Annotated in this window: 49 protein-coding genes (2 of these 49 cut by a window edge); 6 read left to right on the top strand and 43 right to left on the bottom strand. The window is 37.5% G+C overall.

Going from position 1 to position 57671, the window contains the following annotated elements:
* The 7 genes from glyA to IGJ55_RS10700 form a co-directional block, all read right to left on the bottom strand.
* Positions 1–600, bottom strand: the 5' portion of a protein-coding gene (gene glyA, locus IGJ55_RS10670; RefSeq protein ID WP_429949318.1) for a serine hydroxymethyltransferase. 639 nt of this gene lie to the left of the window's left edge; 600 of the gene's 1239 nt are visible here — the first part of the coding sequence; the start codon lies at positions 598–600; its stop codon lies off the left edge, out of view.
* Positions 601–655: 55 nt separating this feature from the next.
* Complete coding sequence (locus tag IGJ55_RS10675; protein WP_429949316.1) at positions 656–1693, bottom strand: L-threonylcarbamoyladenylate synthase; 1038 nt, start codon at positions 1691–1693, stop codon at positions 656–658.
* A gap of 3 nt (positions 1694–1696) precedes the next feature.
* Positions 1697–2548 (bottom strand): peptide chain release factor N(5)-glutamine methyltransferase, encoded by an 852-nt coding sequence (gene prmC / locus IGJ55_RS10680; protein WP_430606460.1) that lies wholly within the window; start codon positions 2546–2548, stop codon positions 1697–1699.
* A complete protein-coding gene (gene prfA, locus IGJ55_RS10685) occupies positions 2541–3614 on the bottom strand; it encodes a peptide chain release factor 1 (protein ID WP_430606461.1) in 1074 nt (357 codons plus the stop codon). Before prfA ends, prmC begins: the two co-directional genes overlap by 8 nt.
* Positions 3615–3649: 35 nt before the next feature.
* A complete protein-coding gene (locus IGJ55_RS10690) occupies positions 3650–4246 on the bottom strand; it encodes a thymidine kinase (protein ID WP_430606462.1) in 597 nt (198 codons plus the stop codon).
* Between the two features lie 300 nt (positions 4247–4546).
* The gene (locus IGJ55_RS10695; RefSeq protein WP_430606463.1) at positions 4547–5074 is read right to left on the bottom strand and encodes a hypothetical protein; all 528 of its coding nucleotides are present in this window, start codon (positions 5072–5074) and stop codon (positions 4547–4549) included.
* Between the two features lie 254 nt (positions 5075–5328).
* Complete coding sequence (locus IGJ55_RS10700) at positions 5329–6846, bottom strand: flavocytochrome c (RefSeq protein ID WP_429949295.1); 1518 nt, start codon at positions 6844–6846, stop codon at positions 5329–5331.
* 316 nt (positions 6847–7162) lie between these two features.
* Between IGJ55_RS10700 and IGJ55_RS10705 the strand changes: the two genes are divergently transcribed.
* Positions 7163–8563 carry a TrkH family potassium uptake protein gene (locus IGJ55_RS10705; RefSeq protein WP_069639865.1) on the top strand — a complete coding sequence of 467 codons (1401 nt, stop codon included), beginning with the start codon at positions 7163–7165 and terminating at the stop codon, positions 8561–8563.
* A gap of 43 nt (positions 8564–8606) precedes the next feature.
* On the opposite strand, the gene IGJ55_RS10710 is transcribed toward IGJ55_RS10705, so the two are convergent.
* From IGJ55_RS10710 to ssnA, 25 genes are all read right to left on the bottom strand, one after another.
* Entirely contained in the window at positions 8607–9881 is a 1275-nt protein-coding gene (locus tag IGJ55_RS10710) for an NCS2 family permease (RefSeq protein WP_069639864.1), read from the bottom strand.
* Between the two features lie 222 nt (positions 9882–10103).
* Complete coding sequence (gene nifJ, locus IGJ55_RS10715; protein ID WP_069639863.1) at positions 10104–13643, bottom strand: pyruvate:ferredoxin (flavodoxin) oxidoreductase; 3540 nt, start codon at positions 13641–13643, stop codon at positions 10104–10106.
* A 22-nt stretch (positions 13644–13665) separates the two neighbouring features.
* On the bottom strand, positions 13666–15093 hold the full coding sequence (gene gltA, locus IGJ55_RS10720) for an NADPH-dependent glutamate synthase (protein ID WP_430606464.1): 1428 nt from the start codon (positions 15091–15093) through the stop codon (positions 13666–13668).
* Entirely contained in the window at positions 15086–15925 is an 840-nt protein-coding gene (locus IGJ55_RS10725) for a sulfide/dihydroorotate dehydrogenase-like FAD/NAD-binding protein (RefSeq protein WP_083244350.1), read from the bottom strand. Before IGJ55_RS10725 ends, gltA begins: the two co-directional genes overlap by 8 nt.
* Positions 15926–15990: 65 nt before the next feature.
* The gene (locus IGJ55_RS10730) at positions 15991–16434 is read right to left on the bottom strand and encodes a flavodoxin (RefSeq protein WP_069639860.1); all 444 of its coding nucleotides are present in this window, start codon (positions 16432–16434) and stop codon (positions 15991–15993) included.
* A 322-nt stretch (positions 16435–16756) separates the two neighbouring features.
* Positions 16757–17587, bottom strand: a complete 831-nt coding sequence (gene yqeB, locus IGJ55_RS10735; RefSeq protein ID WP_069639859.1) for a selenium-dependent molybdenum cofactor biosynthesis protein YqeB — start codon at positions 17585–17587, stop codon at positions 16757–16759.
* Entirely contained in the window at positions 17575–18306 is a 732-nt protein-coding gene (yqeC, locus tag IGJ55_RS10740; protein ID WP_430606465.1) for a selenium cofactor biosynthesis protein YqeC, read from the bottom strand. Before yqeC ends, yqeB begins: the two co-directional genes overlap by 13 nt.
* Positions 18294–18551, bottom strand: a complete 258-nt coding sequence (locus IGJ55_RS10745) for a DUF3343 domain-containing protein (RefSeq protein ID WP_069639857.1) — start codon at positions 18549–18551, stop codon at positions 18294–18296. The genes yqeC and IGJ55_RS10745 overlap by 13 nt, the downstream gene beginning before the upstream one ends.
* Positions 18552–18567: 16 nt before the next feature.
* Positions 18568–19158, bottom strand: coding sequence for a sulfurtransferase-like selenium metabolism protein YedF (yedF, locus tag IGJ55_RS10750; RefSeq protein WP_430608159.1), 591 nt, complete (start codon positions 19156–19158; stop codon positions 18568–18570).
* A 16-nt stretch (positions 19159–19174) separates the two neighbouring features.
* Complete coding sequence (gene selD / locus IGJ55_RS10755) at positions 19175–20197, bottom strand: selenide, water dikinase SelD (RefSeq protein WP_430606466.1); 1023 nt, start codon at positions 20195–20197, stop codon at positions 19175–19177.
* A gap of 11 nt (positions 20198–20208) precedes the next feature.
* The gene (sclA, locus tag IGJ55_RS10760) at positions 20209–21360 is read right to left on the bottom strand and encodes a selenocysteine lyase SclA (RefSeq protein WP_069639855.1); all 1152 of its coding nucleotides are present in this window, start codon (positions 21358–21360) and stop codon (positions 20209–20211) included.
* Positions 21314–21961, bottom strand: coding sequence for an NTP transferase domain-containing protein (locus IGJ55_RS10765; protein ID WP_430606467.1), 648 nt, complete (start codon positions 21959–21961; stop codon positions 21314–21316). Before IGJ55_RS10765 ends, sclA begins: the two co-directional genes overlap by 47 nt.
* A 109-nt stretch (positions 21962–22070) precedes the next feature.
* On the bottom strand, positions 22071–24650 hold the full coding sequence (xdh, locus tag IGJ55_RS10770; protein ID WP_430606468.1) for a selenium-dependent xanthine dehydrogenase: 2580 nt from the start codon (positions 24648–24650) through the stop codon (positions 22071–22073).
* 338 nt (positions 24651–24988) lie between these two features.
* Complete coding sequence (xdhC, locus tag IGJ55_RS10775; RefSeq protein WP_429949270.1) at positions 24989–26005, bottom strand: xanthine dehydrogenase accessory protein XdhC; 1017 nt, start codon at positions 26003–26005, stop codon at positions 24989–24991.
* On the bottom strand, positions 26002–26373 hold the full coding sequence (locus IGJ55_RS10780) for a winged helix-turn-helix domain-containing protein (RefSeq protein WP_069639852.1): 372 nt from the start codon (positions 26371–26373) through the stop codon (positions 26002–26004). Before IGJ55_RS10780 ends, xdhC begins: the two co-directional genes overlap by 4 nt.
* A gap of 24 nt (positions 26374–26397) precedes the next feature.
* The gene (locus tag IGJ55_RS10785; RefSeq protein WP_430606469.1) at positions 26398–27012 is read right to left on the bottom strand and encodes a nucleoside-triphosphatase; all 615 of its coding nucleotides are present in this window, start codon (positions 27010–27012) and stop codon (positions 26398–26400) included.
* A gap of 103 nt (positions 27013–27115) precedes the next feature.
* The gene (locus IGJ55_RS10790; RefSeq protein WP_430606471.1) at positions 27116–28435 is read right to left on the bottom strand and encodes a nucleobase:cation symporter-2 family protein; all 1320 of its coding nucleotides are present in this window, start codon (positions 28433–28435) and stop codon (positions 27116–27118) included.
* A gap of 99 nt (positions 28436–28534) precedes the next feature.
* Positions 28535–28915 (bottom strand): RidA family protein, encoded by a 381-nt coding sequence (locus IGJ55_RS10795; protein WP_069639849.1) that lies wholly within the window; start codon positions 28913–28915, stop codon positions 28535–28537.
* A gap of 31 nt (positions 28916–28946) precedes the next feature.
* The gene (arcC, locus tag IGJ55_RS10800; protein WP_069639848.1) at positions 28947–29885 is read right to left on the bottom strand and encodes a carbamate kinase; all 939 of its coding nucleotides are present in this window, start codon (positions 29883–29885) and stop codon (positions 28947–28949) included.
* 289 nt (positions 29886–30174) lie between these two features.
* A complete protein-coding gene (gene ygeW, locus IGJ55_RS10805; protein WP_069639847.1) occupies positions 30175–31368 on the bottom strand; it encodes a knotted carbamoyltransferase YgeW in 1194 nt (397 codons plus the stop codon).
* A gap of 93 nt (positions 31369–31461) precedes the next feature.
* Positions 31462–32778 carry a YgeY family selenium metabolism-linked hydrolase gene (locus IGJ55_RS10810; RefSeq protein ID WP_207121398.1) on the bottom strand — a complete coding sequence of 439 codons (1317 nt, stop codon included), beginning with the start codon at positions 32776–32778 and terminating at the stop codon, positions 31462–31464.
* Positions 32779–32783: 5 nt separating this feature from the next.
* Positions 32784–33977, bottom strand: a complete 1194-nt coding sequence (dpaL, locus tag IGJ55_RS10815) for a diaminopropionate ammonia-lyase (RefSeq protein ID WP_430606472.1) — start codon at positions 33975–33977, stop codon at positions 32784–32786.
* A 52-nt stretch (positions 33978–34029) separates the two neighbouring features.
* Positions 34030–35412, bottom strand: a complete 1383-nt coding sequence (gene hydA / locus IGJ55_RS10820; protein WP_430606473.1) for a dihydropyrimidinase — start codon at positions 35410–35412, stop codon at positions 34030–34032.
* A 49-nt stretch (positions 35413–35461) separates the two neighbouring features.
* Positions 35462–38467 (bottom strand): putative selenate reductase subunit YgfK, encoded by a 3006-nt coding sequence (gene ygfK, locus IGJ55_RS10825; RefSeq protein ID WP_430606474.1) that lies wholly within the window; start codon positions 38465–38467, stop codon positions 35462–35464.
* 36 nt (positions 38468–38503) lie between these two features.
* Positions 38504–39841: a putative aminohydrolase SsnA gene (gene ssnA, locus IGJ55_RS10830; RefSeq protein WP_430606476.1), complete on the bottom strand. Its 1338-nt coding sequence runs from the start codon at positions 39839–39841 to the stop codon at positions 38504–38506.
* A gap of 429 nt (positions 39842–40270) precedes the next feature.
* Here ssnA and IGJ55_RS10835 point away from each other — a divergent pair, with 429 nt between their 5' ends.
* The 3 genes from IGJ55_RS10835 to IGJ55_RS10845 all read left to right on the top strand — a co-directional run bounded on the left by IGJ55_RS10835 (position 40271) and on the right by IGJ55_RS10845 (position 43165).
* Complete coding sequence (locus IGJ55_RS10835) at positions 40271–40909, top strand: helix-turn-helix transcriptional regulator (RefSeq protein WP_069639841.1); 639 nt, start codon at positions 40271–40273, stop codon at positions 40907–40909.
* A 215-nt stretch (positions 40910–41124) separates the two neighbouring features.
* The gene (locus tag IGJ55_RS10840; RefSeq protein ID WP_069639840.1) at positions 41125–42477 is read left to right on the top strand and encodes a Mur ligase family protein; all 1353 of its coding nucleotides are present in this window, start codon (positions 41125–41127) and stop codon (positions 42475–42477) included.
* On the top strand, positions 42467–43165 hold the full coding sequence (locus IGJ55_RS10845; protein WP_069639839.1) for a type 1 glutamine amidotransferase: 699 nt from the start codon (positions 42467–42469) through the stop codon (positions 43163–43165). Before IGJ55_RS10840 ends, IGJ55_RS10845 begins: the two co-directional genes overlap by 11 nt.
* A gap of 42 nt (positions 43166–43207) precedes the next feature.
* Here IGJ55_RS10845 and manA read toward each other — a convergent pair whose 3' ends face one another.
* From manA to IGJ55_RS10880, 7 genes are all read right to left on the bottom strand, one after another.
* Positions 43208–44182 (bottom strand): mannose-6-phosphate isomerase, class I, encoded by a 975-nt coding sequence (gene manA / locus IGJ55_RS10850; protein ID WP_430606477.1) that lies wholly within the window; start codon positions 44180–44182, stop codon positions 43208–43210.
* 42 nt (positions 44183–44224) lie between these two features.
* On the bottom strand, positions 44225–45262 hold the full coding sequence (locus IGJ55_RS10855; protein WP_069640003.1) for a serine hydrolase domain-containing protein: 1038 nt from the start codon (positions 45260–45262) through the stop codon (positions 44225–44227).
* Between the two features lie 20 nt (positions 45263–45282).
* Positions 45283–46119, bottom strand: coding sequence for a VOC family protein (locus tag IGJ55_RS10860; RefSeq protein ID WP_069639837.1), 837 nt, complete (start codon positions 46117–46119; stop codon positions 45283–45285).
* A 299-nt stretch (positions 46120–46418) separates the two neighbouring features.
* A complete protein-coding gene (locus tag IGJ55_RS10865) occupies positions 46419–47651 on the bottom strand; it encodes an ABC transporter permease (protein WP_430606478.1) in 1233 nt (410 codons plus the stop codon).
* A complete protein-coding gene (locus tag IGJ55_RS10870; protein ID WP_069639835.1) occupies positions 47648–48358 on the bottom strand; it encodes an ABC transporter ATP-binding protein in 711 nt (236 codons plus the stop codon). Before IGJ55_RS10870 ends, IGJ55_RS10865 begins: the two co-directional genes overlap by 4 nt.
* 11 nt (positions 48359–48369) lie before the next feature.
* Entirely contained in the window at positions 48370–49527 is a 1158-nt protein-coding gene (locus tag IGJ55_RS10875; RefSeq protein WP_430606479.1) for an efflux RND transporter periplasmic adaptor subunit, read from the bottom strand.
* A gap of 208 nt (positions 49528–49735) precedes the next feature.
* Positions 49736–50320 (bottom strand): guanylate kinase, encoded by a 585-nt coding sequence (locus IGJ55_RS10880; RefSeq protein ID WP_429949248.1) that lies wholly within the window; start codon positions 50318–50320, stop codon positions 49736–49738.
* A 645-nt stretch (positions 50321–50965) separates the two neighbouring features.
* Here IGJ55_RS10880 and IGJ55_RS10885 point away from each other — a divergent pair.
* On the top strand, positions 50966–51874 hold the full coding sequence (locus IGJ55_RS10885) for a helix-turn-helix domain-containing protein (RefSeq protein ID WP_430606480.1): 909 nt from the start codon (positions 50966–50968) through the stop codon (positions 51872–51874).
* Positions 51875–51940: 66 nt separating this feature from the next.
* Here IGJ55_RS10885 and IGJ55_RS10890 read toward each other — a convergent pair whose 3' ends face one another.
* The 3 genes from IGJ55_RS10890 to licT all read right to left on the bottom strand — a co-directional run bounded on the left by IGJ55_RS10890 (position 51941) and on the right by licT (position 56366).
* The gene (locus IGJ55_RS10890; protein WP_207121404.1) at positions 51941–53389 is read right to left on the bottom strand and encodes a glycoside hydrolase family 1 protein; all 1449 of its coding nucleotides are present in this window, start codon (positions 53387–53389) and stop codon (positions 51941–51943) included.
* A gap of 63 nt (positions 53390–53452) precedes the next feature.
* A complete protein-coding gene (locus IGJ55_RS10895) occupies positions 53453–55342 on the bottom strand; it encodes a beta-glucoside-specific PTS transporter subunit IIABC (protein ID WP_429949244.1) in 1890 nt (629 codons plus the stop codon).
* Between the two features lie 181 nt (positions 55343–55523).
* Positions 55524–56366 carry a BglG family transcription antiterminator LicT gene (licT, locus tag IGJ55_RS10900; RefSeq protein WP_430606481.1) on the bottom strand — a complete coding sequence of 281 codons (843 nt, stop codon included), beginning with the start codon at positions 56364–56366 and terminating at the stop codon, positions 55524–55526.
* A gap of 426 nt (positions 56367–56792) precedes the next feature.
* Between licT and IGJ55_RS10905 the strand changes: the two genes are divergently transcribed.
* On the top strand, positions 56793–57413 hold the full coding sequence (locus IGJ55_RS10905; RefSeq protein ID WP_429949242.1) for an FMN-dependent NADH-azoreductase: 621 nt from the start codon (positions 56793–56795) through the stop codon (positions 57411–57413).
* A 122-nt stretch (positions 57414–57535) separates the two neighbouring features.
* Here the strand turns inward: IGJ55_RS10905 and IGJ55_RS10910 are convergent, their stop codons facing one another.
* Positions 57536–57671: the final stretch of an AI-2E family transporter gene (locus IGJ55_RS10910; protein WP_069639827.1), read on the bottom strand. It continues 1031 nt past the right edge of the window; 136 of the gene's 1167 nt are visible here — the last part of the coding sequence; the start codon falls outside the window, past its right edge; it ends in the stop codon at positions 57536–57538.

The raw sequence follows: 57671 nt of genomic DNA on the forward strand, positions 1-57671 counted from the left end.
AATATGAGCCATATCCACCATTAATTTGGCACCCACTTCATCCGCTATTTCACGGAATTTTTCAAAGTCGATCGTACGCGAATAAGCACTGGCACCTGCCACGATCAATTTTGGTTGATGTTCACGAGCTAAAATACGCACAACATTATAATCGATCACTTCTGTTGTAGGATCAACACCGTAACTTACAAAGTTATAGGTTTTTCCACTAAAGTTTACTGGTGAGCCATGAGTTAAATGTCCTCCCGCAGACAAATCCATCCCTAAAACAGTATCTCCAGGTTCGATCAATGAAAGATAAGCTGCTGTATTCGCTTGTGAACCTGAATGAGGTTGGACATTCGCAAATTTTGCACCAAATAATTCTTTGGCGCGATCAATCGCCAAATCTTCAACGATATCGATAAACTCACAACCACCATAGTAGCGTTTACCTGGATATCCTTCCGCATATTTATTTGTCAAAATACTACCTTGTGCTGCCATTACCCCTTTTGAAACAACGTTCTCTGATGCAATCAGCTCCAAGTTGTTTTCTTGACGGTCGTTCTCTTTGGCAATTGCATCCCATAAATCCGGATCAAATGTTTTATAATCCATTAAACAAGCCTCCATTTCATTTGTTTGTACCGATTGTATCATACTTAAATGCTCTCTACTCGAAAATCGAATCAATTTTTAGAATTTTTTGATTTGCTGCTTTTTTCAGCCGATTCATGTAAGCGATCCCTAAATCTACTTCTGGGAAAGCTTGGGCAAAAATCACATCGATACTTTGTTCATCTAAATTTCTGAGACCAGCAAATAATAACTTAGTTGCCTGGTCAACTGACTCTTCTCCAAAAGAAAAAACAGCCTCTACTTCATCCGAAAAAATCTCGATAACTCGATCGTCTGCAAATAAACCAATCCGTTGATTTTTACTTTTAGCTGATTCGATTGCTTTTCTAAACGTCTCCTGATCGCCATCTACAATCCAAACAGGGACATCTGGTGCATAATGTTTGTATTTCATTCCAGGCGCTTTAGGCGCTTCTTTTTCGCTGATTAAATGCTGATCGACTAATATCTGTCCAACAACTTGTTCCAAACGTTCTTTGGTGACAGCTCCTGGTCTTAAAATTACAGGGATGCCATCTTTTGCCGTTAAATCTAATACCGTTGATTCTACTCCGATTTGTGTTGGACCGTCATCTAAAATGCCAGCGATTTTGCCATGAAGATCATGATACACATGTTGCGCTGTTGTTGGGCTAGGCTTACCCGAAGTATTCGCACTGGGTCCTACTAAAGGAACACCCGCTGCTTTAATCAATTCTATTGTTTTCTGATTATTTGGCATCCGAAAAGCGACAGTTTTTAAACCACCTGTTACTGTGGTAGAAAATGTTTGTGGTTTCACCTCAAATATCAACGTCAAAGGTCCTGGCCAAAAGGATTCAACTAAAGCTTTCGTATGTGCTGGAAAGTCTGTTACGTATTGTTTGACCATCTCAAAATCACTGACATGAACAATCAACGGATTATCACTAGGTCGTCCCTTGACGGCATATACTTGCTTCACTGCTGCCTCATCCAAAGCATTTGCGCCAAGTCCGTAAACAGTTTCAGTGGGAAAGGCAATTAGTGCTCCTTGACGAAGTAACGCCGCAGCTTGGTCAAGATCAATTGCTGTAAATTGTTTGGTTTTCACTCTTTATCCCTCCTCTTCTTTAGATGAAATAATCACCATTCGATCGTTTCCAGATAAGTCTTGGGCGATTTGTATTTGTTTATTCGGGAAAGCTTGCTGAAAAAGCTGTTTTACAGATTCACCTTGCTGAAAACCGATTTCTAAATAGATTTTTCCATCCGGATTTAGTCGGTCCTTTGCTTCTTCAGCCAATTGCTGATAAATGGCTAAGCCATCATTTTTAGCAAATAGTGCTGTTTTCGGTTCAAAGGTTCGAACACTTTCATCCATCAAGTCCCATTCAGCGTTACTGATGTATGGAGGGTTTGAAATTAGGATGTCGATTTTGGTGTCGCCTATCGGTTTTAAGCCATCGCCATGAATAAAAGCAATCGGTGCATCTAAGCATTTCGCATTTTGTTTTGCAATCTTCAATGCTTCTTCTGAAATATCGATTGCCGTAACGTGCCAATTTGGTCGAGCTAATTTTAAACTGATTCCAATCACACCTGTTCCAGTACCAACATCGACAACGGTTAAGGGCTTATTTAGATTTTCTTTTAAGCAACGATCGACTAGCTCTTCTGTTTCTGGTCTGGGGATCAATGTATGCTCATTCACTAAAAAACGATGATCGTAAAAATCGCTATACCCTAATAAATAGTGCGGTGGATAGTTTTCTGTAAGTTTTTTTAGATCTTCAGCGATTTGCTGCTCATCTTCTGGCAATACCTCTTCTTTCAAATGAAGTAGCCAATCCGTTTTAGTCCAGCCTTTTCTTTCTAAAAAGACGAAAAGAATGTTATATCCTTCTATCCCTTGTTTTTCTAAAAAAGAAGAAGCCCGTTCAAGGACTTCAAAATAACGGTTACCCATTTTGCATCTCTTCTAATTTTGATGTTTGATCGTATAACACTAAAGCATCGACGATTTCATCTAATTTACCAGCTAAAATTTGATCTAGTTTTTGAATCGTTAAACCAATACGATGATCGGTCACACGGTTTTGAGGAAAGTTATACGTACGAATTCGTTCAGAACGGTCTCCTGTACCCACAGCAGATTTACGATTTGCATCGTATTCGCTTTGTGCTTCTTGTTGCATTTGGTCATAAACCCTTGCACGTAAAATTTTCATCGCTTTTTCGCGATTTTTGATTTGAGAACGTTCATCTTGCATAGCAACCGCAATCCCAGTTGGAATATGGGTCAAACGAACAGCAGATGCCGTTTTGTTGACGTGCTGACCACCAGCGCCACTTGCATGGTAGATATCTGTACGGATGTCTTTATCTGCAAGGTCCAACTCAACTTCTTCTGCTTCTGGTAAAACGACAACCGTTGCTGTTGATGTATGAATACGGCCTTGTGATTCAGTTGATGGAACACGTTGTACACGATGTGCCCCACTTTCGTATTTTAGTTTAGAAAAGACATTGTCTCCTGAAATCATCATAATGACTTCTTTGTAGCCACCGATCCCAGTGATGTTGGCTTCCATGACATCTGTCTTCCAGCCTTGTGACTCCGCATATTTTTGATACATCCCGAATAAGTCACCCGCAAATAAGGCCGCCTCATCGCCTCCAGCCGCACCACGGATTTCCATAATGATGTTTTTATCGTCATTTGGATCTGTCGGCAATAGTAAAATTTTGATTCGCTCTTCTAATACTTCTTTTTCTTTTTTTAATTCTGATAGTTCTTCCTTCGCCATTTCAGCCATTTCGGCATCTAGTTTTTCACCTAGTAATTCTTCCGTATCACTGATTCCTTCAACTACTTCTTTATATCGGCGGTAAACATTAACTGTTTCACGAGTGTTCGCCTCTTCTTTAGATAATTGCATAAAGCGTTTCGTATCACTAATGACTTCTGGGTCGCTTAATAATTCGCCCAGCTCTTCATAGCGATCTTCGATTGATTGTAACTGATCGTACATAGTTGGTTGCTCCTTTTTATTTAAGTAAGTGTCTTTTATTTGTCATTTTTTTCTTGTTCACCATCGATTGGCGGATGAAAATAGTGATTTCGGCATACTGGATAATAAGCTTCATTACCACCGATCTGGACTTGAGTTCCTTCGTAAACGGGCTGGCCGTCGATATAATGAAGATTCATTGTGGCTTTTTTGTGGCAGAACCAGCAAATTGTTTTTAGTTCTTCTAATTTATCTGCGTACAACATTAAGTATTTTGAGCCTTCAAATAACTCATTACGAAAATCATTCTTCAAACCAAACGCCATGACAGGAATATTCAGTTCATCTACGACCCTAGCAAATTCGATTACGTGCTTTTTCCCTAGAAATTGGGATTCGTCCACTAAAATGCAATACGGTTTATAATCTAGTTTTTCGATTAATTCATAGACATTCGTTTCTTTAAAAATTGGGATTGCTTCTCGTCTAAGTCCGATACGACTTGAAACGACACCTACACCATCTCTAGTATCAAGTCCGCTTGTCATAATCACAACAGGTTTGTCCTGTTCTTCATAGTTATGTGCTACTTTTAAGATCTCAATGGTTTTGCCACTGTTCATTGCGCCATATTTAAAAAATAATTGTGCCATTCCTTCGTCGTCACCTCTCGTTTAGTTCCTCTCGTATTTTACTATAAAACCGAAGTTTTTTACAGTGGTAAATTTAGGGTGGATGTATTAAGGGGGTCTCTTTGATAACAACTTCTATATTTGTAGTCCCACTTGCTTTTATTTTAAGAGAATAAAAGAGAGTTGACCACTTTCATCAGTGCACATTGATGTCATCTGCTTTAACAGTTATTTCAACTATGTAATTTGAACTTGTATGTTTATAACTAAATAATAACTCCTTGCAAAGTAATGTTCAGTGTGTTTATTTTTTTGAAAAAGTTAAGCATTGTAAAATAGCCAAAATTCTTCGATTTTATCTTTAAACTCTTTTGTAGGAAATGTTCCTCGTAAATTAAACTCATGCTCTGTTGCATCGGCAAACTTTATCTGATATTTATAAAGGATTTTCACCTTATTATCTTGTTGCTTAAAACAGCCAACATCAATAATATCTCTCCATTTTTTTGTGTGTAATTGTTTATTATCGTAATAAATTAGTCCTTTTTCGTTCATTAAATAGATTACACCGTGATATTTTAGCAATATTCTTACGTCATAGATTCCTGATATGATTAGCATAAAGGAAAAACTTATAGCTAAGTAAGCTAAATAAAAAACGCCACTCATGAGAGCAAAAATTACTAACACAAATAAGAAAAAACGATTGAACATATCAAAATTTTTAAATACAGGAAGTAAGAACCAAAGTATTATACCTAAAGTTATAAAAAATATGAAAAAACCAGCTAATATTTCTATACAGGTATCTTTCCAAGTAATTCGAAGTTCAAAATGTTTATTTTCCATAGAATTGCTTCTCCAATATCAATTATTTTTTGACTTGCTACAATTTCTAGTTCAATTTTATCAAAAGTGTATTGAAATTGATAGTGCGGTTAAAGCTATATGATACGCCTCAATAAATTAATTTTTATTTTACTGGTATAATTTCTACTTGCTCTGATGCAGTTTCTTCCATTGCATGTTCGACTCGATTTTAACTAAAAAAGAACCCGTCGACAAACGCGAGCGTTTTATTCGACTGGCTCTTTTTGACTTATTTATTTTTGTGCTGAAGCAAAGTTTGCCGCTTCTGTTCCTGATTGACGTCCAAAGATAATGATGTCGGCTACAGCGTTTCCGCCGATCCGGTTTGCACCGTGTAGTCCGCCAGTTACTTCACCGGCTGCATATAAGCCTTTGATTGGTGCACCGTCTTCTTTCAATACTTCTGTCTTTGTATTGATTTTTACTCCACCCATCGTGTGATGAATGCCTGGTGCGATTTTGATTGCATAGTAAGGACCAGTGGACAAATCATGATCCATACCTGTTGCACGATTAAATTGTGTATCTGATTTTGCTTGGACCTCTTTGTTCCATTGCGCTACTGTTTCTTTTAATGCTGCTTCTGGCATATCGATTTTTTTCGCAAGTTCTTCAATTGTTGCACCTTCTACAACAAAGCCTTGTTCATCATAAAAATCGATTGCTTTAGCACGATCACGAACACCTTGATCGAAAACTAAGTAAGCAGATTTTTCTGGTAAGGCTGTGATTGCTGCCGAAACTTTATCACGTGTATCCATTTCATTCACAAAACGTGTTCCTTCTTGTGAGGCTAAAATAGCTCCTTCACCACGAACTACTTCACCGATCAGGAATGATTTGTCTTGTTGGACTGTTGGATGGATTTGAATCTCTTTCATATCCACTGTAGCACCACCAAGTTTTTCGATCATCTTGATTCCATCACCTGTTGTCCCTTCTTGGTTTGTCGTGACATAATCTTTTAATTTTGGATCGTATTGTTCTAGCATTTCTTTATTCGCACCAAAACCACCTGTTGTCACAATAACAGCATTTGATTTGATTTCTTTGGTTTCTTTGTCATTTAGTTTGACTTTGACACCGTTGACTTGACCGTCTTTTTCAGTGATTTCAGTGACGTTGGCATTTACAAATAGCGGAATTTTTTCTTCTTTGACATTACGAACGAGTCCGTCTACTAAGTAGCCGCCGATTGCAGAACCATCAGCTGGACGGTGAGTGCGTTTTTCGCTCATTCCACCAGTAATAGTTAAGTTGCTTAGTTCAATTCCTTTCGTATCTAACCAATCGATCGCATCTGCTGAATGATCGACGAAAAAGCGTAATAGTTCTTTGTCATTCGTTCCTTTTCCACCTTTAAGTGTTTCTTCAAAGAATTTATCGTTGCTGTCGGTAATCCCTTCTGCTTTTTGGTATTTGGTTTCAGAAGCATTCATACCTGATGACGATTTGATCGTATTCCCACCTGCAACGGGCATTTTTTCTAGAATGGCTGGATTCATTCCAGCTTCTTTGGCTTGTAAAGCGGCCGTCATTCCAGCTCCACCTGCACCAATGATCACGATATCGTATTGATCTTCTAATTCACTTAAATCTGTATAGCCGTTGGCTGATGCGCCAGAAGTAACTTCTGTGCTTTCTTTGGATTCTTTACTTTTCTTAGCTGTCTTATCTTGATCGCTGGTACACCCCACAGCAATTCCAGCAAATAAGCTCAATGATAGTAAACTCATGATGACTTTTTTCATTTTTTCCCCACCTCAGTAATTTTTGACCAGTCAACCTTGATTACTCAATTTTTTGATAAGCTTTTTTGTAATGTGATTATATTCACATTACAAAAAAGCTTAATTAACAAACAAAAAAATTGATTTCGCTCCTTTTTAAAAAGAATAAACATATGAATGTTACTTCTCTCACAATAAAAATAGCATGTTCTGGTGAATTTGTGTTATATTCTAATTTTTTTTAATCAATTTCTTATTTCTTCTAAGTCTTTATTCTTTGTTTGCCCATCATTTATTTTCTGCTATACTTGTTTTAACGATGTTCAGGAGGTCCATTATGAATCGATTTCGGCTTTTATGGCTGGCTCAACGCAAGGGAAGGCGTTTTATTTCCAATCATTTTTCATCTATTCAAATTATTGTTTCTTACTATATTATTATGACGATCGTCTCTTATATCTTGTTTTGCCTACCATTTTTTAGAGAACCAGGCTCTCATGTCGGTTTTATCGACATGCTATTTATGGCGATCAGTACCGTGAGTGTCACAGGGTTGTCTACCTTTGATATTAATTCTGTTTTTAATGATCGTGGCGTGTTGCTTTTAGAAGTTCTCTTTCAGGTCGGTGGTTTGGGGATCATGATGATTTCTACGGCCTTTATTATTTTATCCAAACGGAGGATTTCCTTAAAACAGCGACAATTGATCATGACGGATATGAATCAACCAAAATTAAGCGGGATCGTTCGCTTGATTCGAATTACCTTTACAATCATTTTATGGTTTCAAATGATTTTTGGTACATTTTTTTCTATTTACTTTTATTTTTCCGGCTATTATAAAACTTGGTCAAAAGCGATTTTCTTTGGTTTTTATCAATCGATTTCGGCAGTGACTAACTCTGGCTTTGATGTGACTGGCGATTCGATCATCCCTTTTGCCAATGACTATCTTTTTCTGATTGTCATCATGTTCTTGATTTTTGTTGGAGGAATTGGTTTTCCAGTATTGATGGAATTTCGTGAATGGCTATTCTTTAAGAAGAAAAAACGAGGTTTACCTTTCCGTTTCTCATTGTTTAGTAAAATTGCTGTTTTGGCCTTCGTGATTCTATTTGTCGGCGGAACAGTTTTGATATATTTATTGGAAAAAGATCATTTATTTGTGGGAATGGGTGAAGTACAACGCTGGATCACGTCTATGTTTTATTCGATGACCACACGAAATGCTGGTCTGCAGATCAACGATTTAGGTGATTTTCAGGTGACAACATTGATTGTCTTTTCTCTATTGATGTTTATTGGCTGTAGTCCTAGTTCTGTGGGTGGTGGGATTCGGACAACAACTGTTGCGATCATTGGTTTGTACTTATACGCTTTTTTGAAAAGTGAGGACAAAATCAATGTATTCGGACGTCGGATTGATGACGATGATGTCAAAAAATCGATTGTGGTCTTTATGCTTTCGTTGATAATGTGCTTTTTCGCCGTTTTATTTTTGACTGCAACTGAAGATCACCCGCTGATCGCAATAATCGTTGAAGTCGCATCTGCTTTTGGTACAACTGGTTTATCTTTGGGTATCACTTCTGATTTAACAACTGTCGGAAAATTGATGATCGCTCTATTGATGTTTATCGGACGAATCGGTATGTTATATACTTTGATGTTGTTCGTACCAAAAGAAACGCGAGATATAGGATATGAATATCCATCTGAAAAAATTATTATAGGCTAAAAAATGACTCACCACGTCTCAATTGTGGTGAGTCATTTTTTTACTAAATCAATACATTAACAATCAAATACGTCAAAAATAAGCCCGAAATCAACCACATTGGTAATGGAAGTTCTGTTTTTTTCCTAGCAAACAATTTTGTTACTGGATATGCTACAAACCCAAAGGCCATGCCATCAGAAATGTTCATTGTAAATGGAATCAATACAATCATCAGCATTGCTGGAAAATAATCACTGAAATCCTCAAAATGCAACGCTTTGATTTGTTGGATCATCAAGAAACCCGTTATAATGATTGCTGGTGCTAATGCCGAATCTGGAATGTAAGACAGCAACGGCAGAGCGAATAAAGCGAAAATAAAGCAAATCCCGCTAGTGATCGAAGTAAGCCCTGTTTTTCCCCCTTCTTCAATTCCGGTTGCACTTTCAGCGGCAGCTATAGTTGGGCTTGTACCCAAAATGCTGGATAGCAGGGTAATAAATCCTGTCACACGATAGGCTTGTAAATATTTTTTTTCATCTGCTTCTGGCATCAAGCCTTTAAGTAATCCCATTGACTCAAAAATCAAAATCATCGATAAGGCAAAAACTCCGAGTAAAAAGCTTTTAGAAAAAATAGTGCTGAAATCTAGCTTTGCAAAGATTTGAGTATAATTTCCTAATGCGCTTAAAGAAAAATGTTCTGTTGGCGTTACCATGCCAAAAATATTTGCAATCAGAGTGACAACCACAATTCCAATAAAAAAACTGCCTTGAATCCCTTTAATAAAAAGAAATACAGTCAAAAGCAATGAAAATAATGTTAATAATGTCAAAGGATTATCTAACGAAGCCAGTTGTAAAAAAGTATGTTCACCACCAATAATCAAGTGTCCTTTTTCCAACCCAATCAGCACAAGGAAAAATCCGATTCCCACTGTGATTCCAGTCTTTAAGGTTTCAGGCACAACTTCCGCAAATAATTTACTCAACCGTGTAAAGGCGACGAATAAATAAACAATCCCTGCACAAAAACTGACTGCTAATGCCTGCTGCCAGGTCAATCCTAATGATAAAACTAAGGTATAAGTGAAGAATGAATTGACACCCATTCCGGTGGTTAAAACAATTGGCGCATCTGCACTAAATCCCATCAAAATCGATCCAATAATTGAAATGAAAATTGTACCAAAAATCGTCAATTCTTTTGGCATCCCTGCCTCAGCTAAGATTACTGTATTTACCATAATAATATAGGAGATGGCAAAAAATGAAGTTGTTCCTGCTAATATTTCTCGTTTAACATCGCCTTTTTTTAACTTTTTCCAATTAGACATAAAAATCCTCCTTATTTTTAAAAGTGTAATGCGCTCGTTTTGATTAGAGAGAAAATATATAAATTTTTTAATAAAATTATTTTTTACTGAAATTATACCACTGTAAGGATACCACATTGTAAACGCTTTTTAAAATTTCTGAACACTTTTTCTTTTAATGATTTCCGCAAAAAAAAAACTGAGATCAAACTCAGTTTCAGTTTGATCTCAGTTGCCTTTTTCTTATTTTTTAACCTGACTCACTAATTTAACATAATTTTCTGAGCGATCTTCTGCATCATCTTTTGTTTTAGTTAAAAGATCTTCAACGATTTCTTGGTTATCTTTGATGGTATGCAGTGCAGAAAAACGTGTTTGTTTTTCAAGGAAATCACGCATTTTAGTAAAATCTGCTTTTTTATAGTCAATCACCATCGGATCTTTGCCTTTTTCAATAAGTTGTGGATTATAGCGATACAGTTGCCAATAACCAGACTCTACTGCTTCTTTGGCTAATGACAATGTTTCGATCATACCACCTTTGACTCCGTGATTGATACAAGGCGTATACCCAATGATCAGTGACGGTCCAGGATAGCGCTCGGCTTCGTCAATTGCTTTGATTGTTTGCATTGAATTCGCTCCTAAAGCAATTTGTGCTACGTAAACATTGCCATATGTCATTGCCATCATACCCAAATCTTTTTTAGAAGTCTGTTTCCCTCCTGCAGAGAATTTAGCAATAGCCGCAGCTGGTGTTGCTTTGGATGTTTGACCGCCGGTATTGGCGTATACTTCATTATCCATAACAAAGATATTCACATCGGCTCCACTAGCTAAGACATGATCGATTCCACTAAAACCAATGTCATAGGCCCAGCCATCACCACCAACGATCCATTGGCTGGTTTTTACAAGTAAGTCACTTTGTTTGTAGATTTTTTCTAAGCGTGGATCGATTTGACATTCTTCACTCAAAGCCGCAGCAAGTTTGGTTGCGCGTTGTTGTGTACCATCCCCTTCTAGGTAATGGTCTAGCCAATCCTGCAATAGCGCTTGAAGTTCATCTGAGCCTAAATCGTTATCGATTGCTTCTTGTACTTGGTCTGCTAAATATTGTCGTTTTGTTCTATTAGCTACATACATACCGTAACCGTATTCAGCGTTATCTTCAAATAATGAATTGCTCCATGCAGGCCCTTGACCACATTCATTCGTCGTATATGGAGTTACTGGGGATGAACCACCCCAAATAGAAGAACATCCTGTAGCATTAGCCATCATCATGCGATCACCAAATAACTGCGTTAAAAGCTTGATATAAGGTGTTTCCCCGCATCCTTCGCATGCTCCTGAAAATTCCATCAATGGTTGATTGAATTGAGAGCCTTTAACAGATAGTTTTCTGACTGGGTTTTCTTTTTGTTGTAAAGTCATCGCAAATGCCCAGTTGATTGCTTGTTCTTTTTGTTCTTCATAAGGCTTCATCAAAATGGCTTTTTCTTTGACTGGACAAGCTTGCACGCAAAGACCGCAACCTGTGCAATCCTCTAATGATACTTGGATTCGATACATCAAGCCATCAGCACCGCGCATTTCTCTAGCTACAAAGCCTGCTGGTGCTTCTTCCATTTCTTTTTCATCTGCTAAAAACGGTCGAATAGCCGCATGAGGACAGACAAAAGCACATTCGTTACACATTGTACATTTATCCATCTGCCACTCAGGAACTTCTAAGGCGATTCCCCGCTTTTCATAGGCTGCAGTTCCCATGGGCATTTCTCCGGTTTTCATTCCATTGTCGATTAGATCACCAACGGTCAACGCATTGCCTTCTTGGCGATTGATTGGTTGTAAAATATTGGTAATATATTTAGGCAATGTCGTATCTTTCTTTTCTGGCTCGATAACGATCATTGCCCATTCAGAAGGAACATCAATTTTTTGAAGAGAATCAAAGGTTCCGTCGATAGCTTGGAAATTTTTCTCTACGATTTCTTTTGATTTCTTTCCATACGTTTTTTGGACTTCTGCTTTTAGTAGGGGCATATATTCGTCACGCGTCATAATATCCGTCACTTCAAAGAAGGCAGTAGACATGACTGTGTTGATTCTGCGACCTAACCCTACTTCTCGCGCTAATTCAACCGCATTGATAATGTAAAATTGAATATCATGCTCAGCCATGTATTTTTTTAGTTTTGCAGGTAAGAGGCGATAGACCTTTTCTTTGTCCCAAATTGTATTTAATAAAAATGTTCCGCCATCTTTCAGTCCGTTTAACAAATCATAATTGTGAATGTAAGAGGCGTTATGGCAGGCGATAAAATCAGCTTGTTCTACTAAATAAGTTGATGTGATCGGTTCTTCACCAAATCGTAAATGAGAAAGTGTCAAGCCGCCAGACTTTTTAGAATCGTAGCTAAAATAAGCTTGGGCATATAAATCAGTGTTATCACCGATAATTTTAATCGCTTGTTTATTTGCACCAACGGTTCCATCCGAGCCAAATCCCCAAAACTTAGCTTGGAAGGTTGAATTTGGCGTTAAGTCCAAAACATGTCCTTGCGGCAATGAACGATACGTCACATCATCGACAATTCCAATTGTAAAACGTTGTTTTAATTCGCCCAAAGGTAATAATAAATGATCGTAGACCGCTTTGATCTGATTCGGTGTCACGTCTTTTGAACCTAGTCCATAACGTCCGCCTATCACGATTGGACGATTCTCGTGTTGATATAACGCACTCTGGACGTCCAAAAGTAATGGTTCTCCATCAGCTCCGGCTTCTTTAGTTCTATCTAAGACAGCAACTTTTTCTACTGTTTTTGGTAATTTTTCTAATAGATTTTCTGTTGGAAACGGACGGTATAAATGAATGTTGATCAACCCAACTTTTCGACCTTGTTCATTTAAATAATCCACCGTTTGTTGAATAACTGGCGATGCAGATCCCATAGAAATAATAATTTCTGTTGCATCTTCGGCACCATAATAATCGGTTAAATCATAATTAGTACCGCGTATATCATTGATTTGTTTCATATATTTTTGAACGATTCTTGGCATAGCTTCGTAATTGGCGTTGACCGTTTCTCTTTGTTGGAAATGGATGTCCGGATTTTGAGCCGTTCCTGAGACAGTTGGATGATTCGGATTCATGCCTCTCTTTCTGAAACGATCCACAGCGTTTTGATCAAGCATTCCTTTTAAATCAGTGTAATCGAGTACTTCGATTTTTTGGAGTTCGTGACTTGTTCTGAAGCCATCAAAAAAATTGACAAACGGTAAACTGCCTTCAATACTAGCTAAGTGTGCAACTGCTGAAAGATCCATCACTTCTTGTACGCTGGATTCTGCCAACATACAAAAACCAGTTTGACGAGTTGCCATAACATCGCCATGATCGCCAAATATGCTCAAAGCGCTTGTTGTGATTGCTCTCGCAGCGACGTGGAAAACTGCTGGTAAAAGTTCTCCAGCAATTTTATACATATTTGGAATCATCAACAGCAACCCTTGGGAGGCAGTGTAGGTGGTTGTTAAAGCACCTGTTTTTAAAGAGCCATGGACAACGCCAGCGGCTCCTGCTTCTGACTGCATTTCAATTACTTGGACTTTCTGTCCGTAAATATTCTTCAGTCCAGTTTCCGCCCACTCATCTACCAATTCGGCCATTGTTGAGCTAGGGGTGATTGGATAGATTGCCGCTACTTCTGTAAAAGCGTAGGAAATGTAGGCCGCTGCTGTATTTCCGTCCATTGTCTTTGTTTTTTTCATTTTTCTCACCTTTTATCTTTCCTCAGACTTTTGTTGTTACAGGCGTTTTCATCTTTTCTTGTACATAGTTGTCGATTTGTACTGCTGCGACTTTTCCGGCACCCATTGCTAAAATCACTGTTGCAGCACCTGTCACGATATCTCCGCCGGCAAAGACGCCTGGAATCGATGTTTCTCCCGTTTTTGGATCCGCCTCAATGTAGCCCCATTTTGTCAATTTAAGTTCTGGGAAAGTGGATAATAAGACTTTATTGGACCCTTGACCGATGGCTTCGATCACTGTGTCAGCTTCGATAATAAATTCACTATTTTTAATTGGAACAGGGCTGCGTCGACCAGATTCGTCTGATTCACCAAGTTCCATTTTGATACATTTTACACCACTCAAGTCACCATTTCCGTTATCTATATATTCGATTGGATTTGTTAGCCAATGATACTCAATGCCTTCTTCAACAGAGTGATGGTACTCTTCTATGCGTGCTGGTAATTCTTCTAAAGACCTTCGGTAAACGATACTGACGTGTTCTGCACCTAGTCGTTTAGCACAACGGGCTGCATCCATCGCTACATTTCCGCCACCAATCACCACTACCTGTTGCGAGCGTTTGATTGGCGTATCATATTTAGGAAATTCATAACTATGCATTAAGTTGATTCGTGTCAGGTATTCACTAGATGAATAGACGCCATTTAAAGCAGTTCCAGAAATTCCCATAAAATTTGGTGCCCCTGCACCCACAGAAATATAACAGGCATCAAATTCTGACCTGAGCTCATCCATAGTGATCGTTTTTCCAACTACAACATTGGTTTCAATTGTCACACCTAAGGCTTTAATACTTTCGATTTCTTTTTTGACGATTCGTTTTGGCAATCTAAATTCTGGAATTCCGTATGTTAGCACACCACCTGAATCATGTAATGCTTCATAGACAATCACTTCATAATTTAATTTAGCCAAATCACCAGCTACTGTTAACCCAGAAGGACCAGAGCCAATTACTGCAACTCTGCCAATTTTAGGCTGAGCACTTTGAGATAATTTAGAAAAGTCTTGATTTTCTAATGCCCAATCTGCGACTAATCGCTCTAACTTGCCTATTGCAACAGGTTCAAAATTTTTAGCCATCCCTAATTTGCAGACTTGCTCACATTGTTTCTCTTGCGGGCATACCCTACCGCAAATAGCTGGTAGATTCGTGTAACTACTTAAAATTTCAGCAGCTTCCTGCATATTTCCTTCTTTGATAGCTAGGATAAATCCAGGAATATCGATCATGACAGGACAACTTTTGATACAAGGAGCATCTTTACATTGCAAACAGCGGATTGCTTCTGCTTGTCCTTCTTCGATCGTGTAACCTAGACAAACTTCATTAAAATTTGAGTTACGAACTTCGGGTTTTTGTTCAGCAATTGGTGTTTTCGTTCTACTTCTTCTAGCCATTATGGATCACCTGCGCTTTTTGATAATCTGCCAAACATGCGTCTTCCTCATCTGTGTATTGCTTCATTCGGCTGATAAATTCATCCCAATTGACTTGTGTTCCTTTAAATTCAGGTCCATCCACGCAAGCAAACTTGATATTGCCATCTATCGTGACCCGACAACCACCGCACATACCCGTTCCATCGATCATAATCGGATTCAGCGAAACATTGATTGGTAAATCATAGTTGGAGGCCGTCTCTGTACAAAATTTCATCATAATACTCGGTCCAATCGCCCAACTATAATTGATTGGTTCTCTAGCTATCACTTGTTCCATTGCCTCAGTCACAAGGCCTTTCATTCCTAGCGATCCATCGTCTGTTGTAATAATCAATTCATCGGAATACTCTTGACATTCTTTTGCAAGAATCACTAATTCAGCAGTTTTTGCGCCAAGAATCGTAATCACTCGATTACCAGCATTTTTTAATCCTTTGACGATTGGAAAAATTGCGGCGATTCCGACACCGCCTCCTACGATCAATACCGTACCATAATCTTTAATTTCCGTCGGCATCCCAAGTGGTCCTGTTAAATCCAAGATAAACTCTCCTACATTGAGCTGAGCAAGCTCAGCCGTCGTTTTACCGATCACCTGAAAAACAAGTCGAATCGTGCCTTTTGTAGCACTAGACTCAGCAATCGTCAATGGGATGCGCTCGCCACTATCATTAATTCTCAAAATGATAAATTGTCCTGGTTGTGCTTTAGTCGCAATTCGAGGTGCTTCGATCAAAAAATCATATTCGTTTTGCGAAAGCTGTGTGCGTTTGGTTATTTTATACATAGGGCGTACCATTAATGAATGAACTCATTCATTTTTTCCTTCTTTCGTATAATTTCAGCGTTATTCTATAAACTAGCTGTCAACTCTTTAACAAATTTTTTCAATGCTTCGATATCATCAGCTTCTGCATTGTTCTCGATTTCTACTGTTTCAGCAACTTTCTTAGCACCTGACTTTTCTAAAGCTGTAACGAAGTCATGAGCAGATTTACAGAACAAATCGCCATATTCACGATCTCCTGAACCGACAACACCAAAATTTTTCCCTGTTAATTCTTTTTCTTCTAACTCGTCATAAAAATCTTCAAATTCAAAAGGCAATTCTCCATCCCCATAAGTATAGGTAGCAATAATACAGGCATCTGCATCATCAAAAAAGTCAACATCTACTTCTGAACATTCTTCTCTTTCTACCTCAAAGCCAGCTTCTTGTACAGTGTTTTCTAAAATTTCTGAAATCTCTTCTGTGTTTCCTGTCATACTTGCATATACGATTTTTACTAGTGCCATGTTTTACTCATCCTCTCATCTTTTTTACAAAATATTTTAAAGTACAAAAAGTTTTTGTAACCCTTTTCATTACTCTCGTACTTACTAGCACAAATTGATACAGTTCTAGACTAGTTACGTAACTTCCTCCTTCAAATTACTTTTTTCACATATTAGAACCTTTCTTTAAAACGCTTTCTTTTCTTGGTATACAATAGGTTAAAACTTCACTTACACTATAACATAAACGTATCGTTTAAAACAATAATTTTTAGGTAAAAAAAATATTTTTTAGCAGACGCTACTGTTTAAGCATTTGTAGAAGGATTCATTGTTTTTTCTTTTAAAATAACCCTCTTTGGCACCCTAACCAAAGTACAGCTTCCAAAACAGCTCCACCTAAGGCTCGCGCTTTATCTGATATCGTAAAACAATCCACTTGTTCAACCGAACGTGGATCGACATCAGCACATTTCAGTCCTTTTTGGCACAACACTTTGTCTGAAATCAGTCCTCGCAACACACCATCTAAGGGGGAAACTACAGCTATTTGATCAATATAAAAGAGTACTTCTCCTTTTTTCACAATCGCGCCAATCGTTTTCACATGCTTTACCTTACCTGAAGCTGGCGCATGAATCACTCGCTCCGCACTTTTACCGTTAATTTCTCCTGGGATACCAGTATTTGGGATTGCACTACCTTTAAAGTAGAGCTTGCCTAAATAGTGCCCTCTCATGGTTTCCACTACTGCATTGACCTCATTAGACGCTGTGAATCCTGGTCCTAACGCAATAGTGATGGGGGCCATTTCTTTATTTGTGCCTAAATTTTTTTTTGCTAAAATTGCATCCACAAGTACTGTCGGTTTTAATTCTTTCAATGATTCTGCTTTTGAATCAATTAGTATTGGAATTTGATGATTGTTCCAGATTACGGAACATTCTGATACAGAAGAAACCAAGACTGCTTCTAAATCTTCTACCTGCTGTCTGCCTTGAAAAACGGCATTACAGAATGCTACAGTTCGACGAATAGCTAGTGGTTTAGCTGTTTCTAAAATGATTACTTTAAACCCTGCATGAACTAATTTTTGAACGACTCCTGTCGCAAGATCACCGCCACCGCGTACAGCAACGATTGTTTCAGAAATCGGTCTTTTTATTTTTCCCATAAAATGATTCCTTCCTTTGATTGGATATTGCAGGCTATTACTTTACTCAATCGTTTCAATAGCATATTTGGCAATAAAGATACGATTTTTTTAGCTTGGAGCAATTGTTCAGAAGATTCTACCTGATTGATACACAGAATTCGCTGACCTTGACTTTTTGACCACAATCCAGTTGGACTGGTGATGATTTCAGCTAATGTCTCTTCTTTGATTTTTACTCCCTGAACCGTATCCGTTGCACGCAAAAAAAGAGGCAGACGATGCACAGTCGTTTGATTTACAGTTTTGCCTAAAACAGAAATTGGAATCAATCCAATTGTTGTCGTTGTTTCAGGTAAAATAACAGGTTCAAATGTTTCCCACCCTTTTAGCGGACGCTGCTTTGATCCATCTGCTTCTAATAAGACTTTATCAAAATGCTGTAAAGACTCCTCAAAAACGTGTACTGGTGGTGAACTAAGCTTATATCCATTGCCCATGACGTTTCCTGCTAATGTGATTCCTATCCCATCTTTTCCTAAATTCGAAAATTCTTCACTATAAAAAAAATCATAATTACGCTCTGTAGGATAGCCGATCTTAGTCGTTGTACTGACTAACACACGTTGATCATGATAACAATTCGCTAGATACCACATCAGGCTTGTTTTCCCACCACTACCGATCAGTGAAATCACTTGTCGCCCTTGAAAGTCGAAGCACTCGATCAGGGAATCCATCTTTTATACGTCCTTTCTTTATTCACTCCTTCTATTGTAAAAATTCCTTCTATCGGTATCTCGGCCTTGTTCAAATACACTCTTCCTTTGTCTAAATCTTGTGCAGCTATCCTTAAACAGATTCCACAAAAATCCCCAAGACTTGTAGGAAGAGCCATCACTGAAACAGGCAAGTTATTTTTGATGAATATTTTTTCACTATGAACTGCATAATGAGTATTTTGAAATGTTAAAAGATAGGCCATATCTTCACCTCGTCCATTAGATATTAATGACTTTTTTTGCTTGTGCCATAACTTCTGTAATGCCATACATATTTGTGATTTCACCGACTGCCAAGGTATCTTTGATTTGATAAAAGTCTAGACAAGCACCGCAAGTGCTAATTTGAGTCCCTTGTTCTGCCAATGTTTGTAAATCTTTTAACGCTCCTGAATTTTGATTCGTCAAAAACGCGCCAGCATTGAAAAAAAGTAAATACTCAGGCGGTGTATCTAATTCAGTTAGAGAATAAATATAACTTTTCAATAATATTTCTCCTAAATCTGCGTCTCCTTCTCCCATTGTTCTTTTCCCAAAAGCAATCACCAATTCACTATTTGATATTTCTGATTTTGTTTGTTCCTGTTCTTTAGGAACGTCGATCGACATGATGAATTTATCTTTTTCCAATTGAATTTGCGTCATTTTCAAGCCAAGACCTACAGTCATTTTTTTGATATTTTGGACCGCTATTTCATTATCAACACTGATTTCTATTTGGCCTCCGTCACTTTTCATTTCTCTAACTGCTTTTTTAGTCTCGATGACGGGAATTGGACAAGGCTTACCAATCGCATTGATTTTCTTCATCAAAGCCCCTTCTTTCTTATAAAATAATAATTGATTGATCTTCTTCTCTTTCACAGACTTCACCGATGATCCTTGCTACTGGATCGTTTTTTTGGATTGCTTCAAGACATTTCGCAGCATTTTGAGCCGAAACACTGAGCAGTAAACCACCTGATGTTTGCGGGTCAAATAAAATCTCTTGAAAAGCTGGTGTAACTGAAGTCAGATCAATTCTTTCTCCTATAAATTCGCGATTTCTTTGTCCAGCAGCAGTTGCTAGAAATTCTTCGGCATAATGATAAGCATCAGGCAACAGGGGCAACTGTTCTGAATCAATCACTAAGGTAGTCGTGTCAACAGCCATCTCTAATGCATGGACTAACAAGCCAAATCCTGTTACATCAGTACAAGCATTGACTGAAAAATCAGCCATTGTTTCTGCTGCATATTTATTTAAGCGTTCCATAGAAGCAATGGCTACTTTTTCTGTTTCCTCTGATGCCATACCTCCTCTTACAGCAGATTGGATCAAACCAACCCCTAATGCTTTGGTAAGAATTAAGCTATCGCCTATTTTGGGTGTGTTGTTATGAATCATTTTATTAGGATCAACTTGTCCAGTTACTGCTAATCCATATTTAGACTCGTGATCATAAATCGAATGCCCTCCTGCCAATGACGCCTTGGCCTCTTTAAGCTTCTCTGCCCCACCAATCAGAATTTCTGAAAGCACTTGTTTCTCCATTTTTTCAGGAAAGCAAACTAAATTCAATGCAAACAAAACTTGCCCGCCCATAGCGTAAACATCGCTTAGCGCATTTGCGACGGCAATTCGACCAAATGTACGAGGGTCTTCTACCATTGGTGAAAAAAAATCGACTGTTGAGATCAGCGCAAGCTGTTCTGATATTTGATAGACAGCAGCATCATCCGATGTATCAAAACCTACTACTAATTTTTCATCTGAAAACTTAGGTAAATTACTTAACAATCCAGCTAAATCATTCGGACCAATTTTGGCGCCACAACCACCAGATGTACATTGCGATAAAAAATTCATTATTTTTCTCCTTAAGCTGATAAAATTTCTTTGATTGCTTGCAAGGTGTAATCAATTTCTTCAACACTCGTATTCCACCCAAAACTAAAACGAACAGCTCCGCTTTTTAAAGTTCCTGCTGTTTGATGAGCAAGGGGGGCACAATGTAAGCCAGAACGCGTAATGATTTGATAACGGTCAAATAACAGTTGAGAAAATTCCCCTGCATCAAGCCGCGCTACTGTAATGGAAACAACTGGAACCCTGCTAAATGGATCGGAGGTTCCTAAAACAGTGACTGGTAACTTTTCTAATCCTTCTAGAAATCGTTTCGTTAACAGTTGTTCGTGAGCAGCTATATTGTTTAACCCAATTCGCTCAATTGATTGGATTGCACTTTTTAAACTTAGAATGCCCAACATATTTAACGTACCAGGCTCAAATTTGTCTGGTAAAAAAACAGGCTGTTCAAAAGACAAGGATGCACTCCCAGTTCCACCAGTCAACCAAGGATCAATCATGGGTTCTCTATTTTTAGCTAGCGCAAATCCGCCAATTCCAGACAACCCCATCAAGCCTTTGTGACCTGTAAAAGCAAGTACATCGATGGACATTTCCGTCATATCAATTGGTAAAAAACCTGCTGTTTGGGCACTGTCCAAAACAGTGATCACTCCATGATTTCTTGCGATTTTAAAGCAGTCGCTCACAGGAAGTATCGTTCCTAAAACATTTGAGGCGTGCGTCATCACTAACACTTTGGTCTCAGGTCTTATCATTGATTTGAGTTGATCAGGATCAAGCTGGCCTTTTTGATCACAACACAAGCGTGTAACAGAGATTTGCCCCTCTACCTCCAACCTATGAAGTGGTCTGGCCACTGCATTATGCTCTACTGCGGTGGTTATGACATGATCTCCTGTTTTTAACAACCCATTAAGAATCATATTCAGTGAAGTTGTTGCATTTGCTGTAAAGATAATATGCGCAGGATCAGGTGCCTGAAAGAAATTTGCCAAAACTTGGCGCGCATCAAAAATCAATTCAAGTTCGTCGATGTTTTGAGATCCACGATTTGTGTTCAAATTATTATTTTCTGTTAGATAGTGACACAATTCTTCAACAGTTGCAGCAAATTTATGGTTTGAGGTAGCTGCATGATTCAGATACACTGGCTGTTTCATCTTTTTGTTTCCTTTCTGACACATAAAAATTTTGATTCACTAGTTTTATATAATCAGTTGGCGTATCGATATCGATCAATCGCTGTGGATCCGCCACTTGAATTTTATGCCAGGCCTCTGGGTGTCTATTGCGAACAGCACGTCCACCGTTTTTCCCAGTAACCTTCAATAATTCGGTTCGAAATTTATTTCCAAAGAATATCGGACTACATGGCGCTAGCATTTTATCAACTGGGAAGACAATTGCTTCTTTGGAGTAGGCAGGCAACAAACACTCGATCAAGGTACGATTTAGTAATGGTTGATCAACTGTCAAATAGAGATACCCCCCGCCAGATGCAGCCTTTGTTCCTAAACGAACACTTGTACTTTGACCTTTCTCAGCTTCTAGATTTTGAATTATTTTCAGGTCTTTTGGTAATTTTAAGCCATGAAGATTCTCTGGGGAAATAACTAAAATACGCTCAAAAAAAGGAATTTCACTTGAGAGACTCAACGAATGTTCTAAAAAAGTTTTCCCCTGATAGTCGAGAAATAACTTGTTAACCCCCATTCTAGACGATTTTCCCGAAGCCATAATAATTGCACTGATCTTTAGCACTCCAGTCGCTCCTTTAAATTTATTCTGCCAAAAAAGAAACACCTCCAATTTTACTTATCGGATGTGTTCCTTTCGCTATTCATGCGTCGCTTTCAAGCACATCACAGAATCATTTATTTATTCTTTTTTGATAAAAAGTATCTTCCATCGGCAATGTGGGTCTTAATTTTCCATCTAAGGCATAATATGCGCCAGCTAATGCTGGAGCCGTTGGGATCGTTGCCAGTTCACCAACTCCTTTGATGCCATAAGCCAAGCCATCATGAATATTCTTTGCTTGCACTAAAATCGTTTCGATTGGCGGAACCTGTGTTGCATTTAATAAGCCTAATGTTGCATATTTTGCTTTTACATAGCCTTCTTCCATAACAAATTTTTCTGTTAAAGCATAGCCCATTCCCATCACGATACCACCTTCAATTTGACCTTGAGCGGCTTTGGGATTCACGACTTGTCCCATATCATAGGCAGCTACAAATTTTTCAACTTTTCCTTTCTCATCCAACACTGCGACTTCTGAGGCGTAGCCATAACCTGCATGACTGACAGGATTCTTTTTGTCATTGATCAAAGGATCTGTTTTGGCTGAGTATTCTCCATAAAATTCTTGCCCTTCTAGGTCAGACAAAGCACGTCCCATATCTAACTCATAACGTAATTGCATCGCTGCTCTCCTTGTTGCTTCTCCTGTAAATAAGGATTGGCGAGAAGCTGTTGTTGTACCAGAATCCGGCGTTCGGTGAGTATCCGGCGCTTCTGCAATGATCATTTCTGGTGGTAAATCTAACGTTTCACAGGCAACTTGCGTTGTTACAGTGGCCATCCCTTGGCCAATACAAGCTGCACTCGTTCTAACATGAACTTTCCCTTCTTCTACAGAAACAATACAACGCCCCACATCGGATAAGCCTACACCAATCCCACTATTTTTAAAGAAACAAGAAATGCCAGCGATTTCGGCTGTTTCGTATGCTTCTTTAACAGCGAGTAAGGTTTCTTTTAGTGCTGCATTTTTAGACACTAACTGACCATTTGGTAGTGAGTCACCTTGTTCAACTGCATTTTTATATCGGATCTCCCATTGTGAAATCCCCACTTTTTCGGCTAATAAGTTCAGGTTGCTCTCTATAGCAAAGGCTGTTTGACAGACACCAAATCCCCTAAAAGCACCAGCTGGTGGATTATTCGTATACACTGCAAATCCTTCGACATCTATATGCTGATATTTGTATGGTCCTGCCGCATGTGTACAGGCTCGTTGCAAAACTGGCCCTCCTAATGAAGCATATGCACCAGTATCAGCATAAATCACCGCTTTCATAGCAGTTAAATGACCTTCTTCATCACAACCTGTAGTGAAATCCATTTCCATTCCATGTCGTTTGGGATGGATCATTAAGCTTTCTTGTCGACTAAGCAACACTTTTACTGGCTTTTGTAAACACCAAGCTGCAAGTGAAGCATGGTGTTGGACACTCATATCTTCTTTACCACCAAAACCTCCGCCAACTAGTTTTGCTTGAACATGGATTTTTTCTTTGTCAACTCCTAACATACGGGCAACCTCTCGTTGCTCATCATAAATACTTTGACCCGCACTATAAAGTAAAATTCCAGCTTCACCTTCTGGCATAGCGATGGCACATTCTGGTTCCATGAATGCGTGTTCATTAATAGGAACTGAATAATGCTGGGTTACGACATACTTAGACTTTGCTAACTGCTCATCAGCATGACCACGAATAAGGTGCTCATGTGATAAAATATTTCCTTTTTCATGAATCTGAGGAGCACCTTCTGCTAACGCTTCTTCACAAGTGATCATTGGTATCAATTCCTCATAAGTTACATCTACTAACGCTCTGATTTCTTCCAAGGATTCTCTATTTTTTGAAACCACTAGTGCAACCGCATCTCCAACATAGCGTGTGATTTCACCTTCTGGTATCAAAACATCCCAATCGGAAATAAATTCTAAATGTCCTATTTTATTATTTCCTGGGACGTCTTTTGCAGTCAAAACAGACACACAATCCGGATGTTCCAATGCTTTTGCAGAATTGATCGTGACCACTTTAGCCCTAGGATATTGACTGCGAACAGCAGAAGCATGAAGCATATCAGGCAGTGTAATATCATCTACATATAAACCTGTCCCCAACGTTTTTTCAACAGCATCCACTCGTTTAAGATCTTCTCCCAATTTTCCAGATGATTGTTCTGCTGGGATGCTCAGTTCTTCACGAAACAGTTTAGCAGCTAGCTGAATTGCTTCAATAATTTTGACATAGCCTGTACAGCGGCAAATATTACCTCGAATCGCTTTTCTCACTTCTTCATCACTAGGTTCAGCTTTTTTATTCAATAATCCTTGAGCCGAAATGACGATTCCTGGTATACAATAGCCGCATTGAACTGCACCCGTTTTGGCAAAGGCATAAGCATAAACTTCTTTTTGCCGTGGTTCTAAGCCTTCGATTGTGACAATTTCTTTACCAGTTAACTTCTCTAATGTGAATAAGCACGCTTTGGAAACCCTCCCATTTATAAGCACTGAACATGCACCGCAAGAGCCTTGATTACAACCATCTTTTGTTCCAGTCAAACGTAAATCTTCCCGAAGAAAATCCATTAATTTCTTATTTTTACTACAGGTTTCCGTCTTGCCATTTACTACTAATGAATACATTTTTTCTTTACACCTCAATTTCTGTTATAAATATAGCTTTTATTCACTATGATTATACCACAAATCTTTTGTCTAAAAAATTTTTTTTAGCAAAAAAACTTTTTTTGTTTATGTTTTCTGAATTCCAATCATTGCAGACCCAATGGCACCAGTATATTGTGAGAATTCTTGGTCATAGTATACTTCTTTTTTTGTCTATTCAGCAACTAATTCTACGGAAGAAAGAAATCGTGAATACAAGAAAAAATAGTAGCATTAAACCGCCTATAATGATTTTTTCTGATTAATTGTTGATCGTTTCTCTGTCACTAAACTCACGCCTATTTTCGCCTGATTTCTTATTTCGATAGAGCTGCTCTTTTCTCGATTAATTCCCCTGCGACACTAATCGCAAGTTCTGCTGGCGTTTCAGCATTTATTTTTAAGCCGATTGGCATATTGATTCGATCAATTTCCGCCATTGAAAAACCGCTCTCTTTGAGTCGCTTGATTTGTACAGCAATTTTTTGTTTACTACCCATCACACCAATATAATAGGCGTTTGTTTTTAATAATTGTCGTGCTAATTCAAAATCGAATTGATGACCACGTGTCATAACCACCGCATAATCTGCTTCAGAGATGTGGATTTTTTCTGCAATATTTCCTAGATCAGCTATGATCCGTTCATCTGCATCTGGGAAAAACTCTTTTGTAACTAATGCTTTGCGATCATCCAAAACAACACAGTAAAATCCTAACATTTTTAATACTGGTACTACAGCTTGTCCAACATGACCGGCACCAAATATAAACACTTTTCCGACTTCCAACAAAGACTCGATTAAATACGTCGCTCCATCCACCACTACTTGAACCTGACCTTGCTTAAATATTCTCTTTTGAAGCTCAACTGTTAAACGACCGATCAAACCTGTATCTAGACTATAAAAACCAACTGCCCCAACTGCTGTAGTAGTGATTTCTGTAATCAGCCAACATTGTTGATTTGTTGCAAAATGCTTGTTGATTTCCTCGCAAATAATTGCAATGACAGGATCTTTATAGGACAAGTATTGAAAAAAAACAGCCACATTACCTCCACAGATCATCCCTAAATCTGCACTATTATTTGGTGTCAAAATGAATTGTTCTGCTCTTCCTTTCTTACTCTTTAAAACTTCTTTAGCAAGCTTCTCAGCACGAAATTCAACCGCACCACCACCAATCGTTCCAGCCAAACGACCATTATTTGATACCAACATCCTGGCTCCTGCTCCTCTTGGTGTTGAACCTGAACTTGCGGTCACAGTCACTAAAACAGTGTCTTCCCTCTGCTTGATTGCTTCACCTAAACGTAGAAAAAGTTTCCTCATTCTCTTTCCTCCAACTCCAAATCGTCTCTAAAAATTTCTGTAAAATATTGGTTTGTGATTTGGTAGGTCTTTTTTTGAAATAATAAAAACTTTGTTGTTAATCGTTTTCCATGGATTGTCACAGTAGAACCTCCACCATTGCTTCCTCCCACACTTTTGACAATCAAAGGATAGCCCAGCTCTGCTTCTGCTTTTTGGATCATTCGCCAGGCTTTGTTATAGGACATCCTCATTTGCTTCGCTGCAGTATTTAATGAGCCAGTTTGAGAAATTCGTTGAAGTAACTCTACAATACCTGGACCAAAAAATATTTTATTTGTCCGTAATTTCAAATTCAATGTATAGTCAAATGCTGCTTGCTCCTTCATTTCATGTTCTCCTTTCGTTATACTTTAAAAAGATAACGCTTGAAAAAAAAATATTTTTTTAGAAAAGCGACTAATTCTTTTTTTGATCAGATGCAAATTATTTTCCTTCAGCTCTACTAATTGCCCTTGATTTCTATAAATTTCTCGTTTTAACAGCACTCTTTGTTCGTTTACCTCTAGCTTTTCAATTGTAAGCTGTTTTTGGTGTTGGTAATTGCGCTCTGATTTAAATACACCTACTATTTTATTCGAATGACGAACGACTGCTAATAATTCCGCTAAAAATGGTTCTGATAATAACTCAATTCCACCAATTTCATCAAGCAAAACCACATCTGCTGGCACTTTTTTTATTTCCTTTAATAACTCTATACCAAAAGTTTCAAAGACAAACAAATTTCTTATTCGTTTCCCTTCTCGCGTCTGAATAAAACAGTGCTCCGTAATTGTTTTCATTTCAGCTTTTTGCTGTAATAACTCTTTGGCTGCTCTGAGCTCAAAAGCAATGATTTGTCCTCCATCATTGATTATGCGGTTAACATAAAAACCATTGACAGATGAACAGGTCAACCGAAGCACCTTTTGGAGCAATGTAGATTTTCCGATAAATTTGTTTCCTTCTAAAAATAAACTATTCACGCGACACTTTCCTTTACTAAACTTATTTCATTAAAATAATGCAAAAGACAAATCCCTTTATTCATTTATCTTTTGCATCTTTTTAAGGAGACAATCTTTACTGTCACTCGATTGCGACTTGTTTATGCTCTTTCAACAAGACATTCAAAATAACGGCAACAATTGTTGTTAAAATAACTTCTGAATTACCAAAAATAGTTGTCACCCACGGTGGGAAACCGCTCAAACAACCAACAGACAATGTAACACCAATTCCAAAAGCTAAGGAAATCCCGACAACTCCTGTATTTCTAGGCGTTAATTCTTGTGATGAAATCATCCGCACTCCTGTCATTGAAATCGAGGCAAAAACGGAAACCGTCGCGCCGCCAATTACAGCATAAGGTATTGTCGTCAAAATCGAAGCAACTTTTGGTACAAAACCTGCTACTAACAAAATGACTGAAGCAAAAACCATCACATATTTATTTATCACTTTCGTCACGGTCACCAATCCCACATTTTGACCAAATGTTGCGACTGGTACTGATCCAAAAAAGCTCCCAATAAAATTGGAGAAACCGCTTCCCATAATACCACCAGACAGTTCCTTATCTGTAGGCTCCCGATCCATTGCACCAACAGTTGTTGCAGTGAACTGACCAATTGCTTGGACTGCATCCACGATAAACATCACAACTAAAGTCAAAATCGGTACAATTTGAAAGTCCAATCCAAAATAAAGTGGTGTAATCACTTGAAATACTGACGCTTCTTTTACAGGGGTGAAATTGACCATCCCCAAAACAAGAGAAACAACATAGCCAACAATCATCCCATTTAAAATAGAGGATAATTTAAGAAATCCTTTTGAAAAATAGTTAAAATAAAAGACTACGGCAAATGTCAGCAACGCGACCAGCCAATTTTGTGCTGATCCAAAATCTGGACTACCTGCTCCCCCAGCCATATATTTGATTGCAACTGGGAATAAGGACAAGCCAATACTCAAAATAACCGTACCAGTAACTAATGGTGGAAATAATATTCTAATTTTTTTTATTGATAATCCGACTAAAATGACTAAAATACTGCCAACTAGCTGTGCACCAAAAATTGCTGCAATCCCAAAATCTCCTCCAATCGCCATTAAAATCGGTACATAAGCAAAACTTGCACCCATCATTACTGGCAATCTTGAGCCAACTTTTCCAAAAATCGGAAATAATTGGATCATCGTTGCTATAGCAGAGAAAATCAGTGACGTTTGAATCATGATCGTTGTATCACCAGAACTTAGGTTACAAACTTTTGCAATCATGATTCCTGGGGTAACAATTCCAACTACTGCTGCGACTACGTGCTGTAAGCCCATAGGAACAGCTTCTTTGATCGACAACTTAGCATCATAATCAAACAATGCTTGTTCTTCTTTTTTACTCATAGGCAAGTTTCCTTCTTCGCTTTTTATTTTAAAAAGGACTGCACTTATCCGAGTCTTAAAATTCGCAACCCTTTTCTTTGATCAGAATTGTTTCAAAAATTAATTTTTGACTGCGATTGCTTCTACTTCAAAAAGCCCATTTTTAGGTAATTCACATACTTCAACACATGAGCGGGCCGGCAGCGTGTTTGAGAAGTATTTACCATAAATATCGTTGATTTTTGCGAAATCTGACATGTTTTTTAGAAAAACCGTTGTTTTGACAACATTGTCATAGCTCATATTTGTTTCTTTTAGAATTGCCCCTAAATTGATCAATGCTTGTTCCGCTTGTTGCTCAACCGTTTCTTTCATTGCCCCACTTACTGGATCTAAACCTAATTGACCAGAGATGTATTGGGTTTGTCCAGCTAATACTGAGTGCGAATACGGTCCCACAGCCGCTGGGGCATTGCTTGAATTAATCATTTTGTTTGACATCAACTCACTCCTTCTCATGCTTGTGTTGCTTTTATTGTTCAATAATAGTTCCCGTTTTGCCAACGATTCCATCTTTTGCTTTTTCCAATAACGTGATCAAGGTTTTGCGTCCTGGTTTTGATTCAGCAAATTGAATCGCTGCCTCAACTTTTGGAAGCATTGATCCTGGTGCAAACTGTCCAGCTGCAGCATGTTTCTTCATTTCAGCTGTTGAAACTTGACTTAATTCTTTTTGCGTTGGTTTGCCGAAATCAATACAAACTTTTTCAACTGCTGTTAAAATGATCAATAGATCGGCATCAACCATTTCCGCCAATAATTCACTACAAAAATCTTTGTCGATCACAGCTGCGATACCACTTAAACGATTGTCTTCTTTGACTACTGGAATACCGCCACCACCACAAGCGATGACTGTTTGACCTGCATCAATCAAAGAAGTAATTGTTTGGATTTCAATAATTTCTTTTGGTTTTGGTGAAGCTACAACTTGGCGATAGCCACGACCAGAATCTTCAACGACTGTTACTTGTTTTTCTTTTACCAATGTATCAGCTTCTTCTTTTGACATAAAGCGGCCGATCGGCTTGGCTGGATGAGCAAAGGCTGGGTCTTTTGGATCAACAGCCACCTGAGTGATCACTGTGCCAACTGCTTGGTCTAGATTACGACTCAATAGCTCTTCTCGTAACGCATTTTGTAGATCATAGCCAATGTAACTTTGACTCATCGCTACGCAAACAGATAAAGGGATCGTCGGATATTTGCTTGGATTACTTAACGAAAGTTCTTCCATCGCCAATTGAATCATGCCCACTTGAGGACCATTTCCGTGAGACAAAATAACTTCATATCCTGCTTCAATCAAATCTGCAATAGCTTTCGACGTTTCTTTTACTGCCGTCATTTGTTCTGTTAAATTATCGCCTAGCGCATTTCCGCCAAGTGCGACTACAACTCGTTTTACCATTCAGCGATTCACCTCGTTTTCAACTTTATTGTTCGATTTATATATTATTTTAAAAGTAAGATGCTTTCTTCCCCAATAAATCACCTGATGATTGCTAAGTAAACGCTGGATTTTGCATGAAGTAGTCAGAATCTGTGGACAACAGATTCGTTTTAACCCAGCTTTATTCTTAACCGACAGTCTACATACATGGACTTGGAAAGGTCTTATGATCACATAAATCAATCTTTTGATACTATCATCATCAATCAAGAAAGCATCTCACTTCATGCCAGTAATTCGTTGTTTCTTATTTCACTTCTCTAGGTGTAGCTTTCTTTTCAAGTTCTTTCAATGTCGCTTGTGGACTTTTCACCTTACTTAAGAAGATCATGGCTGCAATGATATATGGTTTATAACTTGCTTCTTTGTATAATTCCACACGGTAACGATCAAAGACAGAGGCTTCAACTTCTCCTTCTTCACAGCTTACGCCCGTGATATCAGCAGGTAAACAGTGCATGTACAATGCTTTGCCATCTTTGGTTGTTTTCATTAATTCTTCTGTACATTCCCAATCCTTATGATTGGTATTTTGAGCAAGTAATTCTTTTTCTAATTTATCGATTCCTGCTTGATCGCCTTCTCCGTATAGTTGTGTACGTTTTTCCATGGCAGCAAACGGTGCCCAACTCTTCGGATAAACAACATCTGCATCTTTGAACGCTTCTTCCATGCTGTTTGTTTTGATAAATGAACCACCGGCTTCAGCGGCATTTTTCTTCGCCACTTCTTCAACTTCCGGCATGATTTCATAGCCTTCTGGATGTGCTAAGACAACATCCATACCAAGACGCGTCATTAATCCAACGATTCCTTGCGGCACTGACAATGGTTTACCGTAAGATGGCGAATACGCCCAAGTCATCGCTACTTTTTTCCCTTTTAAATTTTCAACTCCGCCAAATTCATGGATCAAATGCAGTGCATCTGCCATCGCTTGCGTTGGGTGATCAATATCACATTGTAGATTAACTAAAGTTGGACGTTGTTCTAGCACACCATCTTTATGTCCTTCTTGAACAGACTCTGAAACTTCACGCATATAGGTATTCCCTTTGCCAATATACATATCGTCACGAATCCCGATGATATCCGCCATAAATGAGATCATGTTGGCTGTTTCACGAACGGTTTCACCATGAGAAATTTGACTTTTTCCTTCATCCAGATCTTGCACTTCTAAGCCTAAGAGATTACAAGCAGAAGCAAAACTAAAACGAGTTCTCGTTGAGTTATCGCGGAATAATGAAATGCCTAAACCGCTGTCAAAAATTTTCGTTGAAATGTTATTTTCACGCAAATATCGTAACGTATCTGCTACTGTGAAAACTGCTTCTAATTCATCACGTGTTTTTTCCCATGTTAAGAAAAAGTCATTTTCATACATTTTATCAAATTCTAATTTGTCCAATTTTGCAATGTAGTCGTTAAAAGTTTCCATGTCATTTCTCCTCTATATAAGTAATTCGATAGCCGATATTCTAACGTCCTTTACTCATCAGAATATCGGTTCGTTTTTCCCTTGTATTTTTAATTAGTTATTTTCGCAGTATACCGTTGGTAATGCCGCATACACTGCAGCACAACGTACTAAATCGTCTTTCCAAGTTTTCTCATTTGGCGCATGAGCTTGCGCTTCGGCGCCTGGGCCAAAGCCAATACAAGGAATTCCGTTTCGTCCCATGATCGACACGCCGTTGGTTGAGAATGTCCATTTATCTAATAGTGGACGAGCTTTCCGCATCTCAATGGTTTCTTTTGAGCCTTCACGTTCTTCTCCATATAGATTTCTGTGTGTTTCCATCAACGCTTTTGTTACACCGTGCTCTTCTGGAATTACCCAAGTTGGGAAGTAACATTCTATTGGATAAGTTAAACCTGTATAAGATGGACGATCGTAGTCATACATTGAAACAACGACATCATCGCCATATTTTTTAACCGCTGGTAGGTTGCGAATTTCTTCTAAACAACTTTCCCATGTTTCGCCCGCAGTCATTCGACGATCTAATGAAACTGTACAACCATCTGCTACTGCGCAACGGCTTGGTGATGAATGGAAGATTTGCGATGCTGTAACGGTACCTTTGCCTAAGAAACGAGCTTCTTTCCATTCAGGATTGTATTTTTCGTCAAGCATTCGTACTAAGCCTCTAATAACCGTACTTTCTGTGTCTCCATTATTGTTCAATGCGCGCACATCTTGTAAAATATCGGCCATTTTATAGATCGCATTATCGCCACGTTCAGGAGCTGATCCATGACACGATACACCTTTGACTTCAACTTTGATTTCCATCCGACCACGTTGACCGCGATAAATCCCGCCATCCGTTGGTTCAGTTGAGACAACAAATTCTGGGCGAATACCATCTTCTTTAATAATATATTGCCAACATAAACCATCACAATCTTCTTCTTGAACTGTAACGGTTACTAAAGCCGTATATTTTTCGTTTAGTAGCCCTAAATCTTTCATGATTTTAGCACCGTAAACAGCTGAAACGATTCCGCCTTCTTGGTCAGAAGTACCACGTCCACCAATTTCTGTATCTGTTTCATAGCCATCGTATGGATCAAATTCCCAGTTACTCATCTCACCGATACCCACTGTATCCATATGACCGTCAAATGCGATCAATTTTTTACCAGTTCCCATATAGCCAAGAAGATTCCCTTGAGGGTCGACTTCGATTTTGTCAAAACCTAATTTTTGCATTTCGGCTTTAGCACGATCCATTTTTGCGCCTTCTTCAGCACTTTCTCCAGGAATTTTGACTAAATCGCGTAAGAATTTGATCATGTCCTCTCTATAACCTTCTGCTGCTGCGTTGATTTTTTTGAAATCCATTTATATTACCTCCATAAGATTTTTTTATAATTATCTGGATCTGTGTCGCCTTCTGTTGAAAACATTAAAACAGTTGAATTTTCGTCAAGTTTCAATGTATCCCATAATTCTTTATATTCAGGATCTTGCATCGCAGTTGCAACTAAGCCCATAGCCACGGCTCCTGATTCTCCTGAAATCACTTGTGAATCACCTTTTAATGGTGCCCCAAGCATTCTCATTCCTTTTTCTGAAACCCAGTCTGGTGCTGATACAAAGACTGAGGTATGATTTTCTAAAATATCGAATGAAATTGTATTTGGTTCACCACAAGCAAGTCCTGCCATGATTGTTTGAAGGTCACCTTCGACAAATCGAATTTGACCATCTTTTTCAATAGCCGATTTGTACAAGCAATCCGCCGCTTGCGCTTCGACTACTACCATTTTTGGAGGATTATCAGGATAAAGATTGGCAAAATAGCCCACAACTGCTCCAGCTAAACTACCTACGCCTGCCTGAACAAAAACATGTGTCGGACGTTTATTTCCCGCTTCCTCTAATTGCTTAGAAGCTTCTAAGGCCATCGTCCCATAGCCTTGCATGATCCAGGTTGGAATTTTTTCATATCCGTCCCAAGCAGTATCTTGCACCATGACACCGTTCTCAGTTTCTTCTGCCATTTTATTAGCCATTCGAACACATTCATCATAATTGACTTCTTCAATCGTAACGGTTGCGCCTTCTTTTTCGATATTTTCCTTGCGCGTTTGCGTTGAGCCTTTCGGCATTAAAACAACTGATTTCTGTCCTAATTTATTCGCTGCCCAAGCAACACCTCGCCCATGATTGCCATCCGTTGCTGTGAAGAAAGTTGCTTGACCAAATTCAGCCCGAAGTTTGTCGGAAGTTAAAACATCATAGGTCAAATCAGCAACATCTTTCCCTAATTTTTCTGCCATATAATTTGCCATGGCAAATGAGCCGCCCAGCACCTTAAAAGCATTTAAGCCGAAACGATAGGATTCATCTTTGACAAAAAAATCCTTTAACCCTAAATATTCTGCCATATTTTTTAATTCAGCTAATGGTGTCTGATTGTATTGAGGAAAACTCCGATGAAACGCTAAGGCTTTTTCAATAGCTTCTTTTGACATCAGTGATAAATACTGATCATCTGTTTTAGGCATTTCATTTGCCGTCCATTTTATTTTTCCCAAAAAATTACCCCTCCGTCTATTTATTTAAATCAACACAAGTTGATTGATTCCACTATGATTTATTTTTAATTGTTCGATAGATAAATGCTCCTTGTTTTTCTTGAATAACCTGACCTTGTTCAGCTACTTTTTGGCCTCTTAGATAAACTGATCTGGCGCTTCCTTTCGTCTGCATTCCTTCATAAGGTGTATAATCTGCTTTTTGCAGCTGAGTTGTCGCTGATAGTACCCCAATTGTCTCGGGATCCCAAACGACGATGTCAGCATCACTGCCAGATTGAATGACCCCTTTTTGAGGATACAATGAAAACTGTTTGGCAATGTCTTCTGATAATAACCCTATCATACGTTCTAAACTGATTTTGCCAGTCGTCACGCCATAGGTATAAATCAATTCTGGGCGAGACTCTACACCAGGCATCCCATTAGGAATTTTGCTAAAATCATGTTTTCCAATTGTTTTTTGCCCTTCAAAATTAAAACTGCAATGATCCGTTGAGATTGTATTGATCTGACCATCCATCACACCTGCCCATAGTGCGTTTTGATCATCGATGCTGCGCAATGGTGGTGAGCAAACATATTTTGCTCCTTCAAAATCAGGTCCATCGTATAAATGATCATCCAAAACTAAATATTGTGGGCAGGTCTCTACATATACGGTTTGCCCCCGAGCTCTTGCTCGTTCTACCGCTTCTAACGAGGCCTTCGTACTTAAATGAACAATATTCACTGGTAAATCAGCCAGCTCAGCAATCATTAAGTAACGCTCTACCGCTTCGGCTTCTACTGAATCCGGTCTAGTCAATGGGTGATAATGAGGTGACAATTTCCTCTCCTCAATAAATTTTGCGATCATCTCATTGACCATATCCCCATTTTCACAATGGACACCTAGCATTCCTTGATACTTACGAATTTCTCTCATTGCCTCATACAGTTCAGCATCAGTCGTTCTTAAATTGTCATACGCCATATACATCTTAAAGGAAGTGATGCCTGCATCAATTATTTCGTTGATTTCTGCTTTAATACTAGGATTCCATTCAATGATCGACATATGATAGGTATAATCGCAGGAACTATTGTCATTTGCTAAATGATTCCAAGCGTTAAGACAGTCTTTTAATGAACTCCCCTTACTTGGTGTAGCCATATCAATCACAGTCGTTGTTCCCTTAGCGACAGCCGCCTTACTCCCCGTGTAAAAATCATCTGCTGTTCCCAATGATCCTTTTCCATTATTCAACTCTAAATGTGTATGAGCATCAATAAAACCCGGCAGTAAAAAACAACCAGAAACATCCTCTACTATAGAACTTTCTGCTTTTAAGTTTGTGCCCATTTCAACGATTTTCTCGTCAATAATTCTTACATCTACTTGCCGACGCCCTTTTGCGGACACTACAGTACCGCCTTTTAAAAGAATAGACATTTTTTAACCTCCATTGATCAGAAGTTGTTTTTGCGCAACTCATGTCTTTTTACATTTGCATACAATAGTCATACTCTTCAATCATCGTATCCATCAACTCGATAATATCTGTCGGAATAGCTAATTCTTGAGAGTTTAAGTTAACGAGTGATGTATTCCCCCATAATCTGACTATACAGCTTTTTTCTCTTGGATCGATTACATAGAAACCAGAATTCGTACTATTTTCAAAATCTGCTTCTGTATTAAACAACGTAAATTTATCTTTATACGGTGCACTTGCATATGGACAGAATGTTTCACAGTTCCCGCACTCATTACACATTCGATCTACATGAACGATTTGTGGTTGTCCTTTGACGTTAACTACGATATTCGCTCGATTGGGACAAACATCCATGCACGATTCACAAATCGTTGAACATTCTAGACAATTACTTGCTTGGCCACAAAGAGCTTCGTTTGTTTCAAGTATTCCTCGTTTATTTCGAACGAAGGCAACGTCATCATTAAGGTTTGTTTGTTCATAGTGCTTATTATGGAGCTGGCAAATATTTCCAGCAGCTTTGGTAGCATCAGCAATGGCTTCTACGATCGTTGCTGGTCCTAAATTTGCATCACCGATTACATAAACATCTTTTAAATTGGTTTCTAATGTGTCTTGATTCGAGACAACTTTGCCATATTGGTCAGTTAGAATACCGATTGATTGATAGAAGTCGGTATCCACTTTCTCTCCCACTGCTGCAATCACTGTATCCGCTAAAACTTCAGTAAATTCACCAGTGGCTACAGGTTTTCGGCGTCCAGAACTATCGCGTGTACCTAAGCGCATTTTTTCACAAGTAAGTAGACCATCAGCCAATTTAATAGGCGATAATAATTCTAAAAATTCTACGCCATCTCCTAGAGCAAAATACAATTCTTCCTCATCCGCAGGCATATTCCGTTTATCCCGACGATAAACCACGGAAACTTTTTTCACACCCGGTAAAGTAGTAGCCGCTCTAGCGCAATCCATCGCGGTATTACCACCCCCAACAACGACGATTTGCTCCCCGTAAGGGTTGATCATTGGGTTTTCTCGATTCGCTTTTAAAAATTCTAACGAATTAAGTGTTTTCCCTGTTTCTAATCTCAACTTGCCATGTTTCCACGCACCAATAGCATAAATTACGTTAGTATACCCTTGTTCACGTAGTTCTTCGATGCTCGGAGCAGCTTGTCCAGTTATAAATTCAGCCCCCATAAACTTAGCCATTTCCACGTCATTTTGAACTGATTTCATCGAAATTCTAAATTCTGGTACGATTTGACTGCACACACCGCCAATCGTATCGGCTTTTTCAAATACGGTTACAGGCATTCCTTCACGCGCTAATAAATATCCTGCAGATACTCCAGCAGGACCGCCTCCGATAACGGCTGTTTTAGCTGCATTTATTTTACGAATCGGTTTTTTCATCGTTGCCATCAATTCATCATAGGCATGCTCGGCTGCTTCTAATTTTGCTTCACGGATTTTGATCGAGCCTTCATAAAACTGACGAGTACATTTCGTCATACATGGATGAGCACAAATTGTTCCAGTAATAAACGGCAACGGATTTTTATCAACGATTACTCTTAATGCATCTAAATAGTTTTCTTCGCTGACGTAACGAAGATACGCTGGAATATCCTGGTCGATCGGACAGCCACCATCACTACGACAAGGTGCTGTATAACAATCGGTTAATGGGACTGTTTTACGTAGTTTAGGACTTTCGGGTAATTTAATTGATTTTTTATAACGTGCTTGCGTTCTTGCTTTTTCTACAATTCTAGTCAATTTCTCAAGGTTCACTTGAACTTGACTTGGATAGTCTGATTCTCCTAATAAGTTTGCGACTTGATTCATTCGTTGATACCCACCTGATTTTAACAACGTTGTTGCCATAGTGATCGGCCAAATTCCCGCATCAAAGATTTCTTTGATATTAAAGACATCTGCTCCGCCTGAATAAGAAATTTGTAATTTTCCTTCAAATGCATCCGACAGTTTTTTAGCTAACGAAATACTTAACGGGAACAAGGAACGTCCTGACATATACATTTCGTCACCTGGCAGTTCATCTTCTGCAATACCCACAGGGAATGTATTGGTGATTTTTACGCCAAAGTTTAAGCCTTTACTATCAGCTAATCGTTGTAGACGGTTTAACATAGGAACTGCGTCTTCAAATTGCAAATCCTCGATAAAATGATGATCATCAAAAACCATATAGTCAAAACCTAGCTCATCCATTGTTTGACGTGTATATTCATAGCCTAGCATCGTTGGATTACATTTAATGAATGAATTTAGCCCTTTGCTTTCTAATAGATAGGTTGTGATTCGTTCGATTTCATCTGATGGACAACCATGCAGTGTGGACAGGGTAATTGAACGACAGACCTTTGAACTAATGGCATCAATATATGCTTTATCGATATTTTTAAATTGAGGTAAGTATTTATAGGAAACTTCTATACATTCCTGCCAAATCGCTGTTTCTTTTGCCTCTTGCATATCTGTGATATATTGATCAACTTTTGGTGACTGAATCCCTGCTAAATCATAGCCAACACTCATATTGAAAATAAAGCCATCTGGATCGCCTAAATTTAATTCTTTACTGAGCAATTTTAAAATGAACCACCCTTTCACGTATTCGTCAAAGGCTTGAGGAACACGTAATTCAGTTGACCATTCCACGTTATAGCATTCATCTGCTGCTGTAATACAGGGTTTGCTGACAGGTAAATCTTCTCCATCAATGATTTGAACTGTTTTGACTTCAAAAAAACGTGATCCTGTTAAATACGACGCAATAATATTTTGAGCTAATTGTGTATGGGGACCCGCTGCCGGACCACACGGTGTTTCCATTTTTTCACCGAATAAATACAATATTTTACTTGGATCCGCTTTGTAAAATTTCCTTACACCAAAAATAGTTGATTCATTTTTGTATTCATTCAAAATCCAATTCAATAACCCATCGATTGAAATCGGGTGCATGATGTCGCTCATGTCTGTCACTCCTTTTTTATTTTTCTAGGCTAGGCCCTATGCTTGATTGATTCTTGTCCAAAGAGATTGCGCTTGAGCCTGAGCATCATGCCAAATTTTTGCTTCATCAACTCCTTGCACTTCTCGATTACGCATACGAATCTCGCCATTGATGATCGTATCTGTAACTGCTCCGCCGTTCATGCCAAATAGAATATGAGAATTGTAATTATCTTTTGTCATCGGTGTTGGTCCCTTGTAATCTAAAATAATTACATCTGCCGCAGCTTCTGGTTCCAATACTCCTAATTTATTTTCAAAGTAGCGATTAGCCATTTTCGGATTATTATTGAACAACATTTCAGGAATTTCAGCCCAAGCGGCATTCGGATCGGCTAAATGATGCTTATGAATGATATTCCCTACTTTATATGATTCAGTCACATCATTGGTATACCCATCTGTACCCAGCCCCATCAAAAGACCATACTCATTCAACATCCGCATTGCTGGCGGACATCCAACTGCATTTCCCATATTTGATTCTGGATTTGTAACAACCATGGTATTGCTATCACGTAATAATTCCATCTCATGGGGACCAATATGGATACAATGCCCTGCCATCGTGTGTTTTCCTAAAATTCCTAAATCATACAAACGATTGACGATTGGTTTTCCATATTTTGCCAATGAATCATAAACGTCAGCGATATCTTCTGCAATATGGATATGATACCCCACATCATCTGGCGTATGAGCTGCACAATATTCCAAAGATGTATCAGACAACGTAAACGCTGCATGCATGCCCATCATTGCTTTTTGCATATCGTCACTACGGTCCTTACTGATTCTGATAAAATCCGTATTTTCTTTAACAGCTGTTTTCATTTTTTCTGCCCCGTCTCGATCTGAAACTTCATAGCATAAACAAGTACGAACGCCTAACTCGTCAGCTGCGTTAGAAAGTTGTGTCAAACTACCTTCGATTGCGCCATAACTAGCATGATGATCAAATACTGTTGTTACACCATTTTTAATACTATCTAGATAAGCTATTTTTGCACTATGATAAGAATCTTGTAGATTTAGCGTCCGATCGATCCGCCACCACTGTCCTTCCAAAATGTCCATGAAGTTTTTAGGGTGGTAACCATTGATATTCAATCCTCTTGCAAACGTACTATAAATGTGGTTGTGCATATTGATAAAACCAGGCATGATCACCCCACCTTTGGCATCAATGAACTCAGCAGAAGGAAACTCTTTACGTATATCCTTTGTTGTTCCTACTTTTCTAATTTTCTGACCTTCAATCGCGACACAGCCATCTTCAAAAAATGTTCCTTCCCTATCTCTGGTGATCAGTCGCCCATTTCCTATTACTAACATGATAACCCTCCTATAAATTCATTTATTTTGCTCTCTAAATAGAAATCGCTTACAATTGTATAGTTCAATTATTCACTAATCTAACGATCTTTATAATCAGATCATTTCTTAGCCTTATAGAATCTTAAAAAAACGTTTGCATTTTACTTCAAAAATGTATGATTTCCTCTAACTCGAGTAAATTATACCACCTAACCTAAAAAAAAACAATGCTACCTAAAAAATATTTTTTAGCGCTCTGTGCTCATTGTCTTGTATTATGATTTACCGCATGATATCATTACACACGAAGATCTTTATAATTAGTAATTTTTTCTATCTATGCACTGTTATAGCTGTTTTTTTGTAGAATATCAAAAGGCTGGTTATAAAGAACATTGTGTACTACATATTTTTTTGACTTAACTTGTTTTAGAAAGGAGCAAAACCATGCTTTCTGATGAAAAATTAAATTTTCTCACTCAAGTCGCAAAGGCTTTAGCTGGTCAGTTCGGTGATAATTGTGAAATCGTCATTCATAAAATCAATGAAAATAATGTGAATAATACAATTGTTTCAATTGAAAATGGTCATGTTTCTTCTCGTCAGCTTGGAGATGGACCTTCTCAAGTTGTCTTAGAAGCCTTAAAAAAGGATCCCGCTGATTTGATCGATCATATCAATTACTTAACAAGAACACATGATGGACGGATTTTAAAATCAAGTACTGTTTATTTCAAAGATAAATCTGGCAGTTTAGATGGGATTTTTGCAATCAATTATGATATCACTGCCCTAATAGCTGCTGAATCAACGCTAAAATCACTTGTTGCGATCGATGAACAAGATGATGATAAAGAGCCAGACTATATCCCTCAAGATATCAATGAACTTTTAGATGATTTGATTGAAGAATCTGTAAAACTTGTCGGCAAACCGGTCCCATTAATGACAAAAGATGACAAAATCAAATGTATTCAGTTCCTAAATAGTAAGGGTGCATTTCTCGTAACAAAATCTGGTGATAAAGTAGCAGGATTTTTCAATATTTCTAAATATACTTTATATAGCTATATTGATGCGAAGTAAGTAAGTAAACGACGAAAAAAAGTGGGAAACAAAACTAAACATTAGTTTTTGTTTTCCACTCTTTTTTTTCTTCTTTAATCAAGTTCGTTTAAAGATTGATAATAATAGTAAGAAAGAGTAAAAGGAATTAATTTTTTTTTTTAATTGTGTTATTATAGATTGAGTTTATTTGTTGTCTTTAACAACGACAATCAAGGCAAATTGGAGGGCACTTTATGGGAATCAGAAGTCATATGGCAATAGCCGCTGGAAAAACTTCTCAATGGGTATTACAAACTTTTTTCAAGGGCGGCAGCAGCTATCCTGGAAAGTTAGCATTAAAGATCGATCCAAAAATTTTGGACACACTAGCAAAAGAGTATGAAATAGTTGTTGTCACTGGTACGAACGGCAAAACACTGACAACGGCTTTAACAGTAAATATACTAAGACAAGAATTCGATCACGTGTTGACGAATCCGACTGGTGCGAATATGGAACAGGGAATCGTTTCAACCTTTTTATCTGCTAAAAACAAAGGCGCAAAGAAGAAATTTGCAGTGTTAGAAATCGACGAAGCAAGTCTAAGTCGGGTGACCAAATATATTGAACCAAAGCTATTTTTGTTTACAAATATTTTCCGTGATCAAATGGACCGCTATGGTGAAATTTATACCACATACAAATTGATCGTTGATGGTGCCTCAGCCGCTCCTAACGCACCAATTCTATGTAATGGTGATTCTCCGATCTTCAATTCAGTTGAAACGGTCAATCCAAGAAAGTATTATGGTTTCAATCATTTGCCAGATAAAGAGCAGATGGCTCATTACAATACAGATGGCTTGTTGTGTCCAAAATGCCACCATATTTTACAGTATAAAATGATTACTTATGCTAATCTTGGCAAATATTATTGTCCAAATTGCGGCTTCCACCGTCCAGAACTTGATGTTCAGTTAACTGAAATGGTCAAAATGGATAACACTTCTGCTAATTTTGTGATCGATGGCTCACAATACAGTATCGCTGTCGGCGGAATGTACAACGTTTATAATGCCCTTGCAGCAACAGCAGTAGCTGAGCACTATGGCGTGGCACCTGAGAAAATCAGAGCGGGTTTAAGCTATGATGAAAAAGTATTTGGACGTCAAGAAACAATCAACATCAACGGGAAATTATGTACGCTAGTTTTAGTGAAAAACCCAGTTGGTTTAAACCAGGTAATTGATATGATGGGCCTTGCCCCTTATTCCTTTTCACTTGTCTCTTTATTAAATGCTAATTATGCAGATGGGATCGATGTAAGCTGGATCTGGGATGGCGATCATGAAGCCTTCAGTCAAATGGATATTCCAGAAGTGATTGCTGGTGGTGACCGCCATCAAGATATGGCTTTGCGATTGAAAGTTGCCGGTATTTCTGAGGATAAGTTGAAAGAAATTCCAGACCTAGATGATGTTATCACAGCGATCAAGGCATTGCCGACAGAACATGTCTATATTTTAGCCACGTATACAGCGGTTTTACAATTACGTAAGTCACTTGCTGCTCAAGGTTATATTCAAGGAGGAATGAATGGTGCCTAAAGAACTTGTTGTATGTCATTTATACGGTAATTTGCTAAATACTTATGGTGATAACGGCAACTTACTCATGTTGAAATATCTTGCTGAAAAGATGGATGTTACCTTCCATTCCGAAATCGTCAGCATCTATGAACCATTTGACCCGAATAAGTATGATTTAGTCTTTGTTGGTGGTGGTCAAGATTTTGAACAACTGATCATTTCAGACGATATTCAAACAAAAAAAGAAACTTTAACTGAATATATTGAAAATGACGGCGTAATGCTAGCCATTTGTGGAGGATTTCAGCTTTTAGGTCATTATTATATGGGGGCTAAAGGGGAAAAAATTCACGGTATAGGCGCTTTGGATCATTACACGTTAAGTCAAGATAATAACCGCTATATTGGAGACATTGTCATTCATAATGAGGAGTTCAACGAAACCTATTACGGTTTTGAAAATCATAACGGCCGCACCTTCTTAGGAAAAGGTGAACGGCCTTTAGGGAACGTTATCCAAGGTAAAGGCAACAACAGTGAAGATGGTTCCGAAGGTGTGATTTACAAAAATGTCTTTGGCTCCTATTTCCATGGACCGATTCTTGCTCGTAATAAAAACCTTGGTATTCGCCTGATCAAAACAGCGTTAGAAAAAAAATACAATGAACCATTACTTGTCCCAAAGGACATGTATGCAACTAAATAAGCAAAAAGTGTTAGGAATTTTCCCTAACACTTTTTGTTTATTTTAGGCATCTACTCCTGGTTCTGAGGCGATGATCGTCAACTCACCTTCGAATCGCCATTTAGCGATATCAGTTGGTAAAATAAAGCTTGTTCCTTTACTTAATTCGTAGCGTTCTTCTTTGAGTGAATCTATCTCTTCAATAATCAAACTGCCAACACCATCGATTACTGTGGCTAAGGTATACGGCGCATTTTTCTTTAGCTTCAGTAGTCCTTTAACTTGCCATTCATATACATTGAAAAATGGTGTTTTCAAATACGTAATAATACTTGATTGACCTTGATTTTGTTGTTGGATTGATAGTTCAGCCGCTTTTGCGGGAACAGTTGTTACGTCTACGGATTGTTGGATGTGCAGTTCTCTTGCCTGACCTTGATCATCTTTTCTATCATAGTCATAAACGCGATAAGTCGTATCACTACTTTGTTGCGTTTCTAAAATCATGATTCCTTTACCGATTGCGTGGATTGTACCACTTGGTACATAGAAAAAATCGCCTTTTTTAACAGGCACTTTTTTCAATAAGTCATCCCAACGTTCTTCCTTGATCATTGTTTCAAGTTCTTCACGAGTGTTAGCGCTGTGCCCATAAATAATTGTTGAACCTGGCTCGGCGTCAATAATGTACCAACACTCCGTTTTTCCAAGCTCACCTTCATGAGCTAAGCCATACGTATCATCTGGATGAACTTGGACAGATAAATCATCCTCTGCATCCAAGATTTTCGTTAATAAAGGAAAGACATCCCCCTTAGCACCGCCAAATAACTCACGATGGTTTGCCCAAAGTTCATCTAGCTTTTGACCAGAAAATTCACCATTTTCTACTGTGCTAACTCCGTGTGGATGAGCACTGATCGCCCAGTCTTCACCTATTTTATTGCTTGGTAAATCAAAACCGAATACGGTATGTAATCGATTACCACCCCAAATTTTTTCTTGAAATACTGGTTTTAGAAATAAAGGTTGCTGCATAGTTTAGAGACTCCCTTCTATTTATACTCGTCAATTATACCACTAAAAAGAAAGCGATTCATCTTTGTTTGTTCTTTTTTCATATAAGTAAAGTTGAATTAGTTCATCTCTTTTTTCAATATATTGTGCTCTATTATCAACTGGATGAATCCGATTGGAAAGAAAGATGAAAGCGTTTTTTTGAATCGGATCGATCAATAAAAAAGTACCAGTATAACCTGTATGAAATAATAAAGGATGTCCTGTCGCATCTTTTTTCAAGTCCCACCCAATGGAACGTTGTCCCCTTTTATTTGGTGTTTGATCTGTAAGCAACAATTCGATTGTCGTTTTTTCCAATAATCTATTCTCCATATACTTTCCATCATTCAAATACATTTCTGTAAATTTTTTAAGATCTGTCAAGTTAGTAAATAAGCCTGCATTCCCCGCATGTTCAGCTAAAACAAAGGCTTTTGGATCATGTGTTTGACCACGAATCACGCCTCTTGTTGGATGATTTTCAGTTGGCACGATCTGCGAAGAGTTACTAGGTAAAAAGACACTGGCTGTCATATCTAGTGGTTCTAAAACGCGCTCTTTAAAAATCTCGATCAGCACGTTGTCAAATAACTCTTCCAACATGAATCCAAGTAAAATAGTTCCAGTATCTGTGTAAGCAACTTTTTCACCTAAATTCTCCCCCGATCTAACCTGTAAATAAGCAAGACGCAACGCTTCTTTCGTCAAGCTATCACGATTTTCAATATAGCTTTGAATATCAGAGGTATGGGTTAAAAGATGACGAATCGTTAGTCGTTGATCAGCAATTGCGGGGTAATACTTGTGCACTGGTACATCCATCTTCAGCACGCCAGTTTCTATTAATTGTAGTACGACTGTTGTAGTACAGATGACCTTCGTTAAAGAAGCTACATCAAAAAGCAGCGGTCGCTCTAGCGGTTCGACTGTAGGTAGTATTTGAGCGTTTCCCCAAGTATGATCCTCAGATTTGTCTTCACTTATAAAAGAAAAGCTGACGCCTGAGAATATTCCCTCATTCATCAATTCTTTGATTTTTTGCTTCGTTTTTTTATACATCATTCGATTTCCTCATTGTTTTAATTTCTTACAAACCACCATTCAATATCACTAGGGTCGTAAATTGTTAAAATCGTTAATTTTTTATCAACAAAAAACTCTTGCTTTTGTTCCTCTAAGTGATTTTTTAATTGTTTCATTTCTGCTTCATGTTCCACTGTTAGCACAAAAAAATCTACACCTAATCCTTCATTATCAGTAGTTTTTTGAGCTTTTGTCTTTATCATATCAGTCAAATACACAGAAAAGTCACCGTCATTTATCGATAATTTTTCCTTTACTCTATCTTCTGAGGTCATTCCTAAAATATTTTGATAAAAAGAATGATGTTCTGATCTATTTTCCACTCGTAGTTTGATCCGATCAAATCGAACACCTGCTGAAAGGCTTGAATAGAGGACATTACTTTGTTGGACCAAGGCTTCAATATCAACTGTTTCTATGTTTTCATCTTGTTGCGCGAGTATCCTTTGACAGTTCACTTCTAATTCATTTCCCTCTGGGTCTTCCAAAAAGATACTTTGTCGATTTCCTACTTGCTTAGAGTAATTGATTGGATATTTATGTGCTGTGATTCTTCTTAAAATACTGCTAAACTCTTCTTCTGTCGGAATCAGTAATGACAAACAGACTTTTTTTTCAAATGATTCTAGTCGTTCTTGTTCACAATCTGTTTCCTCTAATATTAGCAATCGACTATCTTTTTCTTGTGAACCAAATATTGATAAATTATTTTCTTCCAGCTTTAAAATAAAGCCCAACACATTTTTATAAAAGTTGACCATTCGCTCTACATCTTTCGCACGCAAGGCAACCGTTTTCACATATACATCTTTTGATAGATTAAACTTTTCCATTCGTCTTCCCCCTCCGAATGTCTCCCACTATTTATTTTAAACATCTCTAGTGATTTCAGCAAGCAAATACTCTTTTCAAAAAAAGGCAAATTGTCTAAATTTTCGAGAAAATACAGATGAATCTTCCTAGACCAATAGACTTTTTCACTCTATTTTTTCAACTCTAATTCAATCTATACCAATAATTAAATAAAAATGAAACGATGACATAATTATTTCTTGAATAATAATTATACCAAAAAAAAGATGTTGAATCTCTCATTCAAACATCTTTTTCTATTTTCTATCATACCATTTTATTAATTATAGATTGCTTTGATTGGATCCATTCTTGAAGCACTGATAGCAGGAATGATCCCAAATACGATACCAGTTAAAATAGATACCAATGTGGATATGGCAAAAATCGAAGGTGTCATGACTGGTACAATATCTACAAAACTACCGACAGCTGTAGAAAGCAGATAGCCTAACCCAACACCGAACAATCCACCAAGCAACGTGATAAATGCTGCTTCTAATAAAAACTGCATCAAAATCATCCGTGGTTTTGCACCGATTGCTCTGCGAATCCCAATCTCACGTTTTCGTTCTGTTACAGAGACATACATGATATTCATCACGCCAATTCCCCCAACTAACAATGAGATTGCTGTGACCGCCATTAAGAACATAGTAATACCACCAATTGCATCTTCCATTTGTTTTTGATTTTTTTGTTCCTGATCGTTTTCTTTAAAGATCCCTTTAACATCTGGGTGGCTTTCACTTAAAGTAGAAACAGCTTGCGAAATGATCGCTTGCTTATCTGCTCCTTCCTTTAATTTGAAATTGATACCACTGATCGCTTTTGATGTCGCTAATTTATTATATGAAGCTCTTGAGACAAAACTGCTGTAGACGATATTCCAATCCAGCGCCATCGCTTCAGTGTTATCTAATGCTTCATAATCAAATGCTTCTAAGATTCCAATGACTTTGTACATATAGTCATTGATCGAAACAGCTTTTCCAATCAATTCACCTGGATCATCCATTTTCAAACTCGTATCAAAAACATCATGATTTAAGATAATCACATCTTTATTAATATCTCGATCGTCAAAATCACGACCGTATTTGATTTTATTTTGACCACGATTGGATGTGACCATTATATTAGCCTTAGCACCAAAATAGTCCAATTGTATATTTAGGTTATCTCCCATCATGCCATCACCATACTGCGGATAGATTGTCTCAACGCCGTCAATATCTCTGACTTTTTTTAGATCAACTCTAGAAAAACTATAGTCTGGTTCTTCATAAATCATCATACCAGTAGAACTTTCATCCTGCATTGTATAATGTAGTTTAACGACATTCGTATTAGCACTAGTTGCCGACATTACTTGCTTTTTCATTCCTTCACCTAGTGTTGAAATAGTCACAACCGAAGTAATCCCAATAATGATTCCGATCATTGTCAGAAATACTCGTAATTTATGTGCACGCAAACTCAATAAAGTACTGATCAGTAGATTTGAAATCATCGAATCACCTCTTCTTCAAGAAAACGGCCATCTTTCATATGGATCACTCGTGTGGCATATTTTTTCATATCTGCATCATGTGTCACCATGACGATGGTTTTACCTTGACGATTCAATTCCGTCAGTAACTCCATAATTTCGATTCCCGTTTCACTATCTAATGCGCCAGTTGGTTCATCTGCCATGATCAATAGCGGATCATTGACTAAAGAACGAGCAATTGCCACACGCTGTTGTTGTCCACCAGATAATTCATTTACTTTTGCTTTTGTTTTTTCACCTAAACCAACCAACTCTAAATACTTTTCAGCAATTTTTCGTTTTTCATCATTGCTTTTCTTCCCCTCATAAACACAAGGTAACTGTACGTTTTGACTAACATTCAATGAGTTGATCAAAAAGAACTGCTGGAAAATAAAACCAAGATATTCATTTCTAAACTCAGACTTTTTATTCTCAGAAAGCTTGGAAACATCTTCACCTTTGAAAAGATAATTACCGTCAGATACGCGATCAAGAAAACCGATGATATTCATCAGTGTCGTTTTTCCACTCCCAGATTTTCCCATGATCATGATGAATTCACCTTCATTGATCGTTAAATCTAATGATTTTAAAACGTGCAACTTTTCTTTCCCGACAGGAAAATATTTATTGATTGCTTGCATCTGAATGAGAGGTTGCGGGCTTTGTTCTTGTTGTATCATGAATGCTCCTCCTATTCTTTAGCTGCTGGCGCTGCTTCTCCTGATCCTTGATTATCTTCTTCGATCAAGTCTCCTTCTTTAACGTCTTTCTTAGAAGAAACAATGATTCGATCAGCTGACTCTAAACCAGAATTTATAACCATACTACCTTCTTTTTCTTCACCTACTTGAACATCTCTGCGGATCACAGAACCAAAATCATTGACTAATACATATTTTTTACCATCTTTCTCATGGATTGCTTTTTTAGGTACTTCGATTGGTTTATTATCACCTATATTGATTGTTGCTTGCATATGATAACCATTTTTGATGCCCTCTAAACTATCAAGTGCTAATTTTACATTATAAGTCGACATTGTTCCTTCTCCGCTAGTATTTTCCCCTTGATCAGCTTTGGCTTCTGGCGGATTGTCATCGATATATGAAATTTTCCCAGTTACCGTTGTTCCACTTGAAACCACAGAGAGATTTGCTTTTTGATCTACTGCAATTTTCATTAGATCCTTTTCATTTACTTTCCCAGCAACATACAATCCATCTGAAGTTAAACGAAGAACAGGAGCATTTTCATCTTTGACCTCTGGGATCGAGACACGTCCTTTGAATTTTGCTTTTGTTGAAATAAATTGTTTTGTTGTTAAATCAGCAATCGTTTCGTTTGAAAAGAGGATTTCTTCATCTACTCCATCAATTTCGGCTTGATGTTGCTCATTAATTGCTGCACCAGTTGTGTTGCGTTCTTCTTCTTTGGCTTTATTAAAATTATCGATTGCTCGATTCCATTTATTATAAATATTTTGTTTTTTAGTCGCTAATTTACTTAACGTATTGTTCTGAGCTTCGATTTCTTTCGTTACTTCTTTGTCTTCATATGTGAACAATTCTGTTTCTGGTTCGACAACATCACCATTTTTCACCTTGATTTCAGGTGTGCTTGTCATTTTTGAATCTTTTGCAAAAGCTTCGGCTTGCTCAGGTTGAATAACACCGTTGATATACACTTGTTCAATATCTGGAACGTCGAAATATTCAATCCCTAAATCTTCGGAAACTGTTTTCTTTTCAGATCCAGCTTCCTTATTTCCTCCCAACAGACTTGGAAGAACGAAGATCCCTATACATACAACTGCAATTACCCCTACAATGATCATTGTTCTTTTCTTCATAATCCTTCTCCTCATCTCCTTCAATTATTCTACTCTTTCATTTAACCATTCTTGCTTCTGTCATACAAGTGACATTTTTGTAATTGTATGAAAATTCTTAATTTTCCGTATAATTTAATCTATAATAAGAATGTGAGGTGAAAACTAATAATCAGCTTCACCTCACACTTTAAAATAACTTTTCAAATAAAATAGGACCTTGTTCATCTCAGTCTAGTAACAGGTTTCGTGCCATGATAACACTTTTCAGTTCATCGATAACTGTCTCAAAAGGTTGATCCGCATTGATTATACAGTGATTTGGATATGTTATGACCTTTTCTATATTCTGAGCTTCTACATCATACAATGCACTGCGTTCTTTTACCGTCTCATTATCGTCTTCTCTAGTTTGTAATCTCGCTAAGATATTTTTCTTTGAAACTTTAAAAAAAATGGGGATTACTTTATTCACAAATTGCCTTTCTATCTGTTGAAAGCCGTCTATTGTCAAAACATCATAGGCAAAGTGACTAGTTGTTTTTCGAATCAATTCTTCGATTCCTACACCATATTGATAACCATGATACTGATCATTCTCTGCTAGAGCATCGGTATCGACTAATTTTTTGAATTGTTCTTTCGTTTCAAAATAGTAATCTATTCCATCTTTCTCTTCTTTTCGGATAGGGCGCGTTGTATGCGAGATCACTTTAAACTCTGCCGGAAAAACTGCCTCTGCAACACTAGTTTTCCCAGAACCACTAGGACCGATGATCACAAAAAAAGGATACTTTAATCTTTTTCGTTTCATTGTATGAACCTCCTGTAAACTGACTATACAACAATGATATGAGTACTTCAATGAAAAAAGTAGACCAGCTCAAATGAAATTTCAAGCTGGTCTACATATTATGTTTCATAAATGACTTGTAAAAATAGACACTATTTTCTTATAGTATACGCTCGTTACTTGCTATTAGAAACCTTATCTAACACTCAATACTCCATTATTTTGCTTTTACAAGTTTCTTCACTAAAAAATAAATCAATAAAATAGTAAATAATAACTAGCAATTTGTCGTTTTTGTGATATAATTACATAAATGATATTTAATTTAAATATTGTTTATGCATCTTCTGACAGCACTAAACTTCCCCAAGCTCAAATATGTTAGAAGATGCATCTATTTTTTATGGGGCTACAACTATTGCAAATAGCCCAACAGCAACTGCTAGAATCATTTCTTCCCCTCCATTCAACTAATATTAGAAAAGATACTTTCTTATAAATATCTCCTACAAGAAAATTGTAACAAACTATTAGAATTAAATAAATAACTTTTTGCTTTTATTGCATATAGAACAAGAATTTGAATGTTTTTATATAAATAATTAGAATTTAGAAAAAAATTCTTCTTCTTCTTTGCGATATTTGCAAATAAAAGGAGTGTAACACTTGAATATAGGAGAATCACTGCGTTTTTTTAGAAAAAATTTGAATATCACGCAAAAGGAAATGCTAGATAACTATTTAGACCCTTCAACCTATTCTCGAATCGAACATGGCAAACAGGTCATCAAAATAGACGCTCTTGCAGAAGCTTTAAAAAAGTTATCACTCTCTTCAGAAGAATTTTTTGCCCGAGTCCCTTTGGATAACGAACAAAAAAACTTTCAAGAACTCTTCTATTTTTGTGCTTCTCACATAGATAATCAGGCAAAAAAACAAGAACTGATTCATTACTATAATAAGATTCAATACAAACAGAGAGATTTGAAAGAATTTTCAAATTACATTGTTATAAAATCTTACTTTTCTCAGTTTTGGCCCGAAATCGAGCCGATTTCAGCTCAAGAGAGTCAGCAAGCTGCTAGATATTTGTTAAAAAAAGACTATTATCAGCACTATGATTATGTTCTCATCTGTAATATGATCAGTCTTTTTACTTTTAGCCAACAGGATGCTATCGTTGCTCGAGCTATTCCTATTGCCGATGAAAATCAAAGAGATTATAGTACAAAAAAGTTTGCTTACACAACTATTACAAATTTGATAACAGCTAGAATCTATGAAAAAGACTACAGTGGTGCACAAAAATATATAATTTTTGCAAATAAGCAAGATGTGACAGGGTCAAATTATAATTATCGTATGAATTTACAATATTTACATAATTTACTGCAATATCTATTAACTGGCAATCATCAATATATGGAGCATATTTATGATTTTATACGACTTTTAGAAAATATTGGCGATAGACTTCAGGCAGAAAATTTAAAAAAAGAAATAAAATTTTTGACCTATGACTACTTTCCAGAGATTGATCGAACAGATTACCCTATTGGTCTATTCAAATATTAAAATTGTTTCAAAAGAAGGGCAGTCACTCAGCATGTGAATCTGAGTGATTACCCTTCTTTTTGTTTTCTATTTCAACTCTTTTCCGTTTGTTTCAATAACTTGTTTGTACCAGTTAAATGATTTCTTCTCATAACGATTCATGGTACCTTCACCGTTATCATCTAAATCAACATAGATGAAACCATAACGCTTGCTCATTTCACCAGTTGATGCACTAACTAAGTCAATACAGCCCCATGGCGTATAGCCCATTAAATCAACACCATCTTTAATCGCATCTGACATTGCTTCAATATGACGGCGTAAATAATCGATCCGATAATCATCTTCTACATAAAAGTTTTCATCCACTTTATCGATTGCTCCTAAACCATTTTCAACAATGAATAGTGGCTTTTGGTAACGATCGTATAATTCGTTCAAAGCAATTCTCAACCCTTCAGGATCGATTTGCCAACCCCACTCACTTGCTTCTAAGAATGGATTACGAACACCACCTAATAAGTTTCCAACTACTGTATCCTCTTCTTCTGCTGTTTCGTTGACAGCAGAAGACATATAATAACTAAAACCAATATAATCTACTGCATATTTTCTCATTAATTCTAAATCATCTGCACCCATTTCTAATTCAGATACACCATATTTATCAAACATGCGTTGTTGATATGCTGGATATTCACCGCGAACTTGCGCATCTGTACAGTAGAAATTAAATTCTTGATTTTGAGCTAATGTTGCCATTTGATTGACAGGATTTGCGTCAATACTATATGTTGTTGCATAAATGATCATACAGCCAATTTGCATATCAGGGTTGATTTCATGCCCGATTTTCACAGCTTTTGCACTTGCGACAAATTGATTATGCCATGCTTGGAAAACATTTTGATAATCGCCCGCACCAGTTGCTTTGACCATGCCTTGACTCAACGCAGGAAAATGGAATGCTGAATTTATTTCATTGAAAGTCATCCAATATTTCACTTTTTTTCCATAACGCGTTAAAACAACAGTTGCATAATTTTCGAAGAAATCAATCATTTTACGATTCTTCCAGCCGCCATATTCTTTAGCTAAATGTAACGGCATTTCATAGTGAGAAATTGTAATAACAGGTTCGATTCCGTGTTTTAAACATTCATCAATGACTTGGTCATAAAATTTCAACCCAGCTTCATTTGGTGTTACTTCATCACCTTTTGGAAAAATTCTTGCCCACGCAAGTGAAAAACGATAACACTTGAAACCCATTTTTGCGAATAATGCAATATCTTCTTTAAAACGGTGATAATGATCGATCCCACGATGGTTAGGATAAATAAATTTGTCTTCATCGATTTCCCAATTAAACGTATCACTACCTAAAATTTGAAAACGTTGTTTGCCGCCCGGCATTGCATCCGCTACTGACAAACCTTTACCGTCTGAACGGTAGGCTCCTTCTAATTGGTTAGCAGCTGTTGCGCCTCCCCATAAAAAACCGTCTGGAAATACTGTTGTTTTATTTGACATACTCGTTCCTCCTATTTAAAAATATTGTAAATTTATTAGGTCTTTACTAAATTATCTATTCAATTAACGCACGATCGCAAGAAAATCTTCTCCATGTAATACATCTGTTTGATCCATATCCAAGACATCTAAATAATCCCCACTATTTGTAACAACAATAGGAGTAACGATTGGATGACCAGCCGCTTTAATTTTTTCAGTATCAAACTTAACAAGTAAATCGCCTTGTTTTATTTGATCTCCTTGCTTCACAAGGATCTCAAATCCATCGCCATCCATCTCAACCGTATCCATACCGATATGCATCAACACTTCTGCACCATCTTCTGTTGTGATACCAACGGCATGGCCTGTTGGAAATAATGTTGTGATTTCACCATTAGCTGGCGCATAAAGTTCACCTACTGTTGGTTCGATTGCGATGCCCTTACCTAATGCACCAGATGAAAAGACTTGATCTTCCACTTTGTCTAACGCAACGATCGTACCTGTAAGTGGGCTTGTTAAAACAATTTTATCATTTTTATTGCTATTTTGCGCTTCTGAGCTCGTATTTGTATTTTTTGTAGTCACTTCACTACCTGCTTCTGGTTTATCTTCAAATTTCAAAATGAATGTTAAGACAAACGCAATGACAAACGCAATCGCTGTTCCGATGACTGCTGCAACCAATCCAGAAGTATCTTTTGTGTCTTGTGGAATAAAACCTGGTAAACTTAACAAACTGATTAAACCAAAGACATAGTTTTGAACGTGACTGAAACCGATGAATGCTCCACCGACAGCTCCACCGATACAAGCTGCAATAAATGGTTTTTTAAGTGGTAATGTCACGCCATATACCGTTGGCTCTGTAATCCCAAATACTGAAGTCATCGCAGAAGATAAAGCCAAACCTTTTAGTTTTACATTTTTTGTCATGAAGAAAACTGCTAACGCTGCACCACCTTGAGCTAATACAGCTGGTAATAACATTGGTGCCATTGTATCTACGCCACCGCCTGCTTGAGAAAGGTTTAACATCATGATCGGCACAAAGCCCCAATGCATCCCAAACATAACGAATACTTGCCATAAACCACCCATCACAGCACCTGCAATAATTGGGCTAAAGCCATAAATTCCATTGTAGCCTTTACCTAACAAATCACCTAGAATTGTACCGATAGGCCCAATGGCTATAAAAGTAACTGGTGCCATTACAAGAAAAACAGCTAAAGGAACACAGATAATTTGCAAGAATGTTGGAATAACTTTCTTGAAGAAACGTTCTACATAGCTTTGCACATATACTGCTAAAATAATTGGAATAACAGATGATGTATATGCACTTGCACCAATGATCACTGGAATTCCTGCAAAGCTTAACTGCTGACCAGCTAAAGCAGTGATACTAGGATGAACAAGTGCCATTGCTAAACAGACTGCCAAAAATTGATTTGTTTTGAATTTTTTTGCCGCAGTAAACGCCAATAGAATCGGTAGGAAGGTGAATATACCATCTGCTATTGCAAACAGCACAACATAGACACCTGATTCAACCGTTAGCCAGTTTAATGTAACTGCCAATGTTAAAAATCCTTTTAAAACCCCAGCTCCTGCCATCGCACCTAAGAACGGTGTAAAGATAGAAGAAATAATATCAATCAATTGATTAAAAATGTTCCCTTTAGGACCTTCATCTTTTTGTGAATCATCGTCTCCTAGACCACTATGTGCCATTAATTCTTTATACACATCACTAACATGACTGCCGATCACGACTTGGTATTGACCGCCGCTTTGAACGACTTGAATTACATCTGGATCTTGGTTAAGCTTATCAGTAGCCGCTTTTCCCTCATCTTTCAATTTAAAACGTAAACGTGTTGCACAATGAACAACACTATTCACATTGCCTTCTCCGCCAACTAGCGTTAAGACGCGCTCTGCTATTTCTTGATTTTTGCTCATTTTATAAGCCTCTTTTCTTTAATTTTTTATATAAAAAAACCTAAACTGAAAAAACAATGATTTTACTATACTTAAAAAAACTAAATATAGATGAATCGTTTGTTTTTTCAATCTAGGTTTTGCCTGCTAAACAGTAACAATCCGCTTCGATTGAAAGTTAAATTTTTTAATAAAATAAATGCTACGCTTTTTTATCTCCAGCTACTCGCTGGATATGAATGGTCAAATAAATTTGTTCAGCCTTATCGATTGGCTTTTGATATTTCTTAACTAGATAATCATTGATTCTTTGAACGGACTGAAATGCTTTCGGATACTTGCTTTGAATCAACTCATAAAGAAAATCATCTTCCTCATCGTGCGCTTCATTTTGCAAATAACGTTGCGCAAAATATTGCAAGTGTGTAACGATTCTTTGATAATTCAAGGAATCTTCATCAAAGGGTTTCCCAAAATAGCGACTGATGATCGTTAAAATATCTCGAACCATTTCGGTTGCGGACATTGTGACTTCCATGTTTCCGTTTGCTTGCTCACTATATACGATGTGAAATGCAATAAATCCTGCTTCACTTTCAGAAAAATCAATATTTAATTTTTCTTTGATTAGTTGTACACCTTTGCGAGCTATGGCGAATTCTTTTGGATAAAACTTTTTTGTTTCAAACATCAAGGGATTGGGCATCTCGAGACCTTCTTTTGCTCTCATGATGGCATAATGTACGTGATCCGTTAATGTTAGGTAGATATTGGATGACAGTTCGATCCCTAACTCTTCTTCCGCTATATCCACGATTTTTTTAACGATTTCTACTTCTTCTAATGGAATATCTGCAAATAATTGCTGAAACTGTCCCGAAGTGATGGAATCTTTAAGAACAAATTCCTTTTCAATAAAAGTTGGGTCAATAACGTCACCAATTTTTTTCTGAAATGCTAGTCCTCGACCCATGCAGACAATTTCTTCACCTGATTCATTTTTTGTCATGACGACATTGTTGTTTAAAATTTTTTCGATATTCATGATGAACCTCACTTTTACAAATACAAATGAAAAAAACCTAGAATCCGCCCAAATAAGTCACTATGGAAGATTCAGGTTTTGCCTGCCGAACAGTAACAATCCTTATTACATGCACAGCATAACATTATTTCTATTCATTTGCAACCCTTTACAAAGAAACAATAAAAAATTTTTTTGACTCTCATTTGCAAAGCCCGATTGCAAACAAATAGCACTAAAAATGAACCTTATCAGCTATTAGTTCTCTAAAGTTTCATCATCATAATGGTGGAATGTACTTTTCAAATAATTAGCTTTCATTCCTATTTATGAAAAGAACGTTTTTTTCAGATAATTTACACAAAAACATTGCTTTTCTTACTTTTTATTAGTAAAATAGTTTTTGTTTAGAAATAATGATACTTATGTATTCAAAGGAGATTTTATATGTCAAAATTACTTGTTGTGAAAGCACACCCACTTACTAAAGAAGAATCTCGTTCTGTCCGAGCATTGGAAACTTTTTTAGCTAGTTATCAAGCTCAAAATCCAACTGACGAAATCGATGTTCTTGATGTTTATGCTGATTCTGTCCCAGAAATCGACGAAGAATTGCTTTCTGGTTGGGGTGCATTACGCACTGGTACTGAATTTACTGCATTAAATGAGAGCCAACAAACAAAAGTGGCACGTTTCAACGAATTAACCGACCAATTCTTAGGCGCTGACAAAGTGGTTATTGCCAATGCTTTATGGAATTTAAATGTACCAACTCGCTTAAAAGCTTGGGTGGATACAATCAACGTCGCTGGTAAAACCTTTAAATATACCGATGAAGGACCTAAACCTTTAACTAACGGTAAAAAAGCTTTGCACATTCAATCAAATGGCGGCTTTTATGAAGGGCAAGATTTCGCTTCTCAATACGTAAAAGGGATTTTAAACTTTATCGGTATTGAAAAAGTGGAGCAATTATTTATTGAGGGAATCGATCATCATCCCGAAAAAGCAGAAGAATTATTAGGTGCTGCAATGGATCAAGCAACTACATTAGGAAAAACGTTTTAAGCTTAAAGAGAGGCTGGGACAGAAGCTTATTTCCGAAGGGATTGCTTCTGCTCCCACCGTTTATTCGCATTTAGGGTGTGATACAAAAGTGATTTTTACTTTTGTCCCACACCCTCTTTTTATTATTCGATATTTTTGAATTCTTCCTCTTCATGATACAAACTCGAAACATCTTTATACCATTCGAATACATGGGTAATGATGACCTTAGCAGCAGCGTAGACAGGTATTCCTAAAATAACACCCACTACTCCAAAT

It is taken from the genome of Enterococcus sp. AZ170 (assembly GCF_050545135.1).
In the GTDB taxonomy this organism is placed as follows: Bacteria; Bacillota; Bacilli; order Lactobacillales; family Enterococcaceae; genus Enterococcus_L; species Enterococcus_L ureilyticus.

Bases quoted from the DNA above. Each gene is read 5' to 3' on its own strand.
- prmC (WP_430606460.1), bottom strand. From the start codon at position 2,548: ATGGGTAACCGTTATTTTGAAGTCCTTGAACGGGCTTCTTCTTTTTTA.
- prfA (WP_430606461.1), bottom strand. From the start codon at position 3,614: ATGTACGATCAGTTACAATCAATCGAAGATCGCTATGAAGAGCTGGGC.
- IGJ55_RS10690 (WP_430606462.1), bottom strand. From the start codon at position 4,246: ATGGCACAATTATTTTTTAAATATGGCGCAATGAACAGTGGCAAAACC.
- IGJ55_RS10695 (WP_430606463.1), bottom strand. From the start codon at position 5,074: ATGGAAAATAAACATTTTGAACTTCGAATTACTTGGAAAGATACCTGT.
- IGJ55_RS10700 (WP_429949295.1), bottom strand. From the start codon at position 6,846: ATGAAAAAAGTCATCATGAGTTTACTATCATTGAGCTTATTTGCTGGA.
- IGJ55_RS10705 (WP_069639865.1), top strand. From the start codon at position 7,163: ATGAATCGATTTCGGCTTTTATGGCTGGCTCAACGCAAGGGAAGGCGT.
- IGJ55_RS10710 (WP_069639864.1), bottom strand. From the start codon at position 9,881: ATGTCTAATTGGAAAAAGTTAAAAAAAGGCGATGTTAAACGAGAAATA.
- nifJ (WP_069639863.1), bottom strand. From the start codon at position 13,643: ATGAAAAAAACAAAGACAATGGACGGAAATACAGCAGCGGCCTACATT.
- gltA (WP_430606464.1), bottom strand. From the start codon at position 15,093: ATGGCTAGAAGAAGTAGAACGAAAACACCAATTGCTGAACAAAAACCC.
- IGJ55_RS10725 (WP_083244350.1), bottom strand. From the start codon at position 15,925: ATGTATAAAATAACCAAACGCACACAGCTTTCGCAAAACGAATATGAT.
- IGJ55_RS10730 (WP_069639860.1), bottom strand. From the start codon at position 16,434: ATGGCACTAGTAAAAATCGTATATGCAAGTATGACAGGAAACACAGAA.
- yqeB (WP_069639859.1), bottom strand. From the start codon at position 17,587: ATGGGAAAAATAAAAAGACCGATTTCTGAAACAATCGTTGCTGTACGC.
- yqeC (WP_430606465.1), bottom strand. From the start codon at position 18,306: ATGGATTCCCTGATCGAGTGCTTCGACTTTCAAGGGCGACAAGTGATT.
- IGJ55_RS10745 (WP_069639857.1), bottom strand. From the start codon at position 18,551: ATGGCCTATCTTTTAACATTTCAAAATACTCATTATGCAGTTCATAGT.
- yedF (WP_430608159.1), bottom strand. From the start codon at position 19,158: ATGAAGAAAATCAATGCGATTGGTAAGCCTTGTCCAATTCCCGTCATC.
- selD (WP_430606466.1), bottom strand. From the start codon at position 20,197: ATGAATTTTTTATCGCAATGTACATCTGGTGGTTGTGGCGCCAAAATT.
- sclA (WP_069639855.1), bottom strand. From the start codon at position 21,360: ATGAAACAGCCAGTGTATCTGAATCATGCAGCTACCTCAAACCATAAA.
- xdh (WP_430606468.1), bottom strand. From the start codon at position 24,650: ATGTATTCATTAGTAGTAAATGGCAAGACGGAAACCTGTAGTAAAAAT.
- xdhC (WP_429949270.1), bottom strand. From the start codon at position 26,005: ATGAGGAAACTTTTTCTACGTTTAGGTGAAGCAATCAAGCAGAGGGAA.
- IGJ55_RS10780 (WP_069639852.1), bottom strand. From the start codon at position 26,373: ATGAAGGAGCAAGCAGCATTTGACTATACATTGAATTTGAAATTACGG.
- IGJ55_RS10790 (WP_430606471.1), bottom strand. From the start codon at position 28,435: ATGAGTAAAAAAGAAGAACAAGCATTGTTTGATTATGATGCTAAGTTG.
- IGJ55_RS10795 (WP_069639849.1), bottom strand. From the start codon at position 28,915: ATGTCAAACAAAATGATTAATTCAAGCAATGCCCCAGCGGCTGTGGGA.
- arcC (WP_069639848.1), bottom strand. From the start codon at position 29,885: ATGGTAAAACGAGTTGTAGTCGCACTTGGCGGAAATGCGCTAGGCGAT.
- ygeW (WP_069639847.1), bottom strand. From the start codon at position 31,368: ATGGAAACTTTTAACGACTACATTGCAAAATTGGACAAATTAGAATTT.
- IGJ55_RS10810 (WP_207121398.1), bottom strand. From the start codon at position 32,778: ATGGATTTCAAAAAAATCAACGCAGCAGCAGAAGGTTATAGAGAGGAC.
- hydA (WP_430606473.1), bottom strand. From the start codon at position 35,412: ATGTCTATTCTTTTAAAAGGCGGTACTGTAGTGTCCGCAAAAGGGCGT.
- ygfK (WP_430606474.1), bottom strand. From the start codon at position 38,467: ATGAGCGACATCATGCACCCGATTTCAATCGATGGGTTATTGAATTGG.
- ssnA (WP_430606476.1), bottom strand. From the start codon at position 39,841: ATGTTAGTAATAGGAAATGGGCGACTGATCACCAGAGATAGGGAAGGA.
- IGJ55_RS10835 (WP_069639841.1), top strand. From the start codon at position 40,271: ATGCTTTCTGATGAAAAATTAAATTTTCTCACTCAAGTCGCAAAGGCT.
- IGJ55_RS10840 (WP_069639840.1), top strand. From the start codon at position 41,125: ATGGGAATCAGAAGTCATATGGCAATAGCCGCTGGAAAAACTTCTCAA.
- IGJ55_RS10845 (WP_069639839.1), top strand. From the start codon at position 42,467: ATGGTGCCTAAAGAACTTGTTGTATGTCATTTATACGGTAATTTGCTA.
- manA (WP_430606477.1), bottom strand. From the start codon at position 44,182: ATGCAGCAACCTTTATTTCTAAAACCAGTATTTCAAGAAAAAATTTGG.
- IGJ55_RS10855 (WP_069640003.1), bottom strand. From the start codon at position 45,262: ATGTATAAAAAAACGAAGCAAAAAATCAAAGAATTGATGAATGAGGGA.
- IGJ55_RS10860 (WP_069639837.1), bottom strand. From the start codon at position 46,119: ATGGAAAAGTTTAATCTATCAAAAGATGTATATGTGAAAACGGTTGCC.
- IGJ55_RS10865 (WP_430606478.1), bottom strand. From the start codon at position 47,651: ATGATTTCAAATCTACTGATCAGTACTTTATTGAGTTTGCGTGCACAT.
- IGJ55_RS10870 (WP_069639835.1), bottom strand. From the start codon at position 48,358: ATGATACAACAAGAACAAAGCCCGCAACCTCTCATTCAGATGCAAGCA.
- IGJ55_RS10875 (WP_430606479.1), bottom strand. From the start codon at position 49,527: ATGAAGAAAAGAACAATGATCATTGTAGGGGTAATTGCAGTTGTATGT.
- IGJ55_RS10880 (WP_429949248.1), bottom strand. From the start codon at position 50,320: ATGAAACGAAAAAGATTAAAGTATCCTTTTTTTGTGATCATCGGTCCT.
- IGJ55_RS10890 (WP_207121404.1), bottom strand. From the start codon at position 53,389: ATGTCAAATAAAACAACAGTATTTCCAGACGGTTTTTTATGGGGAGGC.
- IGJ55_RS10895 (WP_429949244.1), bottom strand. From the start codon at position 55,342: ATGAGCAAAAATCAAGAAATAGCAGAGCGCGTCTTAACGCTAGTTGGC.
- licT (WP_430606481.1), bottom strand. From the start codon at position 56,366: ATGAATATCGAAAAAATTTTAAACAACAATGTCGTCATGACAAAAAAT.
- IGJ55_RS10905 (WP_429949242.1), top strand. From the start codon at position 56,793: ATGTCAAAATTACTTGTTGTGAAAGCACACCCACTTACTAAAGAAGAA.